39 protein-coding genes and 9 pseudogenes are annotated in these 53948 nt (G+C 68.0%); 13 read left to right on the top strand and 35 right to left on the bottom strand.

Annotated features, from left to right (window positions below):
* The 3 genes and pseudogenes from ACFV2X_RS24900 to ACFV2X_RS24890 all read right to left on the bottom strand — a co-directional run.
* Positions 1 to 1486: pseudogene (locus tag ACFV2X_RS24900) on the bottom strand (hypothetical protein); the annotation flags it as partial.
* Between the two features lie 738 nt (positions 1487 to 2224).
* The gene (locus ACFV2X_RS24895; RefSeq protein WP_385620124.1) at positions 2225 to 3667 is read right to left on the bottom strand and encodes a helix-turn-helix domain-containing protein; all 1443 of its coding nucleotides are present in this window, start codon (positions 3665 to 3667) and stop codon (positions 2225 to 2227) included.
* Positions 3668 to 4063: 396 nt separating this feature from the next.
* A complete protein-coding gene (locus ACFV2X_RS24890; protein WP_385620121.1) occupies positions 4064 to 5110 on the bottom strand; it encodes an integrase in 1047 nt (348 codons plus the stop codon).
* 273 nt (positions 5111 to 5383) lie between these two features.
* Between ACFV2X_RS24890 and ACFV2X_RS24885 the strand changes: the two are divergent.
* Positions 5384 to 5476, top strand: a pseudogene (locus tag ACFV2X_RS24885) (transposase); the annotation flags it as partial.
* A 100-nt stretch (positions 5477 to 5576) separates the two neighbouring features.
* Here the strand turns inward: ACFV2X_RS24885 and ACFV2X_RS24880 are convergent.
* Positions 5577 to 5739, bottom strand: a pseudogene (locus ACFV2X_RS24880) (transposase); the annotation flags it as partial.
* A gap of 127 nt (positions 5740 to 5866) precedes the next feature.
* On the opposite strand from ACFV2X_RS24880, the gene ACFV2X_RS24875 reads away from it, so the two are divergent.
* Both ACFV2X_RS24875 and ACFV2X_RS24870 read left to right on the top strand, forming a co-directional pair.
* Positions 5867 to 6145 (top strand): hypothetical protein, encoded by a 279-nt coding sequence (locus ACFV2X_RS24875; protein WP_385620118.1) that lies wholly within the window; start codon positions 5867 to 5869, stop codon positions 6143 to 6145.
* Positions 6146 to 6239: 94 nt separating this feature from the next.
* Positions 6240 to 9623 (top strand): NACHT domain-containing protein, encoded by a 3384-nt coding sequence (locus tag ACFV2X_RS24870; protein WP_385620116.1) that lies wholly within the window; start codon positions 6240 to 6242, stop codon positions 9621 to 9623.
* Between the two features lie 300 nt (positions 9624 to 9923).
* On the opposite strand, the pseudogene ACFV2X_RS24865 reads toward ACFV2X_RS24870, so the two are convergent.
* The 4 genes and pseudogenes from ACFV2X_RS24865 to ACFV2X_RS24850 form a co-directional block, all read right to left on the bottom strand.
* Positions 9924 to 10645: pseudogene (locus ACFV2X_RS24865) on the bottom strand (helix-turn-helix domain containing protein).
* A 464-nt stretch (positions 10646 to 11109) separates the two neighbouring features.
* Positions 11110 to 11757: pseudogene (locus tag ACFV2X_RS24860) on the bottom strand (transposase family protein); the annotation flags it as partial.
* A gap of 52 nt (positions 11758 to 11809) precedes the next feature.
* Complete coding sequence (locus ACFV2X_RS24855; protein ID WP_385620114.1) at positions 11810 to 12436, bottom strand: LysE family translocator; 627 nt, start codon at positions 12434 to 12436, stop codon at positions 11810 to 11812.
* 264 nt (positions 12437 to 12700) lie between these two features.
* Entirely contained in the window at positions 12701 to 13495 is a 795-nt protein-coding gene (locus ACFV2X_RS24850; RefSeq protein WP_385620111.1) for a class I SAM-dependent methyltransferase, read from the bottom strand.
* Positions 13496 to 13620: 125 nt separating this feature from the next.
* On the opposite strand from ACFV2X_RS24850, the gene ACFV2X_RS24845 reads away from it, so the two are divergent.
* Positions 13621 to 14277, top strand: a complete 657-nt coding sequence (locus tag ACFV2X_RS24845) for an HAD family hydrolase (protein WP_385620109.1) — start codon at positions 13621 to 13623, stop codon at positions 14275 to 14277.
* A gap of 49 nt (positions 14278 to 14326) precedes the next feature.
* Here the strand turns inward: ACFV2X_RS24845 and ACFV2X_RS24840 are convergent.
* Positions 14327 to 14549: pseudogene (locus ACFV2X_RS24840) on the bottom strand (ATP-binding protein); the annotation flags it as partial.
* A 140-nt stretch (positions 14550 to 14689) separates the two neighbouring features.
* Here ACFV2X_RS24840 and ACFV2X_RS24835 point away from each other — a divergent pair.
* Positions 14690 to 15604, top strand: coding sequence for an acyltransferase domain-containing protein (locus ACFV2X_RS24835; protein ID WP_385620106.1), 915 nt, complete (start codon positions 14690 to 14692; stop codon positions 15602 to 15604).
* 218 nt (positions 15605 to 15822) lie between these two features.
* On the opposite strand, the gene ACFV2X_RS24830 is transcribed toward ACFV2X_RS24835, so the two are convergent.
* The 4 genes from ACFV2X_RS24830 to ACFV2X_RS24815 form a co-directional block, all read right to left on the bottom strand.
* Positions 15823 to 16047, bottom strand: a complete 225-nt coding sequence (locus ACFV2X_RS24830) for a recombinase (RefSeq protein WP_385620104.1) — start codon at positions 16045 to 16047, stop codon at positions 15823 to 15825.
* Positions 16048 to 16094: 47 nt separating this feature from the next.
* Positions 16095 to 16262 carry a hypothetical protein gene (locus tag ACFV2X_RS24825; RefSeq protein WP_385620101.1) on the bottom strand — a complete coding sequence of 56 codons (168 nt, stop codon included), beginning with the start codon at positions 16260 to 16262 and terminating at the stop codon, positions 16095 to 16097.
* A gap of 228 nt (positions 16263 to 16490) precedes the next feature.
* Entirely contained in the window at positions 16491 to 16937 is a 447-nt protein-coding gene (locus ACFV2X_RS24820) for a hypothetical protein (protein WP_385620099.1), read from the bottom strand.
* Positions 16938 to 17160: 223 nt separating this feature from the next.
* A complete protein-coding gene (locus ACFV2X_RS24815) occupies positions 17161 to 17289 on the bottom strand; it encodes a hypothetical protein (protein ID WP_385620097.1) in 129 nt (42 codons plus the stop codon).
* Positions 17290 to 17799: 510 nt separating this feature from the next.
* On the opposite strand from ACFV2X_RS24815, the gene ACFV2X_RS24810 reads away from it, so the two are divergent.
* The gene (locus tag ACFV2X_RS24810) at positions 17800 to 17982 is read left to right on the top strand and encodes a hypothetical protein (RefSeq protein WP_385620094.1); all 183 of its coding nucleotides are present in this window, start codon (positions 17800 to 17802) and stop codon (positions 17980 to 17982) included.
* A 504-nt stretch (positions 17983 to 18486) separates the two neighbouring features.
* On the opposite strand, the gene ACFV2X_RS24805 is transcribed toward ACFV2X_RS24810, so the two are convergent.
* The 4 genes from ACFV2X_RS24805 to ACFV2X_RS24790 all read right to left on the bottom strand — a co-directional run bounded on the left by ACFV2X_RS24805 (position 18487) and on the right by ACFV2X_RS24790 (position 22700).
* Positions 18487 to 19200, bottom strand: coding sequence for a restriction endonuclease (locus ACFV2X_RS24805; RefSeq protein ID WP_385620092.1), 714 nt, complete (start codon positions 19198 to 19200; stop codon positions 18487 to 18489).
* A gap of 43 nt (positions 19201 to 19243) precedes the next feature.
* Positions 19244 to 19924, bottom strand: a complete 681-nt coding sequence (locus ACFV2X_RS24800) for a restriction endonuclease (RefSeq protein ID WP_385620090.1) — start codon at positions 19922 to 19924, stop codon at positions 19244 to 19246.
* Entirely contained in the window at positions 19924 to 20055 is a 132-nt protein-coding gene (locus ACFV2X_RS24795; protein WP_385620088.1) for a hypothetical protein, read from the bottom strand. Before ACFV2X_RS24795 ends, ACFV2X_RS24800 begins: the two co-directional genes overlap by 1 nt.
* A 434-nt stretch (positions 20056 to 20489) precedes the next feature.
* Positions 20490 to 22700, bottom strand: a complete 2211-nt coding sequence (locus ACFV2X_RS24790) for a DUF262 domain-containing protein (protein ID WP_385620085.1) — start codon at positions 22698 to 22700, stop codon at positions 20490 to 20492.
* A 1157-nt stretch (positions 22701 to 23857) separates the two neighbouring features.
* Between ACFV2X_RS24790 and ACFV2X_RS24785 the strand changes: the two genes are divergently transcribed.
* On the top strand, positions 23858 to 24217 hold the full coding sequence (locus tag ACFV2X_RS24785) for a DUF6354 family protein (RefSeq protein ID WP_385620082.1): 360 nt from the start codon (positions 23858 to 23860) through the stop codon (positions 24215 to 24217).
* A gap of 52 nt (positions 24218 to 24269) precedes the next feature.
* Here the strand turns inward: ACFV2X_RS24785 and ACFV2X_RS24780 are convergent.
* Together ACFV2X_RS24780 and ACFV2X_RS24775 are read right to left on the bottom strand one after the other, a co-directional pair.
* Positions 24270 to 24392, bottom strand: a pseudogene (locus ACFV2X_RS24780) (ATP-binding protein); the annotation flags it as partial.
* Positions 24393 to 24611: 219 nt separating this feature from the next.
* Positions 24612 to 25043: a DUF6283 family protein gene (locus ACFV2X_RS24775; RefSeq protein WP_385620079.1), complete on the bottom strand. Its 432-nt coding sequence runs from the start codon at positions 25041 to 25043 to the stop codon at positions 24612 to 24614.
* Between the two features lie 233 nt (positions 25044 to 25276).
* Here ACFV2X_RS24775 and ACFV2X_RS24770 point away from each other — a divergent pair, with 233 nt between their 5' ends.
* Complete coding sequence (locus tag ACFV2X_RS24770) at positions 25277 to 25555, top strand: type II toxin-antitoxin system prevent-host-death family antitoxin (RefSeq protein ID WP_385620077.1); 279 nt, start codon at positions 25277 to 25279, stop codon at positions 25553 to 25555.
* 343 nt (positions 25556 to 25898) lie between these two features.
* Here ACFV2X_RS24770 and ACFV2X_RS24765 read toward each other — a convergent pair whose 3' ends face one another.
* Complete coding sequence (locus tag ACFV2X_RS24765) at positions 25899 to 26648, bottom strand: SAVMC3_10250 family protein (protein WP_385620075.1); 750 nt, start codon at positions 26646 to 26648, stop codon at positions 25899 to 25901.
* 159 nt (positions 26649 to 26807) lie between these two features.
* On the opposite strand from ACFV2X_RS24765, the gene ACFV2X_RS24760 reads away from it, so the two are divergent.
* Together ACFV2X_RS24760 and ACFV2X_RS24755 are read left to right on the top strand one after the other, a co-directional pair.
* A complete protein-coding gene (locus tag ACFV2X_RS24760; protein ID WP_385620073.1) occupies positions 26808 to 28589 on the top strand; it encodes a hypothetical protein in 1782 nt (593 codons plus the stop codon).
* Positions 28590 to 28635: 46 nt separating this feature from the next.
* A complete protein-coding gene (locus ACFV2X_RS24755; RefSeq protein WP_385620071.1) occupies positions 28636 to 29799 on the top strand; it encodes a serine/threonine-protein kinase in 1164 nt (387 codons plus the stop codon).
* Between the two features lie 147 nt (positions 29800 to 29946).
* Here ACFV2X_RS24755 and ACFV2X_RS24750 read toward each other — a convergent pair whose 3' ends face one another.
* A complete protein-coding gene (locus ACFV2X_RS24750) occupies positions 29947 to 30855 on the bottom strand; it encodes a recombinase family protein (protein ID WP_385620070.1) in 909 nt (302 codons plus the stop codon).
* A 448-nt stretch (positions 30856 to 31303) separates the two neighbouring features.
* On the bottom strand, positions 31304 to 32269 hold the full coding sequence (locus ACFV2X_RS24745; protein ID WP_385620067.1) for a helix-turn-helix transcriptional regulator: 966 nt from the start codon (positions 32267 to 32269) through the stop codon (positions 31304 to 31306).
* 96 nt (positions 32270 to 32365) lie between these two features.
* Between ACFV2X_RS24745 and ACFV2X_RS24740 the strand changes: the two genes are divergently transcribed.
* The gene (locus ACFV2X_RS24740) at positions 32366 to 32731 is read left to right on the top strand and encodes a VOC family protein (protein WP_046929261.1); all 366 of its coding nucleotides are present in this window, start codon (positions 32366 to 32368) and stop codon (positions 32729 to 32731) included.
* Positions 32732 to 32817: 86 nt separating this feature from the next.
* Positions 32818 to 33327, top strand: a pseudogene (locus ACFV2X_RS24735) (helix-turn-helix domain-containing protein); the annotation flags it as partial.
* Between the two features lie 340 nt (positions 33328 to 33667).
* Here the strand turns inward: ACFV2X_RS24735 and ACFV2X_RS24730 are convergent.
* Positions 33668 to 35272: a Tn3 family transposase gene (locus tag ACFV2X_RS24730; protein WP_385620351.1), complete on the bottom strand. Its 1605-nt coding sequence runs from the start codon at positions 35270 to 35272 to the stop codon at positions 33668 to 33670.
* Positions 35273 to 36201: 929 nt separating this feature from the next.
* Positions 36202 to 36690: pseudogene (locus ACFV2X_RS24725) on the bottom strand (DUF4158 domain-containing protein); the annotation flags it as partial.
* Positions 36691 to 37003: 313 nt separating this feature from the next.
* Here ACFV2X_RS24725 and ACFV2X_RS24720 point away from each other — a divergent pair.
* Complete coding sequence (locus ACFV2X_RS24720; protein WP_385620063.1) at positions 37004 to 37765, top strand: class I SAM-dependent methyltransferase; 762 nt, start codon at positions 37004 to 37006, stop codon at positions 37763 to 37765.
* 41 nt (positions 37766 to 37806) lie between these two features.
* On the opposite strand, the gene ACFV2X_RS24715 is transcribed toward ACFV2X_RS24720, so the two are convergent.
* From ACFV2X_RS24715 to ACFV2X_RS24665, 11 genes are all read right to left on the bottom strand, one after another.
* Positions 37807 to 38670, bottom strand: coding sequence for an IS5 family transposase (locus ACFV2X_RS24715; RefSeq protein ID WP_385620348.1), 864 nt, complete (start codon positions 38668 to 38670; stop codon positions 37807 to 37809).
* A 31-nt stretch (positions 38671 to 38701) separates the two neighbouring features.
* Positions 38702 to 39109, bottom strand: coding sequence for a hypothetical protein (locus tag ACFV2X_RS24710; protein ID WP_385620061.1), 408 nt, complete (start codon positions 39107 to 39109; stop codon positions 38702 to 38704).
* Between the two features lie 2 nt (positions 39110 to 39111).
* Positions 39112 to 40113: a DUF6192 family protein gene (locus ACFV2X_RS24705; protein WP_385620060.1), complete on the bottom strand. Its 1002-nt coding sequence runs from the start codon at positions 40111 to 40113 to the stop codon at positions 39112 to 39114.
* A gap of 999 nt (positions 40114 to 41112) precedes the next feature.
* Positions 41113 to 41886, bottom strand: a complete 774-nt coding sequence (locus ACFV2X_RS24700; protein WP_385620058.1) for an AAA family ATPase — start codon at positions 41884 to 41886, stop codon at positions 41113 to 41115.
* Complete coding sequence (locus ACFV2X_RS24695; protein ID WP_385620055.1) at positions 41883 to 43508, bottom strand: recombinase; 1626 nt, start codon at positions 43506 to 43508, stop codon at positions 41883 to 41885. The genes ACFV2X_RS24700 and ACFV2X_RS24695 overlap by 4 nt, the downstream gene beginning before the upstream one ends.
* Before the next feature lie 18 nt (positions 43509 to 43526).
* Positions 43527 to 44177 (bottom strand): type I-E CRISPR-associated protein Cas6/Cse3/CasE, encoded by a 651-nt coding sequence (gene cas6e / locus ACFV2X_RS24690; RefSeq protein WP_385620052.1) that lies wholly within the window; start codon positions 44175 to 44177, stop codon positions 43527 to 43529.
* Positions 44159 to 44995 (bottom strand): type I-E CRISPR-associated protein Cas5/CasD, encoded by an 837-nt coding sequence (cas5e, locus tag ACFV2X_RS24685; RefSeq protein ID WP_385620049.1) that lies wholly within the window; start codon positions 44993 to 44995, stop codon positions 44159 to 44161. Before cas5e ends, cas6e begins: the two co-directional genes overlap by 19 nt.
* Positions 44992 to 46179: a type I-E CRISPR-associated protein Cas7/Cse4/CasC gene (gene cas7e / locus ACFV2X_RS24680; protein ID WP_385620046.1), complete on the bottom strand. Its 1188-nt coding sequence runs from the start codon at positions 46177 to 46179 to the stop codon at positions 44992 to 44994. Before cas7e ends, cas5e begins: the two co-directional genes overlap by 4 nt.
* Positions 46176 to 46760 carry a type I-E CRISPR-associated protein Cse2/CasB gene (casB, locus tag ACFV2X_RS24675; protein ID WP_385620044.1) on the bottom strand — a complete coding sequence of 195 codons (585 nt, stop codon included), beginning with the start codon at positions 46758 to 46760 and terminating at the stop codon, positions 46176 to 46178. The genes cas7e and casB overlap by 4 nt, the downstream gene beginning before the upstream one ends.
* Entirely contained in the window at positions 46747 to 48336 is a 1590-nt protein-coding gene (casA, locus tag ACFV2X_RS24670; RefSeq protein WP_385620042.1) for a type I-E CRISPR-associated protein Cse1/CasA, read from the bottom strand. The genes casB and casA overlap by 14 nt, the downstream gene beginning before the upstream one ends.
* 453 nt (positions 48337 to 48789) lie before the next feature.
* Entirely contained in the window at positions 48790 to 51651 is a 2862-nt protein-coding gene (locus ACFV2X_RS24665; RefSeq protein ID WP_385620039.1) for an HD domain-containing protein, read from the bottom strand.
* Between the last annotated feature and the right edge of the window lie 2297 nt (positions 51652 to 53948).

Raw genomic sequence — 53948 nt, 5'->3', positions numbered from 1 at the left:
CCGTGCGGGCCTGCTGGTAGAGCGGGTCCGCGTTGGACTCCTTGGCCTTCTTCGTCGACTCCGCGATCGCCTTGGCGTTCTGCTTGCGCAGCTTGTCGGTACGCTCGGTGACGCAGGTGTCATACCCGCCGCACTCGGTACGGGCCTGCTGGTAGAACGGGTCCGCGTTGGACTTGTCGGCGACCGCTTTCGCGGTGTCGAGCGCCTCTTGAGACTTGATCAGCTCAGGAGCGACTTTGCGGACGGTGCCCTGCGCGTATTCCTTGGAGGTGTCGAAGCCGCGGGCGATCTGCCCGATCGGGCCGTCGTCTTTGATCTCGTTGTAGTCGTCGGTGATCCGCTTCGCCAGAGCCGGGTCCTTGCGTGCCTGCTCCAGCACCTTCTGGTTCTCGCGGCCCAGATAGATTTGGTATTCATCGCCGGCGCCCTCGCCGATGACCCCGGCAATTTCAGTGCCGATGCCGGTGCTCGTGCTGCCCCGGTACCCGGTCTTCGGCATCTTGGGACCGCTCCACCCCTTCCACGGCGCCGTGGGCCTGGTGGCGGTTGTGCTGCTGGTTGTCTTCGGCGTGGTCGTCGGGCTGGTGGCGTTCGTGCCCTTGGTCCCCTTCGGCGTGGCCGTCGGGCCGACGGGGGTTGTGCTCTTGCTCCCCTTGGCCTCCGTGGTTCGCTTCGGCGTGGTCGAGGTGGCCTTCGGGTCGGAGGCGACTGGTCCCGTCGGGGGCTTCTTCGGGTCGCGCGGTGTCGTACGCGTCCCGCCACTGTCGCCGTCGTCGTCCGGCGGTCCCTGGAGCCGGCGGCGGTCGGCCTCGGCCTGGGCCAGGTTCGCACGGGCCGTCTCCAACTGCCGCAGCTTCTCCCGGCGGTCCGGCCGGGACTTCTTCGTCGCTTCCTCAAGGGTGCTGATCTTGGTCTTGAGGTCGCCGATCTTCGTGTCGAGGCCCTGGATCTTCGCCTCGACGCTTTCCGCGTCCGGCTGGGTCGCCTTGACCTTCCGGTACCGCTTGTCCACGTCCTTGGCCTGCCTGCGGGCTACGTCCCGGTCCTTCTCGGCCTCCTCCCGCTCGGCGGGAGTCTGAGCCCGGTCGATCTTCTGGTTCAGATCGTGGATCTTGTCCCCGGCACCGGTGACCTGCCGCCGCAGCCCGTCGGGAGTGTCCTGCGACCGCCGGTGGAATTCCTGTGCATCCTGCACAAAATTCGGCACATCGTCCTTGAGTGAGAAGCTGGTCTTGCCCTTCTCCATCCACTGAAAGACGCGCTTGGTGGCGATCTGCCGGAGCAGCTTCCACTTGTAGTACGGGTCGTGAGGGTCCAGCGCGTCCGAGACCCAGGACTCGTACATCTGCCACTGCCACTTGTTCCAGCGGCTGGGCTCATCGGAGGAGTCCGAGGTCGGCGTCGGCGGGGGCGGCGCGGCCGACGCCGACGCCGTCGGTCCGATCAAGGCGAAGCCGACTGCGGCGATGACGGCTACCAGAGCCACCCGCAAGGACACCGGCCAGCGGCGGGGCTCACGGGCCGGCCACCAGCCAGCCGCCCTCCTGCGGTGGGAACCGGCCTGACGCAAAGAGACGTTCACGGGATTCCTCCTGAGACAAAGCGGGCGGGGCACCGGGCGGCCGATCCCGCCACAGCTTCGAGTTCCGGCTTCACTCCGCGGTCCTGGACTGCTGGAGGAAGCACTCGCACCGGGTGCCGTCGAACGGGCTGCGGAGCGGTACGAGAAGCGTCGCGGGCCACTGACCCCCGCACAACGGATCAAGGCGTCCGGGACCGTCCGGATCCGTCTGGGACCGTCCCAGCCCAGGTCAACACCCTGATCAGACACTCCCGGACGCCCGGCCGAACCCCACCACCGACGTCAGCGGTCACGCCCCCGATTGCGCTGCAGCGGCGAACCGGGGGCATCAGACCACGGGTCGACGTCGCCCTGCTGCCTGAGCCGTTGGAGACGCCGCACACCGAGTGGGCGTGTCGGCCGATCGGCCAGCGTGACAATCTGTTTGTTCATCAACCGATCGGTTCATGGACAGGTCAGGGCCGCCGGGCGAATTGCCTGGCGGCCCTGTTGAGTCGTGTTCAGGAAGGGTGTTCAGCTGGCGTCCGCTTGAGACGGGCCCACCGCGCCCTTGAAGCGTTGCCCATGTGCTCACCGGATGGTCGGGAGGAGGTGGCCGGGCCGCTGGCGGCGCAGAACCTGCTCGAGCTCGCCGCGCGGCGTCTACCCATCGATGACCAGGTCACCCAGTCTGATCTTGGCGTCGATTGCCAGGTAGGGGTGGCACTGCGGGCAGAGACGGACCCTGTACTTGATTCCCTGCTTCCTGGCTTCCCGCTTGGTCATCCCCATCGTGGTCGTCAGCCACTGTTCATCGTGGCTGGACATGACAGCCTCGCAGTCTCGGAGATGCAGCATAGGGCGTCGCCATGCCTGGCGCTCCATATGCCACTGGGCAACTGGTAGTCCGGCATCACGAAGAGCTTGCCGATCTTCTCTGGGCCGGGCTGCCGCGAAGAAAGCCAGAAACTCCAGTTGCCGGCTCTCAGAGCGTTGTGCGAAAGCCACCGCGAGTCGCAGGATCGTGTCGACGGGGCTGAGCCGGCCCACTATGGGAAGCAGTGAATCGCCGAGCGGCGCCGGATGAACGCTGATCTGGAAACCGCCAGTGCCGTAGTCGTCGCCGGGCCTGTCCGCTGTTGTCAATGCCAAGCGCCGCAGGTGCGGCCCTGAGCAATTTACTGCGGCTGCTTCCAGCAGTTTCGCCACATCGACCCGACGTCCAGCGTCTTCAAGCGCACCGTGCAGTCGGGCAACGACCGCCGGATCGTGGCCTTGGGCGACGTCGGCGAGGAGACCGTCTGCCTCTTCGTCCCGATCGGCATCGCGCAGGTGGTCCAGCTCCTCGACGATCTCCTTGGCATCCAATCTTGTTGGGTCGAACTTCCGGCGCTGCTCCGGAAGTTTTTCACCGTGCTCCCGCTGATCCAGTGCGCGCTGGGTTTCGGCAGCCATCTCCTCCGCGTGCTGGGCATCGCGCTGCTGGAGTTGAAGTAGGGCACCGGTCTGGGAGACCAGGTCTTCCAGCTCGGCGACCCGCTGCAGTGCGCTGTCTCGCTCCGCCTCCAACCGGCGTATCTGCTCGTCGCGATCTGCCACACCGGCCTGTCGAAGCCGTGCAATCTCCTCCTCGGCACGGCGTCGGTGCTCACGTTCGTCTTGCATCTCGGCCTGCAGCGCGGCGAGGGAGCGGGCGGTTCCCGCCTGCTGCTCGTGCAGCTTCTCCTGAAGTTCCGCGACCTCGTACGCACGGGCGGACAGCAAGCTTTTCGACCGAGCGGCTGCATACAGCAGGGCCCGACTCTCCCGAGCCGCCTTGTCAACGGAGTACTCGGCATTCCGGCTGGCGAATAGCTGATGGAGGCGGGTGAGAAGCTGCGGTTGCGGCAGATCCTCACCCGACAGGTAGCGCGACAGTCGAGTGGCATCCACGCCGAGCGCCGTGGCCAGATCTGAGGAGGTCATCTCGCTGCGTTCGCGCAGGGCCCGCAGATGCTCAGCGAAAGCTCTCTGCTCTTCTCCAAGATCATCCCTGAGCGGTGACAACGGTGGCAGATGCCCCCGCGGCATCGGCACGACAGTTCGCTCCGCTTGCTCTTCGGTCACTGTTCCTTCCCGATTGCGCGGCCCGCAAGATGCGCGAGACACCGCAAGTTGGTCTTGCTCCCTGCCGCAACGTGCCTGCAGAGATGTGGAGTTGACACTAGCCGGACCGTCCGGTGGAGAGGAGACCACGATGTCTACCGCACCCATCCCGCAGCACTATGAGCTCAACGCGCGTCCGCGTCGATTGGGGGAGCTCGAGGAACCCCATCGGCGGTACCGACGCCGGGCCAAGGTGCTGCTGTGGCGTGCAGCGCTCGGTGCCGCTTACGCAATAGGCACGAGCGTGGTCACGATCGCTGCGCACTGGATCATCACCTCGGTCTAATCGAGCGGCGAGGAGGGAGGATCGATTGCCCGGCTGATCCCCCTCCTCACGCTCACGCACAAGGGATCCCGCTACAGCACGCCGAGCAGGGCATTGCTCCCACTGGTCGACGACTTCGAGGTAGCCGGCGAGGACCTTGGAGTGGGGGCCCAGCCGCCCTGCTTGGCGATGACGATCTGGTCGTGGCCGCTCAGTCGGGAGGCGGTGGCCAGTCCGCGGCGAGGGCTGTGGCCGGTGAAGCGGATCTCGATCCCGACCCGTTCGCCGGCGCGGGTGACGATTTCGCCGACGGACTCGGGCTGCAGTCTGCTCTCCATGACGGTGTGCCACCGGTTGTGCAGGCGGCGCCATGCGTAGGCGTCCGGGTCGGTGAGGCCGGCCGCCTCCTTCCACGCCTGCCAGGCCCGGACCGGGCAGATCGAGGGCCGGGAGCCGTACGGGACCGGGACGACGCGGGGGCGGACCTTGGACACGCGCAGGTCGGCCTGGATCCCGGCGGGGGTCTCGGCGTAGTCACGGACCCGGCTGAAAGCGAGTTCGTGCTCGCGGCCGGCAACGGCGAAGTGCATGAGGACCAGGGCGCGGTCGCGGATGCCCATGAGGTTGTCCGGGCAGGCGGCGCTGATCTTCACCAGGTGCTCGACGAGCAGCGGCGGGGCCTGGCCCCGGCCACGGGTCTCCCCGCTGGCTTCCATCTCCTTCACCAGCTGTTTGAGCCGGTTGCGGGCGAGGCGGGCGACGCCGTCCTCCAGCCGCACGCCGTGCTCGGCGCGGGCGGACACGACGGTGCCGGAGAGGCGGCGGTCGATGGTCGACGGTGCGGTGCACGTCCCCTTCCTCCCGCCGGGCTGGGTCCACAGCCACTCGACGAACATCACCAGCGTGCCCGGGGTGACGGCGAACACGGGCACCCCGGAGGCGGCGCAGAACTTCGCCCAGCTCGCCCAGTCCTGGGCGTAGGCGTCACGAGTGGACTCCGGGCGGCCGTCCGCGACCGTGCGCACAGCCTGGCGGTCGATGTGCTCCAGCGCGGCCCGGGTCGCAGTGTCGTACGCCTCCGGCCGGGCCGGCACGGCCGGGATAACGACCGGCTCGACCGCATTCTGACCATCTGACATGAGCCGCCCCGTTCATGGGATCTGAGCGCTTCCATGGAGCCCGGATATAGGGAGTTATCCGGGCTGCACACCGCGTCACAGCGTTGGGCAGGGCACCGGAGAGGGGTCGGTCGCCTGGGTCAGCGTGGGCGCCAGGTGCGCCCTCGAGATAGATGATCTCGGCGTCGGGGCGGATGCGTCCGGTCTCTACCAGCCATTGGTGCACGGCTGCGGTGACATCGCCGTCGGCCGCGCGTGGAGGACCGGCAGGTCATCAGGGGGATGGGCTAAAAGATCCGGACGGGGATCTCCTGGCGTGACCTGCCGGAACGCTACGGGCCAAGGAAGACGGTGTACACCCGCTTCCGCCATTACGCCCTGGACGGTGTGTTCACCCGGGCCTTGCAGCAAATCCAGGCCCGGGCTGACGCGACCGGTGACATCTCACGAACTGCCGCAGGTTCTGCTCGTTGCCGTCCGGAAGTCACATGGCCATGGCCTGGATCGACTTGCGGCGGCCGTCCAGCATCAGTCCCCGCAGGTAGCAGTCACTCTTGGCCCGCTGGTCCTTCCGGCGGCACCGAGGCGAACACATCCGCCACAAACAGCGCCAACTTCGCCCGAAAACGATTCACTTCATGTGCATCCACACACTCAACATGCTCCCGAACAGACCCGACGGGAAGACCTAACGGAGTTCTACCAGAGCCTGTCTTCGGGGTAGTTGCCCTACGCTCGATACACGAAGCGTGTCCAGGCAAGCGCGAAGAGGTGTCCATGGAACCGATAGCGCCGGGTTTGACCGCCCTCACCGCCACGGTCGGCAGCGCGGAACGCGCCGCGCGCGCCGAGCGGTTGGCGCATGCGCTGGTCGAGCGGGCTCGGCGGGATTCCGCGTTGGCCGATGCGCTGCGGGCCTGGCGGCAGGATGCCCTCGACGCGATTCGGACCGGGTCCGGTGAGGTGCACGACGAGGTCTCCGGCGGCCGGCAGCAGACCGTCATCCAGGCCCGCGACATCCACGGCGACATCAGCCTCGGCAACCACGGCGGATAGGTGCCAGGTGACGGGGCACAGGCAGCACTCGGGGGACACGCACAACACCACTAGCGGTAAACAGCAGGGCCTTCTCATCCAGGCGCGCGACATCATGAACCTCTACATTCAGCCGCACGTGGCGGTGGGCGTACGGGGGCTGGTCGCGGGCTTCGGGCTGTATCTCCTCGCCGTACGGCCCGAGTTGCCGCTTCCCCGCAGCCACGACCCGGGCCCGGTGCGGCTCGGGTGGCTGCTGCTGGCCCTGACCGTGGCGTCCGCCGTTGCCGCACGTGTGCTGGCCGCGCGGCGCAGCAGGCGTGACCGGGCCTGGCAGTCGCCGGAGCATCTCCAGCAGGTCGCCGACGGTCTCGCCGAGGTGCTGCGGCGGCAGTACGCCCGAGACGAGCGGCTGATGCACATCGCGGAACCCCACCCCATCGAGGTGGAGTGGACGCCCGCAGGCGACAAGCCGCACGCCTCCATCGCCGAGTACTTCGAAGGCACCCCCGACAGGCGGCTCATCGTCCTCGGCGGTGCGGGCGCGGGCAAGACGGTGCTGGCCCTGCGGCTCGCCTCCGAACTGCTGGCCGACCGTGCCCCGAACCCGCCGCGTCCCGTCCCCCTCGTGGTGTCCCTCGCGTCCTGGAACCCGCGCCGGGGACTGGCCCAGTGGCTGGCCCGGCAGCTGGCCGCCGACTGTCCCCAGGTGTGCACGCCCCTGCCTGGGGCCCGCCCCTACGACGTCGCCCTCCACCTCCTGCGCTCCACCGACCGCGTCCTGCTGGTCCTCGACGGATTCGATGAACTCCCGCGAGCACGCCGCAAGGACGCCCTGCGCCAGCTCGGTGAGAGCCTGCGTGGACGCCCGTTCGTCCTTACCAGCCGCGCGGACGAATATCGCGAGCACGCACCCGACCCGAGCGTGTTCACCCGCACGGAGATCGTCCTCCAGAGCCTCACGGACGACGCCGTGGGCACGTACCTCAACCCCTCGGGCTCGGACCGCTCCCCCTGGGCACCGGTCCTGGAGCGTTTACGCGACGCCCGTGACGTGTCCGCTGAGACGGTACGGCTGCGTGAGGTGCTGCGCGTTCCGCTCATGGCCGGACTGGCCCGGGTCGCCTACGGGTGGGACGGCAACGATCCCCGGGAACTGCTGTCCCGGGGCCGGTTCACCGAAGAGGGCGCCCTGGAACGGCACTTGTACGACGCCTTCCTCGACACCGCCTACAGCGCCTCCCACGACGTACGCGCCGAACACGGCGGCTGGGAGCCCGGCGAGGCGCGCCGGTGGGTGGGCTTCCTCGCCGCTCGCATGAAGGCCGCCAATGAGCAGGACTTCGCGTGGTGGCGGCTGCAGGAGGAGATGCCGTGGCCGGTGCGGGGGCTGTGTCTGGCTCCCGCGTATCTGCTGCTGGTTCTGCTGGTGATGCGGACCGGAGTGGGGGCCGCGTGGTGGGGTGCGTGGCTGTCGGTGTGGGCCGCGTTCGCGCTGGCGTGCCTGCTCACGCTCTACGGGTTCGCCGCCGACCTCGACGACGAGCGCCCCTCCCCGTGGCGGTTCGCCCGGCCCACGGGGACACAGGTGCGTACGGCGCTGCGGGCACGGAAGGTGCGGGTGGTGGCCGCGACCTCGGTGCTCACCGCCGGGGCAGCCGTCGCCGCGGCAGTGGCCCACTGGTGGGCGGTGGCGGGCTGTTGTGCGCTCGTCCTCGGGGCCCAGCTGCAACCGGTCGTGTCCGCCGTGTGGCGGTTCGCCGATCCGGCGGTGGGCCTGTCCCCGAGAGAGGTGCTCCGGGCCGACCGGCGCGTGGTGCTCACTCTGGGCTGGCTGGCGCCGCTTCGGCTCTGGAAGGGCGAGTGGGCGGGGTCGCTGGTTCCGCTGGCCCTACCCCCGATCGTGTTCGTCGCCTGGCAGTGGACCGACCGCAGCCCGCACGCCGCCACCCTGCGCGACTGGGCGTTCGCCGTGGCCGCCACCCTGCTCGCCTCGTGGCTGTACGCTGCCGGATTCTCGGCCTGGGGCCGGTACAACACGGCCCGCGTCTGGCTCGCGGTCACCGGCCGGCTCCCCTTGCGCCTCACGGCATTCCTCGAGGACGCGCATGCCCGAGGGGTGCTGCGGCAGGCCGGGGGCGTGTACCGCTTCCGGCACGTCGAGCTGCGGGACCGTCTCGCGGAGACCTACGACACCGGCGAGCCCGGTGTCCGTGCTCCGCTGCGGGCGCCGCTCGCGCTCTCCGCCTCCGGGTTCGGTATCCTCGCGATGCTCGTCCTCTTCTTCAGTGCCATGGCCGCCGAGCCGCCGCCGGACCCGGTCGCCTTCGCCCCCGAGGCGTGTTCGCTGCTGGACGACCACGAGATGCGGCAGGTCATGACCGACGGCACGAAGTCGGGCCGTACGAAGACGCGCACCGTCACGCTGCCGGGCCTGTGGCCGGCCGTCCCGGGCGGCAATGTGTGCGTCGCTTCCGAACAGTCCCCGTTCGCGCCGGACGTGGAGATCGGGATCGCCGCCGGGGGCTGGAAGTCGAACAAGGACTTCAACGCAGTCCGGTACGCCACCGAGCAGTTCCGCACCATCGGGAAGAAACCCCTCGCCAAGGGGGAGCGGCGGCTGGCAGGGCTCGGCGACGAAGCCGCCGAACTCGTCAAGAAGGACGGGTTCGGGATGTCGGCCATGGAGACCGAGCCCTGGCAAACGATGGTGCGGGTACGGGTCGGCAACGTTCTGTTCGTCGTCACCTACGCCGAGGAGTTCGCCGGCCGCGAGCGCACCAGGGAGATCGCGGAGATCCTGATGCGTGACTTCCTGCGGCGCGCGGACCTGGACGACTCCGGTGGCGGGCACGGGACGGGGACGCTGACGGCGAGCCGGCGCCGACTGGCCGACGTTCCGCGCGCCGAGGTCCCGAAGCAGGGCACCCGGCTGGCCAAGTACACCCACATCCCGGGGCAGTCCGTCTACGGGGCGACCTGGAAGGAGAAGGAGCGGTCGTACCTGTGGGCAAGTTGGCGCCTGCCGTTCGCCTTCCGCGCGCCCAAGCCGTTGTTCTGCCACACCGGCGGCAACGGCGATCTCCTCACGTACGAGTGCGGGCGCAGCGCCACGGCGACGGCGGCCGCACTGGTGCCCGACATCAAGATCCGGATCGCGTCCAACCTCGGCTGCGGGGCCTCCTGCCACGAACGGGACGCCGATGCCTACGAGCGCGCCCTCCTGAAGTACGGCAATCCGCGGTGGACGAGCGTCCCGTTGTCCCCCGAGCGCGGTACGGCCGCCTACGCGCAGGAGACGAAGACGGTCGACCAGGAGCAGCGCTACGCCATGTATCTGCGCCGGAGTTTCGTCTGGCATAGCAAGGGCAGGCAGCTGACCTGGCGGATGTGGGTGAAGGTGGACGTGCCGGAGAAGGACAGGGACCTGGCCCAGAAGGTGGTGAACGACATCTTCACCCAGTCCGGCGGGCGGGGCCGGGCCCCGGTCGTCAGCTGAAGACGATCACCGAGCCCTGGGCCAGGCTGCGGGTTGTTGCCGTGTGCAGGCCCAGCCAGACATGGCGCTCGCGGGCGAAGGGGCTGGGGCCGTAGAGGGCGGGAGCGCCGGCTGCGCGGCCGAGGTCGCCTCACGCCACTCCCCCACTCGCGGGCTCTGGCCTGCACAAAAGCGACAGGATCTACAGGGTCCCTACCAGCATGCTCGGCAACCGGCTGCGCTCCACAGGAACGACGGTATTTGCCTGGCTCTTCTGTCCACAGCATGGGGCAGGGCACCGGAGAGGCTCGGTTGCCCGGGTCAGCGGGGGCGCCAGGTGCGGACTTCGAGATAGATGATCTCGGCATCGGGACGGATGCGTCCGGTCTCTGCCAGCCATTGGTGCACGGCTGCGGTGACATCGCCGTCGGCCGCGTCGACGCGACGGGCGAAGTCGCTAGCGTCGAAACCGCCGCTCGTGGCAGAGCCGTAGGAGCGTTCTTCGGTGTGATCGGCACGCTGAATGACGTTGCGGCGGACGCCGGGTGAATCGGTGCGGCTACCGGAGGGGTACAGGTAGCCGGTCTTGGCCAGGCGGACGGTGAAAGCCACGCGCAGGCCGCGGCGGGCGGCTTCGGCGATCAGGGGCGCAGGCGGGCGGAGCCGGAGGCGATGGCCTGGGCCGCCACGCGGCCGGTGCCGGTGCCGGTGGGGGTGATCAGGACGGCCTTGGTGCGGACCCGGGCGCGGGTGCCGGAGGCGGTGGTGCGGCGGGTGGTGTGTCGGGCGGCGATGGCGGCGAGTTTGGGCAGGTCAGTGATGCCTCCGGTCTCGATGGCTGTGAGGACTTCGCGTAGGGCGGTGACGAAGGATGCGCCTTTGTTCTTGGTGTAGAACTGCGAGACCAGGGAGGGGTCGCGGTCGATGATGCGGGCGATGTCGCGTTTGGTGTAGCCAGCTGCTTGAAGGCGGGTGGCGAGGCGGGCGGCCTCGTTTACTGCGCCCCGGGTTGCTGGTGGGTTGCGGCGGGAGCGGGGTGGCATCAGGCCTCCTGGCCGGTGGCGGTGAGGGTGGCGCGTCCGGCGTTCCGCAGGGTCAGGAGTTCTTCTTCAGTGGTGGGAGCTGGTACGGGGTCGGTGAGGTGGCCGCGGAGGAGGTAGTCGCCGGGCTGGTGGTGGTAGGGCCAGTTCTGGGCTGGGTGAGGTAGAGGGCGTCGGTGCGGAAGGCGATGACGGTGCCGGGAGGGGTGTGCAGGGCGCCGGCGTAGGTGTTGTCGTCGCGGTGGCGCTGGGTGAGGAGGGCGGCGCGGGCGCCGGACCAGATGGCGGCGGCCCATTCGGGGTGTGCGTTGGGGTCGCGGCTCAAGCCGGTGGTGCGTTGCCAGGTGATCAGTTCGTCGTCGAAGGCGATGATTTCGGCGTCTGGCGGTACGTCTCGTTCGGCGGTGCGGGGGGGTGGTGCCGGTGACCATGCGGGGGCGCTGGGCGAAGGAGCCGATGCCGTATAGCTCGACGCGGGCCCGTACCTGTTTGTGGACCTTGTTGTTCGCCTTCTGCCAGTCGGGCAGTTCCTGGCCGGCTCGGCGGCGGTGGGGCATGACCAGGCCGGTGCCGGGATAGCCGCCGTCGGCGATCGTGGTGGTGCGGCCGACGGCGGCCTTCGCGCCGGATTCCTCCCATGCCTTGCAGTCGTTGCGGTTGCCGGGCAGCGGGCGGCCGACCACGACGATCAGGCGGGTGTCGGCGTCGATGACGACCTGGTGGTTGGTGGAGTACCGGTAGTTCTTCGATTGTTCGGCGACCGTGTGGTCACGGGTGGGGACGAGCGTGCCATCCACGATGAGCACGGTGTCCTTCCGGAACCGCTTGCGCGGTTGCAGGGCGAGCAGCGGGCCGAGGTGGTCGACGATCCGGTCCGCCGACGACTTCGACACCCTGAACAGCGGAGCCAGCTGGCACAGGGTCAGGTTCGTGCGCCAGTAGGCCGCCACCAGCAGCACACGGTCTTCCAGCGGCAGGCCCCACGGGCGCCCCCGGCGCACCCCGTCGGCGCCCTCGCGCCGCAGTGCAGTGAGCAGTTTGCGGAAGGCCTGCGGACTCAGCCCAGTGAACGGGGCTATCCAGGACGGCTCCGACGCCGTGATCACACCAGCCACGGCAAGATCATTTCACCGTGGCCAGCAGCTGCGGGAAATAGGGGGTGCGGGCTCAGCTCGCTGTTGCGGTTCGAATTCCCAGGGCGACCAGCACGGCTCCCGTCAGACGGCTCATCCCACGTCGGAATCGAGGTGTGTCGATTGCCGTGCGCGCGGTAGCGACCACCGATGTCCAAAACAGCAGCCACACCAACACGACGGCCACATGCGCGATCGCAAGCGTCGCCATCTGTGGCGCGATGGGGCGGCTGGAGGTGAGGAACTGCGGCACCAGAGTGAGATAGACCGACGCTGCCTTTGGATTGAGGACGTTGGACCATAGCCCCTGGCCAAAGCCCCCGAGCTGAGCCCACGGCAAGCGCCATCGCCTCCGCACCGCCGGTTGGACACCTCGACGCGTCGAGCGCCACGTGGTCACGCCCAACCAGATGAGGTAGATGCCGCCCAGAAGCTTCACCGCCGTCAACGCCTGAGCTGACGACATGACCAGGGCCGACAAGCCGACCGCGGCGAATGTTGCGTGCACCAAGAGCCCGCACGCTGAACCGAGTGCCGCGCGGACGCCGTCGGCCCGCGAACCCGCGATCACCTGCTGTGTCACGAGGGTGAAGCTGGTGCCGGGGACCAATGTGAGGGGTATGACTGCGGCCACGAAGGCAAGTACTTGATGCCACTCCACACAACGAGCCTAGGCATCGGGCACGCGCAGAGCCACCGCTTCCGTCGGGCAGACAGATTGAGACCAACCGCGTCCGCATCGACTCGAAGATCATTTACGGGACGGGCCTTAGGTTCGCTGAGGCAGAAGCCCGAACGACTCGGTTCGTTAGGAAAACGACTCGATTGAGTGAGACAGGACAGTCGGGGATTTTGGGCAGCACTTGTCGATCGCAGAGCCGCGAAATGTCGATGAGAACTGACACCGCTGCGGGGCGAGTGGTCCCTATCTCGGCTTCCAGGCGGTGAGCTGGAAGAGCCGGGCGGTGTGCATGTAGGGCGGGCGGGCGGTGGTAGCGAGTTCGAGGCGTTCGAGTTCTGCGTAGAAGTCCGGTTCGTGCTTGCGTGCGTCGTCGGTGATGTAGTCGCAGAAGCTGCGGATGCCGTAGTGGGCGATGTCCTGGCACCCGAGCTTCCGCAGGGCGGGGATAATCTCGTCGGCTGTGTGGAGTGTCAGCGCCGAGTTGAACATCTGCGTCCGGGCCTGATCGGTGTCGAGTGCGGCGAGCGCGGCCGCGGGGTCCATCTCCCGGACGGCGATGTTCAAGGGCGCCGAATGCCGGTTGATCGCCATGACGGAGATCAGGCCCCCGGGCTTCAGCGGGGAGAGTGCCAAGGCGAGAGTGCCTGGGACGTCGTCCATGTATTGCAGGAGGTTATGGCAGAGCACGACATCGAACTCCCCGTTGGCGAGGTCTCGGGGCAGATCGGTCGCGTCGGCCTCGACGCAGTTGATCAGCTCCGTCACGCCGCCTGCCACGGCCCGCTCGGTGGCCGCGGCGAGCATGGCGGGCGCGTAGTCAACGATGGTGACATGGTGCCCGCGGGCTGCGAGGCGGATGGCGTCTCCCCCGTCGCCGCCGGCGAGGTCGAGTATTCGCAGCGGTTCGCCGCCCAGGTCGCCGAGATGACGGAGCAGGTTTGCCTCGGCGATCGAGTAGCGCAGTCGGCCCCAGGGGGCGTCCTGCCACTCCTGCCAGGTGGTCATCGCGGTGTTGAACTTCTCAGGAGCTTTGGGCATCTGGCGACGATAGCGGCCTGGCCATGCCGGCGCTGGGGGCGGGCGGATCAGCGGCAGGGTCAGCTGCATGTCCGTGGTCATGACCGGTCTTGATCACGTGTGGGCTCTTGTCGCAGGATTGCCGGATGGCGACCTCGGAGCTGGTGTGGGACATGGACGGCACGCTGCTGGATTCCACCGTCGTGGTGCCGGCGGCCTTCGTTGCCGCGGTGCGGGAGCTCGACGGGCCCAGCGTGGGCCCTGAACAGGTGGTCGCCTCCTACTCTCTCGGAACGCCCGAGGTGATCCTGGCTCACCTGGTCGGACGTGAACTCGCGTTGGACGAGACCGAGGTGTACTACCGCAGGCTGAAGGACGTCGAAGTCGCTCCTTACCCGGGGGTGGCCCATGTGCTGGACGCGCTGCGAGAAAGCGGCCGGGCCGTGACGGTGTTCACCGGTGCCAGCAGCCGCGCTGCAGCGATGCTGCTGAGAGCCGCGGGTCTCGACGTCGACGTACTCATCGGCGGAGATCACGTGCAGCGCCCCAAGCCGGCTGGTGACGGCCTGATCCTTGCTGCTGATCATCTTGGCGTCGCACCAGCTGATCTGGCCTATATCGGAGACTCCCCACTCGACTTGCGTGCGGCTGCTGCCGCGGGAAGTCGCAGTGCCGCTGCCGCGTGGGGACACCTGTATGACGGTGCGGAACCGTCCGACGCCACCTTGACCAGGCCGGAGGAGGCATTGGGGCTGCTCGCAGGTGACCACGACGGTGAACGTCCCGCGACCGGAGCCGTCTGATTGATCTGCGAGCAAGCCCAGCAGTCACCCTCGGGTGACGTCCTCACCCGGCGCTATCCAAGTTGGGGTTCGCCTTGAAGCCGAAGGCTCGCAGTGATTCTCGCGGGGGAAGGCGGCGGCCATGATCCGTCGTACCGAACGGCGGCGGGCCCGGTCGTCGGACTCGGCCATCAGCAGTTCGGCGAGGAAGCCGCGAGACGACATTTGGTCACGGGCGGCTGCTTCGGCCAACTCGGGTTGAACTGGGCCCGGAGGGTGGTCAGCCGCAGCATGCGGCACGCCTGGTCGACGGCAGCAACGGCTGTGCGGTCAGTCCACGGTGGCACTTGAACGTCGTCATGGCCTGATGCCTGATCCCACCACGAGTTCAACCTCAGTGCTCGCATGGACAATCTGTCGTAGGTTGGAGTCCGTGCTTGAACTTCCCTCGAACACGGAAGCGGCGAGGTTGTTGGAGCGGCTGGGTGCATCGTCTGAGGACCGAGACGAGGCACTGGCGGCACGGCCCGATCCACGGGAGCATCCGGAGCTGTGGCGGCACCTGGAACAGTGCTATCACGACTTGATATCGAGCATGGGCTCCGGGCTTCCGGCCAGCGGATACAGCGGCTTCCCGGTGATTCCGACCGACACCGACCCGGTAGCGCTCCATCTGTACGTCTGGCTCTATCTCGCTGTCCTCCCCAAGACACTTCGCTACCACGCCGAGTGCGGCATCGAACCCCGAAGATCGTGGGAGACGCTGTCGAATCTCGGGTCCATGATGGCCGAACACCGGTCCGTGCACGAGCTCGGCGGAATCGGAAGATTCGAACAATGGTGCCCACCATTAAAGTTCCGAGGGGCCGAGTACCGGCTCGGCCGACTCGAGTACGACCGCGGTCGCGGCGAATGCCCGGACGGCACGACAGGGTTCCTGCTGAACATGCACATCCCGTCCGGCGCACCGCTGTCCCCAGGCTCCTGCGACGAATCGCTCGACCTGGCCCGCGTGTTCTTCAACCGCCATTTCCCTGAAGAACCGAACTCGCACTTCGTCTGCCGCTCCTGGTTACTCGACCCACAGCTCGCCGAATACCTCCCCGAGCGGTCAAACATTGTGCGATTTCTCCATTGCTTCGAGCTGAAGCCCCTGCCATCCGGCGATCGAAATTGTTCAGACGGCGACATGCTGGATTACGTCTTCGGCCGACCGAGCCAGAATGATCCGGTCACCGCAGGCCTACTCGCAGAGCTGCCACAAAGCACCTCCCTGCAAAGGGCGTACGTAGCCCACCTTCAATCTGGACGGCACTGGCATGCGCGTATGGGGTGGATCGCCTTCTGAACGGGCCCAAGGCACGCCTGCCATGTATCAGGTCCGACCCAGTCCGGGGCCGATCGTGGCTGGGCTGTGAGGTGAGATAGGCGTCCATGGAGATGAGTCCCTGCTAGCCCTGGAGGTCGAGGGACGGGTGCCCCTTGAGAAAATCATACGGCTTCAGCTTGGAGCGAGACGAGGCACGAATTGGAGCTTCGAACGATGACATCTCGTTGAGGGCGAACTCATGTCGACTCCGCAGGTCGGACACCTGGCATGCCGAGGTTGACCGGTGCGATGCGAGCCAGTCGCTGGCTCTCTTCTCGTTTCTGGCGGAGGAAAGTGAGGGTAAGATCGATTCCCTCGATCTCACCGAGCCAACCTTCCTGCTCAGCACGGGCTCGGCGGGACAGGAGGTCGGTCTCGATCTCGTCGAGGCGAGGCAGCATCTTGGGGTTGATGTTGAGCATGGGACATCGCAAACAAGCTTCTCTGAACTAGCGTTGGCGGGTGCGGATCACGTCTCGTCGGAGCTGATTGCTGCGTTCAGGGCCTGCAAGGCGTCATCATATTGGTGACGGTCGAACTGGAACGGACCGAATGCCACGTAGTCGCGAGTCTTGCGGTGCGGTTGCTCGAAGGAGTCCCAGATCACGAGGTCGGCTGTCGCGGTGATGCGGGCCATGAGCGGCCAGCATCCCCACTCGCCGCACTCACAACCGAGAACGGGTGTCTTCGGCCCTATCGCGTTGGTGGACCGTCCGAGGAAATGGTCCTGCATCGGGCCGAACCGGAAGAACTGCGGGATCCCCGTCGATCAGCTCGGTGAGTGGTGCTCCGTCGATGCGGGGGACGATCACGAGCGCGCCGCCGTCGCCACGGTGCTGGCAGTCGAACCGGATCTCATTGCTGCTCATCCACTGATTGTCTCAGCGAAGCCGTTCCCTCCTCCCGGATGGGTTGAGCTGGGGAAGTGCTGGGGCAGAAAGCCTTCGGCGGGCGTACCTTCGGCGGCGATCGCCCGGTGGCGGGCGGTGACGAAGTCGCGCACCGTGGTGTACGGAAGCGTGACCCCGAACTCCTCCTCCAGTCGCGTACCGATCCGCTTCGCGGTGTGCCGCTGCTTGCGCGGCGCCTCCAAATGGGCGCGGAGCCACTCGTCGACCGTCTTCTTGTACGGCTCCATCCTCGGAGAGACCCGCGTCGGTTGCTTGCGTGGCTTGGGCACCGGCGAGGCCAGCGCCTCGCGTACCAGGCGCCGATGGACGCCGTACTTCTTCGACAAGGCCCGGATCGACAGCTGCTGTTGCCAGCTGTCCCGGCGGATCCGGTCGAACAGCTCCTGCTTGGGCAAGGACATCCACAGCACCCACCCTCGGCGGACCACATCCACCGACCCACCGCAAGACCCCAGGTGGGGCCGCTGACAGACGCCCTAGCCACCACCAGCCTCCTCGTCAAGACCGACTCCGACCGTGCCGCCTACCGCACCACCGAGCAGTGAGGAGCACGACCCCATGCAGACCGAACCGACCACGCCGAGACGCGTCATCATCACGCCAGGCTCCGCGCCCGGATGCCGATCAGCCGAACAGATCTCCCAGGCCGTACAGCACCGACTCGACCACGACGAGGAGGTTACCGTGACCGATGTCGTCACCATTGCCACCGCGTCCGACGACTGGGCTCGACCAGCCAGTCAGATTCTCCACTCCACTCCATGCAGGTGTTACTGGACCCGGATGAGCAGGATGAGGTCGAGGTGAGAGCGCTAGGCTGCTCCCAGAGTTGGCCGACCGACCATGGCGGGCGGTGCAACAAGCAAGCTCACGTGGATCGTGGTCTTCGCGGGTGGCGGCCGTCCCGGGCCACGACCCGGGGCGGCGCTTTCGTCCCCTCGCGAGCATCGCTTCTCGGCCATCCTGAGCCTCAATCAACCATGCAGAAACCTACGGAACCCCGCCGAAAGTAGAAGAAACACCGAGTAACCCAGGTCAACGCCCTAACGGCACCTTGACCGACACTCTCCGGTACTCCCGCCATCCGGAACACCAAGGGTGCGAACAGCGAAAACCGTCTCGTATGCTCGCCGAAGTGCAGCAACGCAAAGGAGCCCTGCAACTCCAACCCGCCTTGGCCTGAGAAACCGAGGGTCGGAAGGGCTCCCTGCACGGTGCTCCACCAGTCCACTCAACGCGAGACAACGGGAGGCAACACCAAGCATGCAATACAAGCACCCATACCTGCGCGCACGCAAGCACAGCGCCCACTGGCTCAGCCAGCACACCGAACGCATACACCGGTACCGGCGCCTTGGACTCATCGAGCTGTACCGAGGCGCCGCGTACACCACCGGCGCCGGCGCCGTGACCCTGATCGGCATCTGGATCCAGCGCCACATGTGATCCAACCTGCGGGGCTCGGTTCTGATTGCCGGGCCCCGCAGTTGATGCACATCGATCCCCGCGGGCAGGGCTAGGGCGATCTGTCTCCTGCGTCCGAGACCGGCGAGGAGGAGGGGAACCTGGGCGAGCGGGCTGACCGCGAACCCGATGATGTCTTCCGTCCGACGCCGAACTGGCGGGCGATCTTCGGGGCGAACAGCGCGCGCCGACCAGGCTCCTGACACCGTCGACACCGGTGACCACGCCGGAGGCGGTCGGGTTGGCCCCGAGGCCGGTGAGCAGGTTTGTTTGCTCCCGCGGTGGCCGAGGGCCTGGTCCGTGTCGCGTTGCAGGGGCGCATCGTGTTGCTATCCCTGTCTGGGCCTGTTGAAGAAGCACACATGGGCGCATCGCTGGCGGCCGAGCCTCGGACCACACTGAATGGGCGTCGAGTGGTTCCCGCCAAGGGGACCGCCCCTGCACCGCTATCGCGGGTGCGGCTGCCGGATGGCGGTCGAACTGGCCTCACGGTGTCCTGCTCTGAATGCCGAGGACGTCGTAGAGGTGCTGGCCATGGGCCCATTTCTTCAGTTCCGGGCGGCCCATGAGGATGAGTTGGTGGTGCTGCGCGAAGTCGGCTGCCGGCTGGGTGAAGCTGTTGAGCGCGATCATGATGGGCAGGTCGGCTCCGTGGTGCACGCGGGCTGTCCCGTTGAACTTCTGCACGTGCCCTGATCCGACTGGGTTCTGGTACTGCTTGCACTGCAGTACCAGGAGACGGTCTTCGTCATCACGGGCGGTGACGTCCACGCCGAGGTCCCCGGCGCCGCCGACCCGCCGCGGACTCCGGAATCCGTCACGGGCCAGAAGATCGGCGCACGCCTGCTCGAAGCCTGTCGCGCTCATCGCGGACAGCTGTTTCATCTTGAACGTCAGCACGTCCGGGTCGGCTGAATAGTCGGGTGTATCGGCGAACGTGTCGTCCGGGCCGACGTAGATGTCGGCGTCGAGCAGGAATGACAGGAGCTTGCCGAGCAGGAGGAGCACGAGCAGTCCGCTGGCGGCGATGAGGCTGGTCCACCACGGGTGGTCGGCTATCAGGCCCCACAGGTCAACGGTGATCCACCGAGTGACGTCCTCGGTGAGCCATTCCCAAAGCATCTTGCCCGCGGCCAGCGTGAGGACTGCGTACAGCAGGAGCTTCAGCGTCGGGTCGAGCGACCCGTCTTCGTCGAACACCACACCTCCAGACGTGATGGATGATGATCCAGGACCCTGCTGGTCAAGCAGCGCGCTTGAACCAGCTCGGGCGAAAGCGCGCGAATACTCCGAGAAGTTCATGCAGGGCGGCGCCGGTCTCGGCCCAGCGCTGGAGTTTCTTTCGGTCGACCCAGTGGACGCCGTGCCGGTCGCCCCACGCCATGGCGTCCCGGGTGAAGGCCCCGTTGGTGACGACGACAGCGTGATCGGCTTTATGGGCCGGCCCAGCCGTCCCTTTCACCGCGTACATCACCGATGACCCCACCTTCCCGCCGACACGGGTGTGCTTGGCCTGCACGACGATCCGACCGCGCTGCGGGTGGTCACCGATGACGTCGGCGGCCTGGTCGCGACCGCCGCCTACCCTCCGGGCCGGCCAGCCGTCACGGACCAGCAGATCCCGCAGGGCGTACTCGAAGGCCCGGTCGTCCATGGCGTCCAATTCGTCCAGGGTGAACCGGCGAGTGGCCAGCCGCTCCCTTTCGCGACGCCGCGTCGCGGCCGCCTGCCTGCCCCTCCACGCCGCAGCGGCCCCTGCGAGCAACGCGAGGACCAACAGGACCGGCCAGGCGTCCTTCAGTGCACCGACTGCCCCGGCAGCCATCCGGACGGCCAGGACAAGCGCGGCCAGAGCGACGACTGTGGCCGCGATGTGCTCACCGGTGCCGCGAGGCTTGCGCAGCCATAGCCGGCGCCGGGCCATCAGGGTGCCGCCGGGGCGGACACCGAGGGCTTGGGCGAAGGCGGCTCATCGGACTTGGCTTCGCCGAAGCCGAAGACCTGGCTCCACAGCCAGACGCCCGCGATCAGTGCGGCAATCGTCCAGCCGCTCATTTTCTTCGCTCCAGGGCGCGGGTTGCGCCGTATGTGGCTGCGGACTACGTGGTATCCCTGCGGTGGCATGCTGCTGTCCCCTCCCCTTGGTGGCCGCCGGGTGCGGCACAGTTCCTTGGGAATTGGTGTAGCAACGGGCACTGACAAAGACCGCTGGATGATCAAGGAATGCGACGCATGTAAAGCACGAACAGGCCATCGCTTGCTGGACGAGCAGTGTCCCGTTCGATTCTTCCCGGGTAGGCACCTTGACCATTGGCTGAGAAACTCGTGGTCGGCACTTCGACCTCACTTGAAGATCGGAAACGCACACCCTTGAGTCCCTGTCGTTTGCTCCAAGCTGCAAGAACAGCGTCACCAGCTGTCATCGATCGTTAGTCGCAAATGGCGAAAACAGGGCCGTGTTCGATTCGCGTGTACGGGTCGTCACTGCTCTACATGAGGCCAGCGGCTACTGCCTGGTCTCGCAGGGTGCGCAGGCTGAGCCGCGTGCCTGTCTCGTCCTCGATGTGCCATTCCTTCATGCCCTGGCAGGTTTTGGTGCCCCGGACGACGGCGCCGGCTTCGTCCACTCGCCCGTAGGGTGTTCCTCCGGTGGCGTTGAGCACAACGCCACCGTCATCGCTGATCGTTGCCCAGTGGTCGATGGAGCGGTGGGTGAGGACAATGCGGGTTCCGGCTGTGAGGATGCGGGCGTCGAGCATCTTCGCCACGTCTGTACGGCGGCGGGCGGTCTTGCGTCGGGCTGGGTTGGCACGTGGCTGTGGGACAGGGGTCTGGTCGGGCTGCGGAGTGTCTTGCGGTGTCGGGGTGAGGAAGCCGAGCTGTTCGGGGTTCCAGATGAGGTCGAAGAGGTGGAGGTAGAGCTGCTGTCGGGTCTGGATGACGGATGTCATTGTCTCTTTCGGCCCGAACGACCTGAGGAGTTTGTCCAGCTGGTGCGTCTTGATGAAGTCGCGCAGGAGCGGGTTACGGCGGTCGTATCCCGGCGAGATGATGCCGAGCAGGATATTGCTCCGCGCGTATAAGGAGGCTTTGTCGTGCAACGGCATGTCGTTGATGCTCGAGTTCTCCCTTCCCGCGAGCAGCCCCAGGCCGCCGAGTTGGTTGCGGAGGCTGCGGAAGACGACCGGGTCCGGGATTTCCTCTTCGGTACGGCGAGGATGATTGGCCCACAAGTGTTCGATATTAAATTGCGTCCCGTCGAGGTAGGCGAGGACGTCCTGTGGCCGCTCGCAGCTTTCCTCCACGTAGGCGGTGGCGCGGGCCAGCAGGTACCTGATCTGGTGCGAGTTGTTGCCCCGAAGTCCAAGGGTCGATGCCTCGGGGATCGAGTTGCCATCGCTCAGGGCGAGTTGGCCCAGTGCGGCCGCTACGTCGGCAGTGGTGCGGCATTCTCGCAGCGTCGGAACGAGCGTGCTGTGGACAAGCTCGGCAACATCGGGTGCCTGCACGGGCAGGTCCTGTAGTACCTGCAGCGCGTACCAGCGGTCGATGAAGGAGGCCACCAGGCAGCCCTTGTCCTTCGCTTGGGACGGGCGGTCGGTGGGGCGGATGGCGGCGAGGATCGCGACCGTCTGTTCGCCGAGCCCGTTGCGCTCGTTGAACAGCACCGCCTCCAGCCTGTCGCCGCCCTTCTTCAGTGCACGGCTCGCGGCGAGGAGAGGCCTGAAGAGCCGCGCCGTCTCCAGCAGGCTCTGCACGAAGTCCAGGAAGTTCTCGGGGCGATCGGGTACCAGCCCCAGGTACTTTGCGTTCTGCCGCACCCACACGTTGAGGTTGGCGTCGATATGCCGGCGGTCTTCGGCATGGTCGGGGCGCGCGTAGCGGGCCAACAGCATTGCTTTGATGAAACGTGAGGCCGCGCCGGGGTCTTCGCGGTCGGTGGCCAGCTCTCGCAGCATCTCCTGCCAGCGGGTGTTCAGCTGGTCCTCGCCCGTCCCGACGTTGGCCAGCAGATGGCTTTTGAGCAGGTCGACGGCGGTGAGCCGCGCACCACGGTCGTTCATCGTCTCGAACATGCGGTAGCCGTGGTCCTGATTGGCTGCCCGGATCCCGACCAGTACCACCCGGTCCAGGAGCCAGTCGGTGAACCTGTCGAGCTTGTCCGCGTCGAGTTCCTCCGCCAGTTGGGTTTCGATCTGCTGGCTGCGGGCCCACAGGTTCCGGCGGGACAGGGAGTCCCCGAGCCCGGTCTCGTACACCCGGCCCTCGTCGATGGCGCGCAGCACCGGCTCGTGATCACTGATACCGATGGAGAAGTGAGCGCCGTCGGTGGTGATCGCCCTGTTCAGCCTGTCGACACGCCGCGCGTCACCGTGGTCCCTGACGCGCGCTCGCAGCTGGAGGAAGAGCAGGTGGAGCGTCACGAACCGTTGCTGGCCGTCTACCAGGCAGCGCCGGTTCTTGGACTGCTCGTAGTAGACGAACGGGCCGAGGAAGTACTGCGGCGCATTCCCCGGCCGTCGGATGAGCGCCGGATCGTTCGACCAGTACGAGAAGGACGTGCATAAGTCCCGGAGCAGTGTCCGTACTTCTTCCTCGCCCCAGGTGTAGTCGCGCTGGTAGTAGTCGACCTGGTAAGAGACGTCACGAAACAGTTCCTTCAGGCTGAAGCCCTGGGACTTGATCTCGTCGACGCCCATACCGACGCTCCCCTCCGCCACATGTCCGCTCGCGCCCCGTGCATGCCCATGCTGCCAACCCGTTACGACCAGGTACAGACAGCGCCGGTAGCGCGTATGAGTCGGGTGCTGCCAGGACACAGGTGGTGGGGAGCAGCGAAACCGTTTTCCTCAGTGCGACGGCTGTTCCGGATCAGTGGGCTCCTGCTGGGTTGAGAGAGTGCGGTCGGGGTCGAGAACGTGCCGCCGCGCCCCCCCGTGGAGCAGGAACCGGTAAGCCGGCGACCGGCCGTCCCCCTCATAGGGGTATCCCCGTCAAATTGGGGCGGGGAGGATGTCAGAGCAAGGGCTTGCGGCGGGAGTCCGTCGCGGCGGACTGCCGTGTGACCCCGAGGAGCGGATCCCTGCCGAAGGTGGAGATCGCGTCGCCGTCGCGGCCCTGGGAGTGGCGGAAGGCGTCGGTGAGTGGCAGGCCTCGGTAGACCGCGGCAGTCCCGTCCGGCAGCGCCGGGTCTGCGATCCTGCCCTCCCCCGTCAGGCACTACGCGTGCTCGACCGCCTAGAAAGGGCAGGTTGACGGGATGAGCGTATAGCCCTCGCAGTAGGTCCAGCCCCTTAAGTCTGCTCATGCGTGGGCTGCTGCGAAGCACTGTCCGGGCTGTTGCCGGGCGCTCTCCGGCCATGGCGCGGGAGGGTGGAGCCAACCGTGAGTGAGGACAACGTCGGCGAATCTGGGGTGGGTGACGGAGGGGTCCCAATGCCAGCTGGCGCTGGAGTTCCAGGTGGGTGCGCAGTTCGTCGACTGCCGCGGTGTCCGTAGCCGGGGCTGGTCAGGACCTGTTTCCGGTGGTGGCGGGGGTACGGTGACGCGGAGGCGGGCTCCGGTGTTGGCTTGGGCGCCTTTCAGCGGCCCCGGCGAAGCGACTCCGGCTGGCCCCTATTCACGGATAAATGATGAAGATCGGGCGTCCTGAAGTAGACCCGGGTATCGGCCTGAGATGGGACCAGGCGGGAGTCACCTCGGTGCCCTGTCCCCGGTGGCAGGATGCGGTTAGAACCACGAGGGACCTCGGCGACGAGGTCGTGAATTGACCGGGATAACGCTCGTGACCGTAGCCACAGGCTCGGCAAACGACGCCGCCGAGCGGCCACTGCACGTCGGAGAAGGAGAACTGGACATGACCACCGTCGTGGAGGGGCAGCTGTACCGCGATCTGGCGCCGGATATGAAGCCTCGAGACAGGCGCATGCGCGTCGTCGAGGTAGGGGACACGCACGCGCAGCTGATCGTCGAGCACGACCTGGGGGGCCAAGCTGGCAAGAAGACCCGCGCCAGCATTGCCCGGCTCCGGTCTGCCGCCTTCGAGCTGTTGGAAGACCCGGTCGACACCGACTCGTTGTACCTCGCTCTCCTCGCGGCCATCAGCGAAGCACACAGCCCTGGTGCCACTCCGGCCGACTACGCCCGAGCCGCCCATGGAGTGGTCGTAGCCCAGCAGAAGACGCCGACAAGCTCGCCGGACGTGGTCAGGGAGTGATCTCCATCGTCGGCGTTTGTGGACTGCACGTGAGCCGTGGAGCAGGGGCTGTGCTGGTCACCGTATCCTGATTCTTCTCCTCCCGCTCGGTGAGGACTTGGAAGAGCATCTCGGCGCCGCGGCGGTCAAGTTCGAGGTAGCCGAGTTCATCGATTTCGAGCAGATCGACGCGACCGGCGGGCCGCCTTCAGCGGAGAACTGTCATGCCTGGAACCTGCACGGCTGCAGGCGCCCGGGGCTCCGGACGGTTGGGAGTGTCCTGCGCTGCCCACAAGATGACCGACAGACATGGTGCCGCTCATCCGTATCAAGCGCCACATTGCACCAGATGGGCATGCCGATCGCTGCTTTGTTTGTTGTTTCGGCCAAAGTGGCAGCCTCTCACAGAGCACTGTCAGTGGCGAAGATCTCCACGTACCCGGGAAATTTTGTCGATCAATCGGCCAGCTGCATAGCTGGGCCGGCCGACGTCCGCCTGCCCGTGGGCGGCTGCTTCATCACCGGAGGCGAACAACGGCACTGGCGAGGTGTACTCGGCGGCTGCCTGGTAGGTCGACGCCTCGATGCGGCCCTCCAGCATGGCTACCCGCAGCGCCAGCAGATGCCCACCATGCCATCCGGCCCAGCCGGCACAGATGCGGCGCGTAGCGCTGTCACCGTCGGCCTGATGGCACTGGAACATCGCCTGCGGCTGGTCAGGGGTGGGAGCGTCATAACGGCGGAGCTTCTCGTACTCATCGTGCGCCCAGATGCCCGACGGAACGTCGCGCCGGTAGGGGCAGCTGTCACAAGGGCGCGGGGCCGGCGGACGGAACGAAGAGGACATGGCCTTCAGTATGGCCCAAGGCCACGATCGGGAGGTCCCGGAGTTTTCTGAGCCTCGGAGTCGACTCGCGTGGGCACTGGAGCTGGCTGGCGCGGTTCACTCAGGCCTGCTCAGCAGCGGTCCCACAGAGCCTGGAAGTCTCAGCGGGCGATCCGACTGGACCACCAGCACGCATGACGCCGAGGTCACCCGGTCGCCGCTCCCCACATTCTCCCCGTATGTACATTCTGGGCATGGAGCAGATGTATCCGCTCGCACAGGCCTGTGACGAGCTCGACCAACTAGTCGACCGGGTCCGCCATGGCCACGAGACCATCGTGATCAGCGACCACGGCGGCACTCCTGCGACGGCCCTGATCCCTGTCGGCGAACTTGCCGAGCTGCGACGTCTGCAGGAGGAAGCCGACATTGCCGAAGCCGATCACCGCAAGGCCGAGGGCGGGCCGGTAGTGATGCATGACGCGTTCATGGCCGAATTGGAGGCCGGTGACGCGCAGGCAGCCGCTTCATGACTCTTGCGGTGATGCGGCAACAGCAGACCGCTACGCGCTCGGGCAACTGCGCCAACTCGGCCTGCAGAGCGCCAAGGAGTGCGCTGCCGCAGTGCGCTCGGCGATGTTCCACGCCCCCTGTAGACCCGCCAGGCGTGCGCCACGGCAAGACTTCCTTCACCGGGCTACCCGGGGCCGCCGCGGCCGTGATAGGGGCTGGCACATCGTCCCGGAACTGGGAACACCCTGGCAAGGGCACCGTCTCCCCGATACAGCACCGCTGGCGCCAGCGCGCGGCCCAGAGCGGCTCTCCTCTCAGCCGCGCCCGACCTGACCATGCTGCGCTAGCGGCGTCGCCGCGCCCTTATGCGAGACGCTGCTCGGCGACGGCCGCCGCGTACTCCACGACGAGCGGGCTCGCCACCAGGCACGGGGACGTGGTGTCGGTGCTCGGAAGGAGCCCTGTGACGCGCGCGTATCCGGTCATCATCGTGGACGTGTCGATGCCGGTGTCCTCCTCATCCAGGGCGCGCAGCAGCGCCTGGACGCCCCGACCGTGCAGGTCGGCGGCTGTCCGAGGTGAGGGCTGGTTCCCGGGTAGCGGCTCGCGGTGCCGGGTGAGTGCCTCCACGACCTGTCCGGCTCGGGTGACGAAGGAGGCGCCCAGACTGGATGCGGAGTTCACTGCCTCCGGCTCGGGGCCGTCCGCCGGCATCGGTGTCCAGCCCCGCAGATGCCGGGCCGACCCGTGCATCAACAACCGGCAGCCTCCGGCTGTCGCGCGGTTTGCGCCCCATGCCCGCACCGAGTCCACGAACAGTACGAGATCCTGGTGGGCGCCGCTGAGTGTCACGCACCGCAGCGGGGCTTCGAACTGTACCCACTGACCGGGACGCAGCTGGGGCTCGGTGTACCACTCCGCGACGAGCTCCAGATACTGGTGCACCTCCCGCAGGTGCCGCAGCTGTCCGAGCTCCCCCTCCGTGGCCGGCGCCTCCACGTCGATGCCGCCGAGCGGCGTGGTCAGACGAAGAGCGCTCGCCCGCGGCAGACGCCGGGGCTCAGGTATGAACTGCTGCAGCTTTCCTTCTGACAGATAAGCGATCTCACGCAAGGGGCATCCTCGTCCGGTGTGCTGGCTCCGTGACACGTCATACTGCCACGCCGCACCGACACCGGCCGCCGACGCGCAACCGCCGTTCATTTTAGGCCAGTTGACCGCAAAAGGTGCGTGGGCACTCGATAATGAGCGAGCACGCGCCACAACGCCGCGATGACCTCGGGGGGCGTCATGGAGGACCGGATCGAGACGGACTCAGCCTTGCACCGGCTGACCGAACGGCTGGAGGGCGTAGGGGAAGAACAAGTCCGGCACGGGGGAAGGCTGGACACCTTCGAGGACGGTCTGCGCGGCGTGCGCGCCGATGTCGTCCGGCTGCGCGGTGATGTCACCGAAGTACGCCAGGAGGTCGCGGAACTGGAGAGCGCGGTCAGCGGCACCCGCAAGGTTCTGGACGCCTTCATCGAGCAGTACGGCCGCGACCGAGAGGTGGCCCGGGCCCAGGCCGAGCTGGCCCGTCTGACCACCGTCTTTCAAGCGGACTTCGCCCAGCGCAAGCAGACCCGTGCCCTGGCCCGTGGGCTGGTCCATACCCTCACCGCACAGGCCGTGCGCAGGAAGGTGGTCAACACCGCTACGGTACGGGCCTGCGCCGAGGAGCGGATGCTCCTCGAGCCGGCCTACTGGCTGGCCCCGGCGATGATGGCGGTGGCCGCCAATTTCCGCAGCGAGACCGATCAGGGTGAGCGCGCCCAGTCGCACGCCTGCACGCTGGACGCCGCCAAGGCCAACCTCTTCTTCTCACTGACCTCTTCGCGCCTTGGGAACGAGGCCGCGGCGGCTGCCTGGATGGACACCTACCTCCAGACGCTCGACCCTGGGGAGCTCGGCCAGGACTTCTGCGTCGTCCTGGACGCCATCGCAAGCAACGAACTGGGAGAGGAGGCACTCAGTTACACCTGGCAGGCCATGGCGGGATGGAGCCAGAGCATGCACCGCACGTCGGCCGCCACGAAGTGGGAAGCCCGGCTGCGCAACCTGCGCCGACGGACATCCGAAGACCAGTACGCGGCGCTGCGTGAGACATGCGGAACTCAATGGGACGCGCTCCGGCGCGGCTGGGAACTCGCGACCATTCCCAAGAGCACTCTGGACTACCTCCGGCGCACGTTCCCCGACGGCCCGGACGGAGTCGACCGGCCCGTCGGTGACGGCCGCCACGTCGAGAGCGCCCTTGAGCGGCTGATCAACCAGCTCGAACCTGACGAGGCACACCTGCTTGAGCAGATGCGACGGCTCGAGCGCATCATCGAACACGAGGGAGATCTGGAAGCGGCCAGGCAGGCACACCAGTCGTCCCTGGGCCCGGAGGCCAAGCCGGTGACCTTCATGGTGCTCCTGGATCAGGCCGTCTTCGCACCGGACGCGGCACCGCTCAGCCCTCCGGCCCGCCGCATGGCCCTCCGCGCCATCTGGCCAAGCCTGGAGAGCGCCGCCAACCAAGTCGTCGCTGACTCCCGGCATCATCTCCCCCACCACATCACCCTGAGCGTGGCGGGATACTCCTGGAACCTGCCAACCGATCCGCACCAGCGCGTGAAATCGGGCCCACTCATTGACGACCTCGCCACGCGCCTCGAGCAACAGACCCAGGCCCGGTCGGACGCCGTGGTGCGCCGCTGGCCACGCGTCTGCGGCGTCCTACTGTTCGGGACCGTCACCGGGGCATTCGTGGTGCCGTTCGTCGACGGTCTCGCCCGGGTAGTGTCCCTCTTGCTCATCCTCGCCGCGGTCGCGTGGGTCCTGTGGGAGGTCTGCGGCGTTCCCCTGCGGAAGAGACACGTGCGCGAGCAGGGCGACCAGTTGCGCCATAAGGCCGTCGCAACGCTGGCCAACGCACTGCAGCAGCAGGAGGACTTTTTCGCGAAATGGCACGAGTCCATGCAGAAGCTAGCAGCCCTCACCCTCTGGGGCGGGCACTTCAAGCAGCACTGACCACAAGGGCGACGCGATTCGACACGCAAGGCACAAGGGGTGAGGGGTGGACAGCTCCACACTGATCGGTGGCCGTTTCAAGCTCAAGGACAGCCCCGTCAGCGGCGCCATGGGCGATGTGTGGACAGCTGAGGACACGAGGCTGGACCGCACCGTGGCCGTGAAGTTCTTTGCTAGGCGCCGTCTCATGCAGCAGGGAGTCCCTACGGAGTTCGCCGAGTCGACCGCGAGAATGTTTCAGCGGGAGGCCAAGGCCATGGCCCGGGTCAACCACACGCGCGTCGCGCAGATCCATGACAGCGGCGAACACGCCGGCGAGTTCTACATCGTCATGGAGTACGTCGAGGGCAAGTCCCTCGCCGAGCATCTCAGGGCCGGGCCGAGGCTTCCGCTCGAGCGTACTGTGCGCTGGACACGCCAGATCTGCGAGGGAGTCGGCGCCGCGCACACCGCTGAGGTGATCCACCGCGACATCAAGCCCGACAACATCATGATCACGCAGCAGGGGGACGTGAAACTTGTCGATTTCGGGCTGGCGTACCTGACCGACGCCACCCAGACCCACACCGTCGCGGGCACCCCTCTGTACAAAGCACCCGAGCGGTGGCACGGCGAGACCGGCAATGAACGCAGCGACCTGTACTCCGTGGGCTGCGTCCTGTACGAGATGCTGACAGGACGCCCGCCCTTCGGAACCCCCCAGGACGATGCCATGACCGTGGGCCGAATGCATCACGACGATGCGCCGGCGCTTCCGAGCGCCCACCGCCCCGGCGTTCCCGCCCAGCTCGACAGCCTCGTTCGGGCTCTCTTGGCCAAGGACCCAGCAGACCGTCCCGAGAACGCTCAGAGGGTCGCACACGCGGTGGGCGAGATCCTCAACGTCCTGGACGTAGCGGACGACGTCGCCGGACGAGCCGACGTACCCGACACGCACGGTGGCAACGCCGGGCTTTCCAGACGCATCGAAGCACTGGACTTGCGCATCTTCGAGCTGGAACTCCGCTTCGAACGCAGCGATCAACCGGTTATCGATGCACGCGTCGAACACGCACACCTCACCGGGCAGTCAGGCGACACCCGCGGAGCAGCAGCCCTCTACAACCAGCTCGCCCGGGACTGCCAGGACTTCTTCGGCCCCTACGACGTCCGGACATTGGATGCCTTCGAGGGGCTGGCACGGTGGAACAGCAGAGCGCGCACGAACTGAACCGCTCCGGACCTGATGGAGGCTCGATTCCCATCAGGCGCAGGTCACTCGTTCGAACGATTCCGGTCCCGGTCTTTCAGGGGGGCCGGTAGCACTCGCCGAAAAAACAACTGAGTAGCCCCTGAGCTGCGGAAACGGTGGATCTGGTCACTCGCCGAGGGTGTTGACGCGGTTCGCGTACTCGCGGCGGGCCTTGCGCTGTGCCGGGATCGCCGTGGCGTTGTCGAGCGGCTGGCAGCGGTCGAGAAGTTGGCGGTGGACCTCCGGTGTGGTGCTGACGCGCAGGGTGTAGCCCTGGCCGCGTCGCACGGTCGCGCCTTGGTCGAGCGCGGCGCGCTCGGCGGGCTCCAGTTCGGCCGCGCGGAGGAAGTCGGCGACCTTGCCCGGCATGTCGAGGAGGACCGGCAGTTCCGGAGTTGGGGCGTCCTGGTCGGCGGCCGTGTGCTCGGGCAGGAGATCGGCGACGGCCGTACGGATGGCGCCGCGGCTGACGTGGTGGGCGCGGGCCAGACCGGCGATGGACTGGCCGGCCAGGTACGCGGCGCGCACGGCGGCGGCCTTCGCGGCCGTGACGGCCGGGCGGCGGCCGCCCTTGTTGCCCTTCGCCTCGGCGGCCCGTAGCCCGTCGTACGTCAGCTCGCACTGGAGGTCGCGTTGGAGTTCGCCGGCGGCGGCGAGGGTCTGCACCATGAACTTCACGGTGGACAGCAGTTCGCCGGTGCGCGGGTGGCGTGCGGTGAGGTCCATGGCGGAGAACGCGCCGTCGTAGATGCGCAGGGCGAGCCGGTCGCGGTGGAGGACGTCGAGCACGTCGAGGATGTGCTGGGTGCCTCGTACGAGGCGGAACATCTCGGAGATGTGCACGGTGTCGCCTGGCCGCGCGTACGTCAGCAGCTCGCCGAACTTCGGGCGTTCCAGCGGGTGGAGGCGGCTGGAGGTGCCGGCCTCCTCCTCGAACGTCACCGGGTCCTCGATCCCGGCCTCGTCGAGGACGAGGTTCTGCCGGGCGGTCGACTGCTGGTCGGTCGACACCCGCTTGTAGACCAGGTTCGCCATTGATGCCCTTCCGCGCGGAGGATCGGACCCTATCTGTCGTCAAACCCTGTCATCAATCACCATCGGATCTGATTGGATTCGAGCCGCTGTGGACCCCCGTATTGCGCGGGTTCATTGGATGCGTCTGCGCCCTGTCTTCAAAGGATCGTTTGCCGACAGGAGGGCCAAGCGCAACCTCTACCGTTCATCGGTGTTCTGTTGCATCGGGCGAACGGCAGTGCTGCCGGGGAACGGTTGCGCTGTCGGTCGCGTCCGGGAGCGGGAGGGCCTTTTGTCCCGTCGGCGGCCGGGGGGACGGCACGGCGGCCGGGCCGCCGCGCAGGAACTCGATGCGCTGTCCGGGCCGGGCCTGCGTGGCGATGCGCCGCCGTTCCCGTTCGGAGGTGACGAACACCACTAGCTGTACTGACCGGGCACGTTGATTGAGAACAGGGGACCTGATCGGCAATCACGATGCGGGGGTTGAGTGTCTGTCAGCCAGGTCCCTGGCGAGCTGACTGATGCGTGCGCGGGCCGTCTCAGGGGCGAGCACCTCGATGTGGTCGCCGAACTGAAGAAGCTGACGCACCGACTCGATGTCGGGGTAGCGCACGACGACGACGCACGAGCCTTTTTCCGCGTCGGAGACATGGTGGATGCGGGTGCCGAGGATGCGCCGCGCCAGGTCGAGACCCTTTTCCGGCAGGCGGATGGTCACGCTCACGCGATCTTGCTCCTCAGTGCGTTTCTTCAACTCGGCCCATCTGGTGCGGAGGGTTTCGCCTGGTTGGAGCACGGCTGGTGCGTCTAGCTGTTCGAAGGCCGACAGTCGTTCCAGAGCGAGCAGCCGGCTGTCGCCCTGGTCATCGGCGACGAGATACCAGCGACCTGATTTCGCCACGATCCCGTACGGGTCGACCACCCGTGTCGAGGCCTGGCTCTCGGCGCTGCGCCGGTACTGGATTCGAAGGCGTCGCCGGTGTCGCAGGGTCGAGGCCAGATCCGATACTTCGACCGCTGCCTCGGGGGCAGCAAACCACGCGGTGCTGTCGACAAGCACAAGGTCAGCCAGCCGCAGCGGGCTCGGCGACTCAGGTGCTGCAGCCTGGCGGGCGGCGATCTTGCGCTCGGCCGACTCCCACACCGCAGTTAGGCCCATTCGCTCACGTAGTGCGCTGTCCAAGCCGGCCACGGATAGGGCCTCCAGTTCTGGTGGTTCCAGATGGGATGCGCTGAGCCGTGCACTGGGGAGCAGGACGATACCGCCGTTCCGCCCACGTTCGGCATAGACGGGCACGCCCGCTGTCGATAGCGCCTCGACGTCCCGCAGCACAGTCCGCCGGGACACCTCAAGACGCGCGGCGAGCTCCGTGGTAGTGAGCCGCTGACGGGTCTGCAGGAGCAGCAGGAGATGCAGGAGTCTTGAAGCCTTCATGCTTACCCATGTTCTCAGAAAAGGTGACAGGTTCCGTCGCGATTGGGTGATCCATTGGGTGCTGGACCGAGAAATCAACGAGTTGAGGAGCGCTCCATGCCCGCACCGAACCTGTTCCTGATCGGCGTCCGCGACGCCGAGGCCGCCACCGCCTTCTACAGCGACCTGTTCGAGATCGAGCCGACCTTCACCAGTCCCCACTACGTAGCCTTCGAAGCTGCCCCCGGTGTCCTGTTCGCACTGTGGACGGGCTACAGCGAGCACGCGGTCCCGAGCCTCCCTCGTACGACAGAGATCGGACTCATGGTGCCTGGGCCATCGCAGGCGATTGATGAGATCTTCACGAGGTGGGCCTCGAAGGGGGTCCACGTTGTGCAGGAGCCGCATGATGCTGTCTTCGGCCGCACGTTCGTGATTACGGACCCTGACGGCAACCTCATCCGAGTCTCCCCGGTCGACTGACCTGCACTATCCCTCCTCGCATATCTCCAAGCTGAAGGGCCGGCCACACACCATGGCTGGCCTTCAGCCTGTCTAGGAGCTCAGAAATGTCGCATTCGAACGCGGCCCTCACCCCGCGCCACCGGCTGAAAGTCGCTCGACTCGTCGCTGACGACGGCTGGCCAGTCAGCGAAGTCGCGGCCCGCTTCCAGGTGTCCTGGCCGACCGTGAAGCGCTGGGTCTATCGCTACCTCGCAGGCGAGTCCATGCAGGACCGATCCTCACGACCGCGGAGCTCTCCGGCCAAGACACCCAAGACCGTGACGAAGAGGTGCGTCAGCCTGCGACTACGTCTGCGGGAAGGGCCGGTCCAGCTCGCTGCGAGACTCAATATCGCCCCGTCGACAGTGCATCGAATCCTGCGATCGGCCCGCCTGAACCGACTCGCCTACGTCGACCGTGAGACCGGTGAGCCCGTCCGCCGGTATGAGCACGACCATCCGGGATCACTGGTGCACGTGGACGTGAAGAAGCTCGGGAACATCCCCGACGGTGGCGGCTGGCGCTACGTCGGCCGCCACCAAGGCGAGAAGCACCGCGCCGCGACGCAGAGCAAGTCCGCACCGGCCCCGGCTGCTGCCCTTTCCCCCGTGGGACAGCAGCCGGGGCCGACCCGTACGCTCCGGGCGCCGGGCGGAGAGTGTGACGGCCCCCGGCCCGGCGCCCGGTCCGCGGGGTATGGCCGATCCACCGCCATCAGCAGGCCCCGCGACCGGCGCGTTGGTCAGCGGACCCACTCATACTCATCCTCCGTATCCCACCCGGCGTCCCGCTCATCGTCGCTGAGCAGGTCATTGACCTCGGCCTCGGTCAGCTCCGTGTTGTCCATGGCTTCATGATGCCGAGCCAGCCGGACAGGCGGCACCGTCATCCGCACGACGCGGGCCGACGATTCCACTACAGTCCGGCCGCCGGGTCGTCGGTGGCCACCGTCCGCAGTGGGCGGTGGCCCTTCTCGTCGAGCTGGGCGAGTTCGCGCTCGTAGTCGACGGTGATCGAGCCGTAGTAGTTCACCGCAGAGCTGCGAGCCGGGGAGATGTGCGCCAAGACCTCGGAGTCCACCTCGCGGCCGGCCTTGCGCAACTCGTCGACGGCCAGGCCCATGTACTCCGTGTGCCAGCAAATGACGGCGTTCGTCACGACGGTCAGGCACCACGCCTGCTCGTTCTGCTGCTCGGGTTGGCGACGGCGCACAGCGCCTTCGCGGGCGTAGTGGAGCTGGCGGCGCAGGGAGTGGATGGACTCGCCCTTGTTCAGCTGCCGGGCGATCTTGCGGCGGTAGGACGGATCCGACAGATACTTCGCCGCGTAGATCGTTCTGCGAATAGCGCCGTACTCCTTCAGGGCCGCGGCCAGCGCGTTCTGCCGGGAGGAGGCGGAGAGCTTGCCGACGATCAGCGAGGCGGTGGCGTGCCCGTACTTCAGCGACCCCGAAAGCCGCAGCAGGTCGTCCCAGTGAGCGGCCACCAGGTCGAGGTTGGCCTTCTTCGTCAGCAGCGGCCCCGCCGTGGGGAACTTCTCCTCGTAGTCGCTCTTGGCGCCCATCCGGTACAGAGTGATCTTGCCCAGGTCGCGGATGCGGGGCGAGAGCTGCTTGCCGACCAGGTCGAACAGCCCGAAGTTGACCAGGGTCACCCCGTGGGTGTCCGTGGCGTGCTCGGTAATCGGCAGATCGGTGGCGTTGCCCAGGATCTCGTCCAGCACGTAGTGCGCCTCGCGGTGGGTGGCCACGATCACCTTGGTGCCGAACGTGGAGTGCTGGTCGGAGACGTGGGTGTAGGTGGAGATGCCCTCGGAGACGAAGTACTTGTTCAGGTGCCGCGCGGTGATCGACTTGCCCTTGACCGGGAAGCGCTGCCCGTCGGAGGAGGACAGCGTGCCGGATCCGAACATCGCGGTCATGGGCAGCTTGTGGTGGTGGTTGACCAGGCAGATGTTCGCCTCGCGCAGCGTCTCCTCGCGGATGTACCACTCGGCGGTCCAGGCGAGCACGTCGTATGAGATGCCGCAGGAGGAGGCCATGCCGTGCAGTCCGAGGTTCGTGGAGAGCCCGATCAAGCAGGCGATCAGGTTCCTCTTCAGCTGCGGGGAGCGGGCCTGCTTGCCGCCGGCGTGGGTGAAGCAGTCCAAAAAGCCCGTGTGCCGGTCCATCTCCACCAGCAGCGAGGCGATCGGCACGTTCGGCAGCATCCGCTCCAGCTCCGCGTGAAACTCCTCGGCCTCTGAGGGGATGTCCTCCGCGGTCAGCGGGGAGATCACCAACTCACCAGCATCGTTGAGCCGCACAGGACCGTCGCCAGTCTTGAGGGTGTCCTCCAGGTCGGTCAGGGCCTCATCCAGCTCGTCCGCCACCAGCGGCAGGGCCTCGGAGGCGTCAGGGCTCTTGCCGACCAGGCGGCAGAACTCCGCCCGGTGCATCTCCCATTGGGCGGGCTTGAACAGGTAGGCGGCCGGGTTGTCGTAGCGCCGTGAGCCCGGCACGTACACGTCCCCCGAGCGCAGGCCGTCGCGGAGCGCGAGCAGCGTGCACAGCTCCCAGTAGTGCCGGTACGCGGTCGCGTCCCCTTCGCCGCGGCCTCGTCCAGGTAGCCCTGCCAGCGGGTGGGCACGAACGCGGTCGGGGCGTTGTTCGGGACGTTGCGGGCGCCGGTGGCGTTCAGCTCCCGCAGGATGCCCAGGGCCTCGATCAGCGGCTGAGCCTCGGTGCCGCCTTTGAACCGCACCGCCCCCAGCACCTTCGGCGCGAACTGGCGGATATAGGTGTAGGAGCCTTCCAGCAGCCGCAGGTGCCCGTGGTCGCGGGGCAGGCGCGCGGTGGCCCCGGCGTTGGCGGAGATCAGCCGGGACATGCCGATCTTGCCGCGCAGCAGCGTCCCCACGGCCTCGTCGGGGATACCGGCGTCGGCCAGCACGGGCAGGATCTCGTCCAGCAGGGCGAGGCGTTCCTCCGAGAGTTTGGCCCGCTCGGCGAGTTCGTCGCGCAGCTTGATCTTCGCCCGGGACTCCGAGCCCGACAGGGTCTGGTCGAAGAGCTGCACGACGGAGTCGAGGATGTCGACCGCGGACTGGGCCAGCAGCGTCAACAGGATCGGGTGGCGGCGGTTCGGCTCGCGCCGGACCAGGGCCTGCGCGGTCAGGCGGCGCCCGATCTGGGCGAGGTGGCGGCGCCGTTCGGCGGGCAGCGCGGACATGTCGAGCGTGTGGGCGTCCAGGCCGCGCAGGAACATCAGCTTCTCGACCTCGCCGCCCACGCTGTTGGGCGACGCCTGCACCGGACCGGTGACCAACCAGTTCAGGCGCGAGGACCTCAGCTTCGCATCGAAAACCAGCAGCCCGTCCAGGCCGCGGGCGCGCTCATCGGTCAGCAGGTGGGCGACGCGAGCGTGGGTCTCCCGCTCGGCGGCCTGGCGGGCGGTGCCGACCTTCTCCAGCAGCGTGACCACACCGGGCCGGATCACCTTCGCCGAGCGCAAGTACTCGCAGCCCAGCCGGAACAACAGCGACGGCGCATCGTGTTCCATGGCACAGGCCAGCAGGAACTCGTCCAACTCCTTCAGCTCCAGCGACTTCGCCGGACGCCACCCCAGATACTTCGCCACCTGCCGCAGATGGTCCGTACGCGTCTGCTCCCGCGACACCCCGTACCCGCGTAGCACCTCCACCGGCAGACCGAGCTGCCGCGCCAGCCGCCCCACCGCCGCCGGCGGAGCGGAGAGAACGTCGTCCGGCACGAAGCCCAACCACGGCAGCGTGCACAACTGCACCGCGGCGCCGAGTACCGTCTGGGGACGCAGGAACTTCCGCAGGAACGCCTCATCCGCCGGGGTGAGGGTGAAGTAGCGGATCAGCTCTTCCTTGCCGATCGCCGGAAACGAGCGTAGGGCCTCCAACTCCTCGTCGGAGAACACCCGTGTTGCCATCTGCCCGCCCCTCCCGTCAGCCGATTCACTCGTTCAGCCCAACGAGCAAACCGACTCAACGGAAACGGCCCAGGTCAGGGGCTACTTCGTTGTTTTTTCGGCGAGTGCTACCGGGACCCCTTTCACGGCGATGTCCGGCACGCCTTGACCACCGGGCGTGTCGGGAATGGCGCAAAGCCGACGGCGGGGTGACCGGGTTGTACGCGACGGGTTCTTGCCGGGCTGCGGCCCGGCGGCATTCCCCCGGGCTGCCCGGCTCCGGTCTCGCCTAAGTGCCTGTTTTTGATCCCGTCGGGGAGCTGCCCTTAATGACGTGCGTGACGTGTTGATCCCGGGCCAGACTCGGTCCATGGGTTCTCGACGACGAGCCGGTTTAGACAAGGGCGAAGCGATCCCAGGTGACTACGACAGTGATCCTGGGCGCTTCGCCGCGAACCAGGCAGCCACGCAGCGCTTCGCGGCACGAGGTGACGTCCATCCCATGGTCGCCCGTCGCCTGTCTGCCGAGGGTGCTCGGACCGTCGTCGACATCGGAGGCGGCAACGGCCTCCTCGCCGGTCATCTCGCCCGCGAAGACGCGAGAACCGTCGTCGTCGACCGAGCGGGCCACGTCGGTCACGCTCCCCGTCCCGCCGTCCTCGGGGACGCCCTGCGGCTGCCTTTCCGGGACGAGTCGTTTGACGGTGCTGCCGCCCTGTGGATGCTCTATCACCTGGCCGACCCGGTACTCGCCCTTAAGGAGGCCCACCGGGTGCTGAAGGCGGGAGGGCTTCTCGCCGTCAGCACGGTCAGCCGGCACAATGACCCCGAGTTGGCGCCGTTCCTCCCGGGCTGGGGGAAGCCGCTGAGCTTCGACGCGGAGAACGGGCCCGAACAGCTTGGCCGTGTCTTCGATGTCGTCGATGTCCAGCGCTGGGACCGACCCATGGTCCACCTCGCTGACCAAGCCGCTGTCACGCTCTTTCTCCGAGGCCGTGGGCTTTCGGAGCAGGAGGCACCCCAGGCCGCGGAGCGACTCAAGCCTCCGTTGACCATCACTAAGCGCGGCATGATCGGCTGGGCCCGCAAGCGATGACGCGAGCCTCAACCTCGGGAAAGTCCGGGCTGCTCGGCGGCTCAGCTGGGGCACTCGGCACGCTTGGACCAGCCGTCCTTGCTGGGACCTTTGCGGGTCAGACGCCTGGTCATCAGGGTGATAAGTGCCCAGGTCAGATGACATTCGCTGTGTTGCGGCAGGCGCTCGTAGTCCCGGACGTTGCGGCGGGCTTTCATCACCCAGCCGATGGTCCGCTCCACTTTCCAGCGGCGGGGCAGGACGACGAAGCCCTTCGCGCCGGGCGGACGGGAGACGATCTTGAGAGTGAGATGGAGGAAGCCATCGGCCCAGTCCACGAGCTGGCCGGCGTAGGCGGAGTCTGCCCAGACCTGGGTGATCTGGGGATGGGTGAGACGCAGGCGCCAGAGCATTTCGCGGGCCGCGTCCCGGTCGGACATGTCGGCGGGCGTCACCGTGATCATCACCGGCAGGCCCTTGGTGTCGACCGCGATGTGTCTCTTGCGTCCGTTGATTTTCTTCCCGGCATCGTAGCCACGGGTGGCCTTGCTGACGGTCTCGGCGGCCTTCACTGACTGGGAATCGACGATGAGCGTGACCGGGTAGGGACATCTGCCCAAGTTGGTGCGGATCCGGCGCCTGAGCTGGTCACGGATGAAGGCCACCACCCCGGCCCGGTTCCACCTCCAGAAAAAGCCATAAACTGTCTCCCATGGGGGGAAGTCGGACGGGAGTGCCCGCCACTTCGCGCCGTTGTCGACGATGTAGCGAATCGCATCGACGATCTCCCTCCGCGGCCACTTCTCCGGGTGTCCGCCGGTCTTGGTCTGGCAGGCCGGAACCGGCAGCAAGGGCTCGATCAGCGACCACTCGGCAGTGGTCGTGTCGGACGGGTAGCGGCGTCGGCGGCGTGAAGCGGCGGGCATCTCAAACTCGGCGGAGGTCTCGGGCAAGGGGCTATCGGATGAGCTGGGCGAGGGTGGCGCGGACGCCGGTGAGCTGGGCGGCTGCCAGCTGGGCCCATTCGTCGTCGGGGTAGCGGGCCAGGTGCGGGTCGAGCGTGCCCGTGATCATCCGGGTGAGGCGGCCGAGGATCTGCTGGAACTGCTTCTTCTCGTACTCGATCCAGTCCGCGGGGTCCTCGGAGAACATGTATCCGTGCCGGTGGTGCCAGATGATCGGTGTGAGGTGCTCGGCGGCCCCGACGTCCCGCAGGTGCCGGACTCCTCGGGTGACCTGCCCCTTGGTCAGGCGGGTCGCGGCGACCAGCTGCCGGGTGTGCAGCCCGGCGGGGCGGGCTTCCATCAGGGCGACGCGGACGAGGTCGCTGTAGTGCTCCGTAAGCGGCCGGGCCGCGCGGGGCACGGTTACTCGCCCTTGAGGAGCTGGGCCAGCTGCTCGTCCAGGGTGAACTCGCCGTGGTCCATGGCTCCTTCGAGCCAGTCCGCAGCCGCGCGGACCTTCGAGATGCCGCGGCGGACGGTCTCGCGTTCGTCCTCGGTAAATTCCTGGCCCCGCAGCCGGGGAACGAGTCGGCCCAAAGTGGCCACGAAACTGTGGCAGGAGCCGACCAGGTCCACGTACTCGATGGTGTGCTCGATTTTCCGCACGGCCGGCGTTCGTTCCCGGATCCGGTCCCGGGTCTGCTCGGAGTTGTCGAACTGAGCCCGGTTGACCAGCATCCGGGTCGTGTCGTCCCGCATGGCTCCCCGCGCGACGGTCGGGCGCCGCAGCAGATCGGCGGTGGCCTGACGGGCGACGTTCTCGTCCCGGGTCAGCTCGCCGACGAACCGCAGCTTGTCCTGCGGACTCACCTGCTCGCTCACCATCGGCCGCCGCAGCAGATCCGACGTGACCCTGGTAGCGACTTCCTCATCCCTAGTCAGATCGGTGACGGCCTGCACCTTCTCCTCGACCGTGACCGGCCGGTCCACCCGCTGCCCCACCAGACGCTTGGCACTGTCATGGGTCCACCGACGCTGACCGGTGCGCTGATTGAACGGAGGGTCGTCGATCGCCGCCCACCGCTCCGCGTCGTCACTGATCGACGCCAGGATCCGGTGAACACCAAAGGCGACGTCGTCCTTGCGCTTGTCGGCCGGCCACCGCGAGGCGGTCCACCGCCAGTCCTTCACCGTGGACGGGGCGACCCCGATATCCTCGGCGAACAGCGCGAGCGACTCCTCGACCGTGAACAGGTCATCGGTGCCATTCGGCATCGACCCGCCTACCGGCCGCATCGGCTCGATCTCCAGGGCCTTGTCTCCCAGAGCAAACTGGGCCCGCGCGATCTGCGCGACCAGTTCCCGGGCCTCGGCGACGATCTGCTCGTAACGCTCCCGCGTGACGTTCCCGATCCGCTCCGGCACGGTTCCCACCACCTCACCCCCGGCCGGGCACCACCACCGGGCAGTGGTCGGTTAATCGGATGACCCGACCAGGCTTAGGCCACCGTGACGCGGACGCGTCATCGGGCGGCAGGGCGCGATTCGGGGGCGCTCGAAGCACCCGGCGCGAGCCGTAAAACCCGTGCGAAACGCGAGCGTCTTGTGGTGCTGAAGTGCCGTTCGGCTACGGCGTTTCCGCAACGTCCATCCGTGACGCCTTACGTTCGCGGCAGGCCCTCACCCGGCACTGGGAAGAGCAATACCGAGCCGACCGCGACCGCTCGACACCCACCGTCCAAGACCGGCCGCAAACCGGACACTCCGCCTGCTCCCCCTGCTGCATCGCGATCACTCGCTGCCGGGCTCGCTGAAGCGCGCGCCACCGACGTGACCTGCACCTTCCCGAGCAGAAAACAGCTCCCGCCGCCATTGATGACGGCAGCGGATCACCGCACTCCCGACAGTACCGCCGGGCCGCCCCACCAGACGCCACGACCCAGATCATCCAGCCGGTCAGCCCTGAAGACCAGAGTTCAAAAACACTCACTAAGCGCGCTCCTGCCGCGCCGAGCAGCAACGGTCGCCGTCGTGGCGGCGGCCCGGCCGGAGTGAGGATCAGAGATAGCCTGCCGGGCGCCCCGCCCGGCGATGCCTCTCACCGAAACATCCGGCTCCGGTAAAGTGAGCAAGACACGGCCCGCCGATCTTCGAACGCACAGGTCGCTAATGGACTTCCCCAAACGTCTGGGGGTCACCCCGCCCGGTGCACCCGCTGGTTGTCGGCGTTGATGCCTTCCCCACACGCGTGGGGGTCAGCCGCGGCCGATGCAGTCGGTGATCGGGTTCGGGCAGATGAGTGGGATTCGCTGTCCGCGCGGTTGTGGGGGCATTGCTCGCTGAGCGCGTGATCATCGTCTGCTGGCTCCATCTCCTGCCGGATGAAAGGCGCAGGGCTCGTCTGTGTCTGGGGAGCCGTCCGTTTCACAGCTCGTCATCGGCTGAGAGGTGGAGGTCGGACGGGTCGAATGTGTCCAGGGCTTCGCGTGCGATGTCGCGGGTGAAGCCGTCGAGGGGTTGGCCCTGCTCGGTGAGGAGTTCTTGGATGGCGCTGGTGAGTTTGGCCCAGTCGCGGAAGTTGCCGCGGCAGGCCGCGTCGTCGAGCCACAGCAGGTCCTCGTCGTTGGTCTTGCTCCACACCGGGTGGTAGTGGGGCATGTGCTCGACGACTTCGGCGGGGTGCAGGGGCTTGAAGCGTGGCCATTGGGTGATGCGTGAGGCGAGGGCGGGTCGGCGTCGGAGGTGTCGGCGGGTGTCTTCGGCGCCGACGAAGACGACGGTCGGGCGGGGGCGGACGGTGTCCCACAGATTGCGCACCCATTCGAGTGCGTCGGTGGTGAGTCCTTGCGTTTCGTCCAAGACGAGGACGTAGGGCCGTTCGGCGAGGGCATCACTGATGCGTGTGTTCAGGCCGCAGGTGCTGTTGGGGATGTCGAGAGTGGCGGCGACGGATTTCTTGATCTCTGTGAGCCGGCAGTGGCGGTGGAACTGGAAGAACAGGGTCGTGTCGGGGGCGAGATCGCGTAGGCAGGTACGGACGGTGAGGGTTTTACCCAGTCCGACGCCGCCGTGGATGCAGAGCATGGCCTGGAACTTGATTGCGGACTGGAGTTGTTTCTGCGTGCGCAGCACGGTGCGGGTGGGCACGAGTCGGGCGTTGGGCAGGTCGAGGTAGTGGCCGTCGCTGCTGGTGTTCACGAGTGGTCTTCCTGTTCCGGTGTATCGGGGCTGGGGGTGGTGGGCGGGTGGGTGAGCCAGGAGGTGGTGGGGGCGGGCAGGTTGTCGTCGGTGTCCGGTGAGGGTCGCCGGCGGCCGGCGTCGGTCCAGGAGCCGGTAGGTTCGGGTAGGTTTTCGTCGGTTGTGGCGTGGGGGCCGGGCAGGTCGGTGTCGTGGGTGTGCTGCAGGTGCTGGCGGGCTTGTTCGGTGGTGAGGGTGTTGAGGGGCTGGGGCGGGGCCGGTGTGGTGGTGGCGGCGTAGCGGTCGGCGACGATGCGGGGGCGTTTCTCCAGGGCCTTTTTCAAGCGTGCGGCGTCGGCTGCGTTGGCCTCTTTGACGCGTTTGATCACGTGGGGGGCGGCGGCGTTGGTCCAGCGGGCGGTGCCGATGTACTCGTCGGTGTCGGCGTTGTAGACCTCGACGGTGTTGTAGTAGCCGGGCAGGTGGCGCAGGCGGACGCAGGTGCCGATTTCGTCGCGCATCCAGGTTTCGAGATAGTCGCGGCCGTTCCAGTCGATGCCGGTGTCGGTGATGGTGAAGGTGCGGCTGACGAGGGGCAGGGAGCGGTTGAGGGCGCCGGGTGGCAGATCGTGGATGACGGTGCGGTCGGCTTTCCATGCTTGCAGGGGGGTGCGGTTGCCGAGGCTGCGGATGCGGTGCTCGTGGTTCCAGCGGTGGACGAAGTCGCGGATGCTGGCGGTGAATTTTTCGAAGGTCAGGAGGTCTTCGAGGGGCGGGGGTTTGGGTTTGGCTCTGGGGTTGGGATTGGGACAGTGGGTGTAGCCGGGCATGCCGCGGAAGTGCATGTCTTTGAAGGCCGCGTTGAGGGATTCGACGTAGGGTTTGAGGTCGCCGCGGCCCGGTGGTAGTTCCACGCGGCGTACGGCGAGGGCTCCCATGGTCTGGGCGACGGCTTTGCTGAGGAAGTCGGCGCCGCGGTCGACGCGGACGAGTTTGGGGATGCCGCCGAAGGGCCCGTGGTGGCCGCCGCGCTGCAGGGCGTGGTGGATGGCGACGATGATGGCTTGGCTGCTGGGGGTGTGGGGGGTGACGGCCCAGCCGCAGATGCCGGAGTTGGAGCAGTTGACGAAGAGGGTCAGCCAGGGCTTTCGGGCGGTGCCGTCGACGTTGACCCAGACGTCGGCTTCCTTGTGGTCGGCTTCCCAGGCGTCGTTGCGGCGGCCACGGTCGCGGTGCGAGCCGTGCAGGTCGAAGCGGCGGCGGGCCTTTTCGCCTTCGTGCAGGCCGGCGAGGAAGCTGGGCGGGTAAGTGCGGGTGACGGCGCGGTGGAAAGCGGAGTAGCTCAGCGGCATGGCGCCGTCGTCTTGCAGGGTGCGGTGGGCTGCGGCGATGTTGCCGCACCAGCGGATCAGCTCGTCCTCCATACGCGGGGTCACTTCGGTGGCTTCACGCGGTTTGCGCTGGTAGTGGCCGTCGTTTTCGCGGGCGCGCTGCATCCAGCGTTTCACGCTCTTGGTGCTGCGGCCGTGGGCGGCGGCGACCGTGTGCAGGTCTTCGGGGGTGAGGGTGCCGGCGGCTTCGAGGGCGAGGAGGTGGGTGACGGAGGCGGCGCGTTCGGCGTCGTCGCGGTGTGGTGCGGGCATGAGTGGTCCCGTGGGGGGTCAGGCGGGGGCGAGGCTGAGCAGGCCGGCGCCGTAGGACTTGGCGCGGCCGATTCCGGTCAGCAGAGCGTCGGTGAGGGCGGCCGGGTCGGTGATGAGAGCGGTTCCGTCGAATTGGAGGAGGCGGTGGACGGGGCCGGGCTGGTCGCGGTCGGGGCGGCGGAAAGGCTTGGGTTCGCTGGTGGTGGCGTGCAGGTGCAGGCCGGCCTGGGTGGCGCGGCGGTGCCACCAGGCGAGGGCTGCGGTGTCGTCGAGGGCGAGGACGCGGCCGTGTTTGGGCTGGGGTTGCTCGCCGGGTCCGGGTGGGCGGCGGCTGCGGGTGGAGGGGTTGGCGGTGATGCGGTAGCGGACGGGGCGGCCGGGTGTGAGGGCGCTGAGCATCGGGGTGAGGTCGCGGGTGTCGGCTTGGCCATAGTGGTGGGGCAGGGCGGTGAGGTCGGGTGGGATGCGGGTCTGCACCAGCAGGAGGGGCTGGCGGTTGCCGCGTTCGAGGCGGAAGAGCGCGCCGGCGCTGCGGCGGGGGTGGGGGCCGAGGTTGTCGGGCAGCAGCCGCATGACGGTGCGGTGCAGGGCGGTGTAGTCGGCCAGGTCGCGGCGGACCGTGGGGTGGGCGGGGTTGAGGCGGATGCGGGTCAGGGTGGCGGTGGGCATGGCTGCTCCAGTTGGTGGCGGTAGTCGGCCAGGGCGGGCAGGGGGTTGGCTCCGGCGTAGAGGGCGGCGGGCAGGTGCTCGGTGGTGGACCACAGCGAGCGGACGGTGTGCCGGCGGTGGTGGGGGGTGAAGTCGGCGGGGTTGTCGGCGAGTTCGCGGTGGGCGGTGGGGTTGGGGGGTGGGGTGTCCCACCAGAAGGTGACCGGGATGCGGTCTTCGTCCGGGCCGGGTGGGCCGGGCAGGGTGAGGGGTGCGTGCTTGAGGAGGTGGGTGAGGGGGTCGGTCAGGGGCGGGGTGAGGACCAGGGGTTCGTCGGGGACGCAGGCGCGGCGGCCCAGGTAGGGGGCGAACTGGGGGTGTTCGAGGGTGTTGGCGAGGTGGGCGATGAGGGTGGCGTCTCCGTGGACGGCGACGGTGAAGCAGGCGTCGGTGAGGTAGTGGCGGTGGGTGACGTAGGTGGTTTTGCCTTCGGGGCGTCGGTCTCCTTTGCTGGTGCGTAGTTGTTGGTGGCGGGGTCGGCCGCTGCCGGTGGTGTGGAAGTCGGTGTGCGGGGTGCCGGGTTGGTCGACGCGGATGGTGAAGGACAGGTCGGTGTAGCGGGGGTGGCCGGGCAGGTCGAGGGGGTCGAGTGCCTGGTGGCGGGGGCGTCCGGCGGCGGCGGCGAACATGCCGATCAGTGCGGAGCGGGTGGGGTGGGGCTGGGTGTCGCGGCGGGTGAAGGCGGTGTCGGTGCCGTACGCGCTCAGGACACCGGCCAGGCGCAGGAGCAGCCCGCTGGGCGGGGTGCTGGTGGTGTCGGCCAGCGGGGGCATGGTCATGCCGCCGTGCAGGAGCGGGGTGTGGTGGCGGGGGCGCCGGCTGCGGCGGTGAGGGCGTCGATGAGGTCGTCGTAGCTGGTGTGGCGCTTGCCGAGGTGCTTGAGCGGTTCTGGGTCGGGTGCCTGGGTGACGTGGCCGTGGGCGATGCGGTGCCGGGTGCCGAACATCTGGGTGGTGATCCCGGCGTGCTGGGACAGGGCGCTGCGGGAGGGGGCGAGGTAGCCGCCGTGTCGGTCGGCTTTGACGGGCTGGTGGAAGGCGGAGGCCAAGGAAACAGGGCGGCGGTCACGGACGACGTAGTGGACGGTGTCGGGCAGGGTGTGGGGGGCGGTGGAGTTCTTCTTGGCCTGCGGCAGGGTGGAGATGAACACGTCCGTGAACGCAGCGAGCAGGGCGATGGCCTGGGATGCGTTTCCGCCGAGGTTGTGGGTCAGTTCGGTGAGGTTGACGGTGGCGTAGCGGTAGAAGACACCGGCGCTGAGGTAGGCGGTGTCCAGGTGGGCGCTGGCGGAGTCGCCGGGCTGGGCCCAGTCCTCGACGGCGGTGAAGAAGTCGGGCTGCAGGTCACTGGTGTGGGTGGTGAAGGCCCAGGCCATCTGGACGGCGCCGTCGACGTGGGCGTCGGCGAGCCCGGCGAGGAAGCGGCCGAAGAGGCTGATGCTGGCGGTGCGTTGGCACAGCAGGCTCACCACGTCGTCGGTGGGCAGGTAGGCGGCGGGGGTCTTCGCGGTGGACTTGGCTTCCTTGGCCATGCCCTTTTCCAAAGTGGTGCGGTGGCGGGCGCACAGGGCGGCAAGGTCGTCGAGGATGGTGTCGGCGGGCACGTAGAGCATGGCCAGGGTGCGGTCGTCGGCATCCGGGTCGGTGGCCAGGCCTTCGCTGGTGGCGCTGCGGGGGATCTGGGCGGCGGCGAAGCGGGCGAGGTCCTCGGGCCAGCCGGCCTCGCGCAGGGCCTTGGCCAGGCGGGGAGGCAGCATGCGGGTGCGGGCGGCGGGTTCGCCCACAAGGGTCTCCAGCGCGTGCCGGTCGGCGCGTTTTCCGCACTGGCTGGAGAAGGCTGCGCGCTGGGTGTTGCCGACCATGAGGGTTTTGGGCTCGTTGTACTCGCCCCGGTTGAGACAGGAGGCGGGGATGTCCTGGAGGATGTGCAGGTCGACGTAGCGGGCGAGGTAGGGGTTGATCATGTGCTGCTCTCTTCCTGTGTGTGGGGTCGCAAGGCTGCGGGCTGGGTGGGGGCGGTCAGGTAGAAGGCGTCCTGCCAGCGGGTGGCGACGCTGAGGCGGTTGCTGGTCCAGTAGGTGAGGTCGGCCAGCAGGACGGCGAAGTCGGGCGGGCAGCCGGCGCCCAGCAGTTGGCGGATCAGGCCGGGCAGGCGCCGGTGGAGCAGGTCCTCGGACAGGCGGATGAGGACGTGCAGTTCCTTCTCGTAGGGGCCGTCGGTGCGCCCTTGTGCGGCCCGGGCCAGGGTGGCTCCGAGGTTGGGGCGGGATCGCCAGGCGACGGGCTGATCGGGGTCCGGGGCCGGGGTGATGGGGCGGCGGTCGGGGCGTTCGTGGGCGATGAGGCAGGCGAGGGTGTAGTGGGCTCGGCGGTCGGGTTGTTTGTGGGTGAGGCGGCTGAGGCAGGGGTGCAGGCGCTGGCAGTGGTCGACGGGCTGGCCGCGGCCGTCCTCGAGGGCGGAGCGGATCTCCGGGGTGGTGCACAGGTCGCGGACGGCGGCGACGTAGGCGTCGCAGTGGACGCGGTAGTCGTCACGGCTGGACATGGCGGGCTGCTTTCTTGCGGCGGGAGGCGGGAGCTGCTGCGGCGGCCAGGGCGCGGACGGCGCGGGCCAGAGCGGGGCCGGCCATACGGTGGCGGGCCAGGTCCGGGCGGACGGCCTGGCGCAGCACGTCCGCGGCGGTGCGGGCGAAGACCGGATAGGGGTCGCTTGCCTCGTCGGTGTTGTGGTTGACGAGGTTCCAGAACGCCTGCTCGGCGCGCGGCCAGTACAGGGCCAGTGCTTCGCGCGCCCACCGGCTGGGCCTCTGGCCGCGGCGCGGGGCGGGTGGTGTCCCGCCCGTGGCGGGGTTTTGGGTTTCGTTCCAGGCGGTGTTGGCGTGGGTGCGCAGGAGGGCGGCCAGGTGTTCGGCGGCTTGGCGGCAGGCGGCGATCCGGCGGGCGGTGGGCGGGTCGTGTTCTTCGGCCCAGTTCCATAGGGGCGGGGTCTGGGCGGTGTACCAGATGCTGTTGGTCGTGCGGCCGTCCTGGTCGAAGCCGCACACCCGTACCCGCAGCCGGGCCCGTACGGGGGCGGGCAGGTCGTTGAGGGTGTCGAAGACCGCGGGCCGGCGCTGGGTGCTGTTCTCGTCGCCAGCGAGCAGCAGGGCGTCCAGGTCGCGCCACAGGGCTCGGTCGGCGTCGGCGCGGCGGGGTGTGTCGCGTTGCTCGGCCTTGGCCCGGGTGTGGGTGTCGATGATGAGGTAGGGGTCGGTGGCCGGGTAGGCGGGGTGCTGGGTGGCCCAGGTGAGGTAGGCGTCGGTGGCGGCGCTGCCGTCGGCGTTGGGGACCAGCAGCACGGCGTGGCGGGAGCGGCCGGTCAGCAGGCGTTTGGGCCAGGTCGTCGAGGGCGGTGGGTTGACGGGGTCGGGCGGCTCGGGCTCCTGCCAGGGGCAGGTGTCCGGGGAGTCCTGGGGGCCGCCGCGGTAGGGGAACTGGTGCAGGAGGAGTGTCTCGAGGAGGGTGGCGCCCTGGGGGTGGAAGGAGAGGGTGGAGCGCAGGGGCCCGGCGGTGGCCCGGCCGCTGGTGTGGGGGCCGGCGCTGCGGGTAGTGCAGCGGCCGGCGGCGCCGTAGTAGTGCTGGATGAGCAGATGCCAGAAGGCCTCGTCGCTGGGCACGGGGCGTGGGGCGGTGTCGGTGTGCGGGCTGAGCCAGGCGATGTTGTTGCCGGCGGGCCGGCCGAAGACGAGTTTGTTGATGCCCGAGGTCTTGGTGCACTGGGCGGCCAGGCGGGGGTCCTGCAGGAGCGGGCGGCGCTGGTCGTAGAGGTCCAACGCGGCGGCGTCGCAGTAGCCGTGGACGTCCTGGGCTTTCAGGCCGCGGCCGCTGGTGAGCAGGTCGGTTCGCCGTTCGTGCCACTCCTCCAATGACAGGTTTGCATCGTCCAGGCCGGTGAGCTCGGCGGTGATGGCGGTCAGCAGCCGCAGCAGCGCGGACTGCGCGGGCGGCAGGGGCAGTGCCAGGTCGTCGATGCGGTGGGCCTGGATGAGTACCTCGCGCAGTCCGAGCGTCTGGTGTTGGCCGGCCATATGGACCGGGATGCAGGGACGCAGGTCGACGGGGTAAGCCGGCGGGGAGGGCACAGGGGGTGTCTCCTTCCCGTGAAGCGCGGGCCGGGCAGCGGCCCGCGGCGCGGGAGGATCGGGTGTGGACAAGACGTTCGGGCGCTGCACACGGCAAGCGGAGCGCAGCGCGGCAGGAACGAAGGCGGGCTGTGCCTGCCCTCAGGTGCTTTTCACTGAAGCACGCCCGCCCGAGAGTGCGTCTGTTATGGGGTATTCAGCCCGTGATGATGTGCCGAGGGTGTATAACGCCCGCGCGTGCGAGGAGGTCTGGCCGCGTCATGGGCGGCGTGCTGGGTGCGGTTGAGCGCCGCCCCGGGGGCGTGCACCGGCGTGTGCGCTGACGCTGTACGGGCGGGCCCGGTGGGTGTCGGGCGGTACTGGGCGCACGTGCAGTGGGCGGAGCCCTCCCCTGCCCCCGTCGAACCTGGTCCCGGCGGACCGTGGCTAAATGGCGGGACCGGGTTCGGCCGGTCAGGCCGGTGCCTCGTCGTGGATGAGGCCGAGGTGCGGGTCGAGGTGCAGGAGGTGGGGGCCGAAGCGGACAGGCCCCGGTGCGGCGTCGTCGTGGATCAGCAGGGTCAGGTCCGCCAGCAGCGCGTGCTGGCGCCAGGATTTGGGCAGTTGTGCGGGGGCGTCGGCGAGCCAGTCCTCGGGGACGTTCAGGGTGCGTTCGAGGATCGTGCGGATGGCGGGCGCGGACAGCCGGGGGCTGTCGGGCAGGGCCAGGGTACCGGCCGGGTCCAGGTGCAGCGAGCCGTCCGGCTGGCGGTAGCAGGCCAGCAGGCGCCGCGGGCGGGAGCCTTCCCGGGTGGGGGCCGTACCGGCGGTGGTGGGCCGGCGGTAGAGGTCGGCCAGGGAGCCGGTGCGGGCGGGTGGTGGCACGGCTTGTTCCTGCCCGAGGTGTTCGTGGGCCCGCAGTTCGGCCTGGTAGGCGGTGTGCAGGTCGGCCAATGTGTCGGGGATGCGGGTGGCGGCTGTGTCCAGCAGGCCGGGAAGCTGGGCGGGCAGGTCGAGATCGTGGGCGGGCGGGCGGGCCAGCAGGTGTGCGGCGGCGTGCAGTTCGAAGGCCGGCTCGCCCTTGCCCCACCAGTGCGGAAGTTCGGTGCGGCCGTCAACGACCGGGTCCAGTACTGTCAGTTGCGGCCCGCGTTCCAGGATCCAGTCGGGCCTGTGGCGGCGGCCTGTGTGGCCTTCTTCCTGCCACAGTCGTTCGAAGCGCCACAGCCGGCCGGCCCGTTGCAGCAGCCGGGCCAGCGAGGCCAGATCGCTGATCATGAGGTCGCAGTCGATGTCCAGGCTCATGTCGAGCAGGCTGGTGGTGACCACGACCAGCCGTTCAGGGCGCATCCCGGCCGGGCCGAGCTGGGCGCGTACTCGCCGGGTTATGGCCTCGCGCTGATGGCCGGGAAATCTGGCGTGCAGCAGCACCAGTTCCTCCCGGGGGCGGGGCCAGGGCATGCCGGTGAGGTAGCGGAAAGTGTCCTGGGCGTCGGCGACGGTGGCGCACACCACGATCGCGCAGCCGCTGCAGGTCAGCACAAAGCGGACCTGTGCGGCGATGTGGTGCAGCCGTTCCCCGTCGGCCACGGGCCGTCCGGTGGTGCCGAGCCGGGCCGCACACACGGGCTGATGCCGCACGGTCAGCCGGCGGCGGGTGGCTGTGGCGTGGGCGGCGGCCTGAGCGGGGTCGATGCGGGTGACGGCGCCGTCGCGGGCGGCGGCGAACAGCCAGCCCGGGTAGGGAACGTCCACCTCCAGGCCGTCCAGTTGATCGGGCCGCAGTCCCGCACCGGCCAGATAAGCGTGCACCAGTTCCCGGGCCACGGGCGGGGCCAGCGTGGCGGACAGCAGCACGACCGGTGTGCCCAGCGCTGCCAGCCAGCGCAGGAGCCGGGCCGTCAGACGCCGCATGTAGGGGGTGGCGACGTGGATTTCGTCCAGGATGACGGTGCGCCCGGACAGGGCCAGCAGCCGCAGCGCGCTGTAGCGCACCGGCAGGACGGCCATCAGCGCCTGGTCGATGGTGGCGACGGTGAACTGGGCCAGCAGCGCTCTGTCCCAGCCGCGCAGAAAGGGGTCCGGGACGGTGACGTGGTGCTCGGGGCGACCGGCGGCGTCTTGTTGTGCGTCGAAGTACTCGTCCAGCGTCAGCTGGCCGGCGGCTTCGAGCAGCCGCTTGTCGGGGTAGGCGGCGCTGTCCCAGCTGTGGTTGTGCACCAGCGATACCGGGGCCCGCTCAGGCCGGTGGGCGGTCACGTAGGCCACCAGATCGTCGTAGGCGGCATCCGCGATGGCTGTGGTGGGCTGCAGCACGGCCATCCCACGGGTACCGCAGTGGCTGTTGAAGATCCGGGCGGCCTCCTGCCCTGTGATCGTCTTGCCGGCGCCGGTGGAGTCGGTGACCACGAGGATGCCCGTCCCCTGCTCCTTCACCGCCGGCTCGAGCTGGGCGATGACCGAGGCCTGCAGCCGGTTCGGGCCGCTGGTGTGCGGATGAGCCTGAGTGAAAGGCACGCTGGACAGGTCGACCCGCTCGAGCCCGGACGCGGTCACCACCGCAGCGGCCCACCCCTCCTCCGCGTCCGCGCTCGCCGGGCGGCGGGTACTGATCCAGTGGTCCAGCGCGCCCGAGGCCAGTGCCATCGCGCGCGGCTTCCACTCATGAGGCTGGCTCACCAGCCGGTCCGCGACCATGATCAGCCCCGACAGCAGGACCGCCGCCTCGGTGGAAATCCGTGACGGCGGCGTTCCGGCACCCGTGAGGTAGCGGATCTGGGCGAGGTAGCGGCGCCGCAGGTCCTGCCACAGCGAGCCGCCGAGATCGAGACGCACCCGCTCGGCACGGGCTGCTCCGCGCACGTCGCACTGCAGATAGCGGCCGTGATGGGCCCCAAGGATCTGGGCCGCGCGCACCGCCGGGCTGGTGTTGCCTCCCAGCCGGTAGCCGAGATCGGCCAGGAGTTCAACAGCCGTGTGCATGGAGGCACGTTCGTGCCGTAGCAGCCGCCACGGCCCGGCATCCGCGCGCAGTTCGTCGCTGACCTGCGCCCACGCTCCCGGCTCGCACATCTGGAACCGGCCCGCCTTGCCGATGTCGTGCGAGCCTGCCAGGAACATGGCCTCGCGCCGCGCCGCGGCCGGCGTAAGACCCAGCCCTCGGCAGATCACCCGGCGCTGCGCACGCGTCAGGTACCGGTCCCACAACTCCCCCATGACCGCAGCCGCGTCCAGCAGATGGAACAGCAACGGGTAGGTCAGGCCGCTGAGCAGGCTGTACTTCCCCCACACTGACAGATCCAGGCCGTCTTCCCGGCTGTCCTCGACCACACCCATCCAGCCAGCCCCCTCCCCTGCCGTCCCAGGCCAGGACAGCAGCCAGGGCGGCACCTTGCCATCCCCCAAACCGGTGAACCGCGCTCTGCCCACGCCGACATAATCAGCCGCATCTCCACAGCTCCCGCCCTGCTGGCACGCCATCGCGGCCAACGGCCGTTCAGTGACCGAGGGGTTGACCTCGGCAATTGCCGCGCCACCGTGGCGGCACGCGGCTCGTCACAGCGAACACAGCACCAGGTGCTGTCACTCCGAGTGGTTGAGACGACGCGAGCAAGCACCCCCGGGCCCCGGGCGTACCGCTCTCTCCAGGCAGTGCAAAGCGCGCGTGAGGCGGCCTCGGTGAGCAGTCAACAAGCGCCGGTCCACGGCGTGTCCGGCCCGGTCGCCTCCGTCTTCACCGATAACACCGCACATGCCCGTTAAGGGGTATACCTTCGTAGTACAACGCACTTCTTGGTCCGCAGCAGCCTCCCGCTCCAAGCCCCGTTAACCGCTGACCAATTCAGCCCGTGGGGGTCATACCGTCTTCTCCACCACACCGGCACCACCGGCATCCCCTCCCCACACCCGCCCCGACCGCCCCCTGCTACGGGCACCAAACGACAGGTATGCCCGCCCGGCAGAGCCATAGAAAGCAACCAAGCAGCCCCAACGCTTCGAACAAGACACCTGCCCCTGCCGGTACTCACAGGACCACAGCACGTCGTCCTCACGGCCGTTGAATCTGACATCCATTCCCATCCCCTGCGCGTAGATGTCCACCCAGAAGGCGGCGCCGTGACCTCGTTGCCGATGCCGTTCCCTCCCCACGCCCACAAGGCCAAGGAGGCGTACCGTGTCACATCTCACCTCGCAAAAGCGACAGTTCAGACCTCCACCGAAAGACTCCCTCTCTGAGCGAAGAACAGTAAAATCCTCTCCAGACAGAAGCAGCCGACCAGATCAACAAGGGTCCCGTCCCCAGGCATGGGGGTCTCTCCGCATCGCACCCCCACCGCCGGCGCCGCGCGCGGTCCCGTCCCCAGGCGTGGGGGTCTCTCGAGCTGCTGTAGAGGAGGCTGTTGCACGGTGGCGTCCCGTCCCCAGGCGTCGGGGGTCTCTCGCTGCGTACACGACCGTTGTGGTCGTGACCTGAGTCCCGTCCCCAAGTGTGGGGGTCTCTCGCCCTCCGCACGGCCGGATCGCCCGACGGCCGAGTCCCGTCCCCAAGTGTGGGGGTCTCTCGAACCCGCACCTCTCACCGCTGCGGTACACGGCGCCCCGTCCCCAGGTGTGGGGGTCTCTCGATCAGACCTTGTGGTTGGCGCTCGAACGGGAAGTCTGTCCCCATGCGTGGGGGTCTCTCAGTCACCGCGCCGCCGGCCTCTACGTCATCGATATCCCGTCCCCACGTGTGGGAGCGCCCCCGAGGACTCACAGCCTTCAGGAGCGCTTCGGTGGTTCCGTTCCGCCATCAGCAGGAGCCAGCCGTCAAATAACGTCCCGCACTTCAGCAGCCAACCGCTCGGCGCTAAAGGCAAACTCCCGCGCCCCGGAACAAAGAGCAGTAAAATCCTCTCCAGACAGAAGCAGCCGACCAGATCAACAAGGTTCCCATCCCCACGCGTGGGGGTCTCTCGGAGTGCAGTCACGACGAATACTTCGATCTCCCGTCCCGTCCCCAGGTGCGGGGAGGTAGGTTCCCCACCCGTGGGGGTCTTCCTCGGTCGCGCTCGAGCTGGTAGGTGCTGGTGCGGTAGGTTCCCCACCCGTGGGGGTCTTCCCCGCAGCCGCCAGGCGGCGTCCATCCCGTCGCAGTAGGTTCCCCACCCGTGGGGGTCTATCCTGCCCCTGAGACAGCAGGACCGTACTGGCGAAGTACGTTCCCCACGCGTGGGGGTCTATCTCTGCCCGAACCGCTGACCCGCAAGCGCCGCGAGTGCGTCCCCTACCCGTGGGGGTCTATCGAAGGCCCGCCCGGCGAACACCGTGCCGTGGTCGTGCGTTCCCCACCTGCATGGGGGCCTGTCCCGACGAAATCCGTGGGCGGCCCGCCGTTCAGCCCCCGACCGAACAGGGCCTGAGAGCTCCTCGACCCCCTCAACACTCCATACGGATAGGCGCCTTCCGCATGGAAAGGCTGCAGGTCAGCACCCATATTTCCTATCAGAACTCGCGTCAAAGTGTCCTGCGGCTTCGCGGCTAAATGTCCACCCCTTCCAAGACGGCAACTACGGCAGAAGCACAGGTCAACGCAGCTTTTCAGCTGGACATTTTCACGCGAACTGTTCTGGCCACTTTCACGCGAGTCACCA

It is taken from the genome of Streptomyces sp. NPDC059679, from assembly GCF_042734105.1.
Lineage (GTDB): Bacteria > Actinomycetota > Actinomycetes > Streptomycetales > Streptomycetaceae > Streptomyces.
The sequence above is the reverse complement of the archived record's forward strand: the minus strand, read 5'-3'. Positions and strand labels throughout refer to the sequence as shown.

Coding starts and splice junctions, on each gene's coding strand:
- ACFV2X_RS24890 (WP_385620121.1), bottom strand. CDS start 5,110: ATGTCAGATGGTCAGAATGCGGTCGAGCCGGTCGTTATCCCGGCCGTG.
- ACFV2X_RS24875 (WP_385620118.1), top strand. CDS start 5,867: ATGGAACCGATAGCGCCGGGTTTGACCGCCCTCACCGCCACGGTCGGC.
- ACFV2X_RS24870 (WP_385620116.1), top strand. CDS start 6,240: ATGAACCTCTACATTCAGCCGCACGTGGCGGTGGGCGTACGGGGGCTG.
- ACFV2X_RS24850 (WP_385620111.1), bottom strand. CDS start 13,495: ATGCCCAAAGCTCCTGAGAAGTTCAACACCGCGATGACCACCTGGCAG.
- ACFV2X_RS24845 (WP_385620109.1), top strand. CDS start 13,621: ATGGCGACCTCGGAGCTGGTGTGGGACATGGACGGCACGCTGCTGGAT.
- ACFV2X_RS24830 (WP_385620104.1), bottom strand. CDS start 16,047: ATGCTCAACATCAACCCCAAGATGCTGCCTCGCCTCGACGAGATCGAG.
- ACFV2X_RS24825 (WP_385620101.1), bottom strand. CDS start 16,262: ATGGCCCGCATCACCGCGACAGCCGACCTCGTGATCTGGGACTCCTTC.
- ACFV2X_RS24820 (WP_385620099.1), bottom strand. CDS start 16,937: ATGTCCTTGCCCAAGCAGGAGCTGTTCGACCGGATCCGCCGGGACAGC.
- ACFV2X_RS24810 (WP_385620094.1), top strand. CDS start 17,800: ATGCAATACAAGCACCCATACCTGCGCGCACGCAAGCACAGCGCCCAC.
- ACFV2X_RS24800 (WP_385620090.1), bottom strand. CDS start 19,924: ATGGCCCGGCGCCGGCTATGGCTGCGCAAGCCTCGCGGCACCGGTGAG.
- ACFV2X_RS24795 (WP_385620088.1), bottom strand. CDS start 20,055: ATGAGCGGCTGGACGATTGCCGCACTGATCGCGGGCGTCTGGCTGTGG.
- ACFV2X_RS24790 (WP_385620085.1), bottom strand. CDS start 22,700: ATGGGCGTCGACGAGATCAAGTCCCAGGGCTTCAGCCTGAAGGAACTG.
- ACFV2X_RS24785 (WP_385620082.1), top strand. CDS start 23,858: ATGACCACCGTCGTGGAGGGGCAGCTGTACCGCGATCTGGCGCCGGAT.
- ACFV2X_RS24775 (WP_385620079.1), bottom strand. CDS start 25,043: ATGTCCTCTTCGTTCCGTCCGCCGGCCCCGCGCCCTTGTGACAGCTGC.
- ACFV2X_RS24770 (WP_385620077.1), top strand. CDS start 25,277: ATGGAGCAGATGTATCCGCTCGCACAGGCCTGTGACGAGCTCGACCAA.
- ACFV2X_RS24760 (WP_385620073.1), top strand. CDS start 26,808: ATGACCTCGGGGGGCGTCATGGAGGACCGGATCGAGACGGACTCAGCC.
- ACFV2X_RS24750 (WP_385620070.1), bottom strand. CDS start 30,855: ATGGCGAACCTGGTCTACAAGCGGGTGTCGACCGACCAGCAGTCGACC.
- ACFV2X_RS24745 (WP_385620067.1), bottom strand. CDS start 32,269: ATGAAGGCTTCAAGACTCCTGCATCTCCTGCTGCTCCTGCAGACCCGT.
- ACFV2X_RS24740 (WP_046929261.1), top strand. CDS start 32,366: ATGCCCGCACCGAACCTGTTCCTGATCGGCGTCCGCGACGCCGAGGCC.
- ACFV2X_RS24715 (WP_385620348.1), bottom strand. CDS start 38,670: ATGCCCGCCGCTTCACGCCGCCGACGCCGCTACCCGTCCGACACGACC.
- ACFV2X_RS24695 (WP_385620055.1), bottom strand. CDS start 43,508: ATGCCCGCACCACACCGCGACGACGCCGAACGCGCCGCCTCCGTCACC.
- cas6e (WP_385620052.1), bottom strand. CDS start 44,177: ATGCCCACCGCCACCCTGACCCGCATCCGCCTCAACCCCGCCCACCCC.
- cas5e (WP_385620049.1), bottom strand. CDS start 44,995: ATGACCATGCCCCCGCTGGCCGACACCACCAGCACCCCGCCCAGCGGG.
- cas7e (WP_385620046.1), bottom strand. CDS start 46,179: ATGATCAACCCCTACCTCGCCCGCTACGTCGACCTGCACATCCTCCAG.
- casB (WP_385620044.1), bottom strand. CDS start 46,760: ATGTCCAGCCGTGACGACTACCGCGTCCACTGCGACGCCTACGTCGCC.
- ACFV2X_RS24665 (WP_385620039.1), bottom strand. CDS start 51,651: ATGGGTGTGGTCGAGGACAGCCGGGAAGACGGCCTGGATCTGTCAGTG.